Source organism: Marinibactrum halimedae, assembly GCF_021234875.1.
Lineage (GTDB): Bacteria > Pseudomonadota > Gammaproteobacteria > Pseudomonadales > Cellvibrionaceae > Marinibactrum > Marinibactrum halimedae.
The window spans coordinates 57,672-115,342 of sequence record NZ_JAJQVM010000015.1 but is presented as its reverse complement, the minus strand read 5'-3'; the positions used below and the strand labels follow the sequence as shown (position 1 = coordinate 115,342).

The following is a 57,671-nucleotide window of genomic DNA, read 5'->3' as shown; positions in this document are numbered from 1 at the left end:
GTTTGTTGAGATGAACTAATGGATCTTTTTCATCTAACTTGCGATACCTGTCATCTAAATCAAAAAAGCCGGGCTGAGACATAGAAGGAAACTCTTGAAATTTTTGAACAGTGAGATTATATCAAAGTTGGGCTATTTTTAGAGGTGCCCTTAATTTATTGAAATAGACTCAAATTGCTCCCGACAAACTGCTGAAAAGTCGTTGCTCTTTTACCCAATAATTTCTCCGTATCAGGCAGAATGTCGGCATATATCCCGGTAGCAAATAAATCTTGGATTTCTGCTAGTACATGCGCCGTCCATTCCGGCATTCCTTGAGCCATCATCGCCGCTCTCGCATCATATGCAGAAATAGGCACGTAGCTGACAGATTTACCACGCTGGTCGCCGATGATCTCGGCTACCTCATGAAAACTTAAACTCTCTGGCCCTGTTAAATCATAAATTTTGTTGTCATGCCCTGATTCGCTTATCACTTTGACTGTGATATCTGCAATATCTCTTACATCGATTGTGCTTTGTTTGGCTTGGCCCAGTGGTAAATAAAAAGTATCGGTCTGGGCAATACTTTGTGCTTGCAACAGCATGTTTTGATGAAAAGAATTGGGCCTTAAAATCGTATAATTTAATCCACTTTCAATGAGTTTTTGGTCAGATAATCCATGCTGTCGTATCACTTCTGAAGGCGAGTCAACAGAAGCACCTAGACCGGAAAATTTTACCAGCTGGGATACACCGGCTTCCTTGGCGGCTACAAAAAAATTGTAAAATAGTTCTACTGTATAGTTTTGAATCGCAGTGACAATATAGGCCTTTTGTACATCAACGAAGGCACGTTTCAAGCTTTTAATATCGGACAAGTCACCTTGTACTAAATCGATTTTATTTCCCAGTTGCTTACGTGCACTCTCGATATTACGCACCAAAGCTCGCGGCTTGATATTAGGATGATCAGACAGAGCGTGAACAAGCGCTTTGCCGTTTGTGCCTGTGGCACCGGCAATTAAAACGGTAGTAGTTGCTGCGTTAGTCATACTATTTCTCTTATAAAGTTTGTTGCTTTTTTTCTGGCACTTTGGTCTCCGTGAATCAAAGTGCCAGCCATATTGCTGAATGGTTTGCTAATAAAATCGGATTGTTGGTATTTTCAAAACGTCATTCACTCACGAGATAGCGGCTGGCTTTAATTCGAACTTCCCGGTCCGCTACAACAGCTGCAGCTACTGCAAATTGATCGTAAATACGGTGAGTAATTAACCACCGGTCATCTTTTTTGACTAGCTGGTCCCGAACGACCCCGTGAGCAAGAATGCGAGGTAAATCTCTTGCATCAGACTCCTTAGCGGGATGCAAATCCAACACAAGTAAATAACTGACGGCTTGCGCTTTACCTTGCCCGACGGCACTTGTCACAGTATTGAGTGCCATATGGCGGTAGCGATCAAAAGCCTGTGGATTACTCTTGAGCCAGTTGATAAACGTTTCGACTCCTTCTAGACGACCGTAAATGGAGTGTTGTTGCTGATAGTCTTTTGTTAACAAATGCCTGAATGCGTCGTAGTTGCGAGCGTCCTCCGCCAAATAGACGCGCTGTACCGTTTCGCGAACCTTATTAGCATCTTCCCCAGACAGGTAGCTAACTTGTGCTGGATTAACCAGGTTGTTTGGTAGGCTGGTTTGTGTGGGAAAGGTTTCACTGCTGGCGGTGCCAGAGACAATGACTGATGATAGTGAAAGTGAGATTAATAAATTTTTGATATTCATGATTTGTTACCTCTCTATGTATTTGAGAATTCAATAAGTTGTACGTGATTAGGCAGCTAATTCGGCTCTAAACTGCTGAGTGCGCTCGATCAGCTCGTTTTTTGTCAATACGACATTCCAGATGGGGCTAGGTGGATCGAGAGGGCGTGATTCGGCCAATGTGCCAAGAACAACAGGCACTAAGCCTGCATCTTTGATGAGTTCAGCCACTGTATCGCAATCATGCGCCTCATCGGCAGCCAAAGGCATAGCGATGGTGGGCTTGTCCACGTTACTGTGTTGTTCGACATAACCTGTCCACAACGACGTAAATGCCTTCGCAATACGCGCCTTGGGTAAACGTTTTGCCATTACCAACCCGGCAATTTCGTCGTCGTGAATCACCCGATCAGTGCCGCCGCTTTTGTTCCACACCAGTGGATTCGTGGCGTCAATCACCAATTTGCCGACTGTTGCTGTCCGGATAGCGTCAAGAGCGGCATCTACTGTGTTGTAGTTGACTGCCAGTAGAATGACTTCTCCAAAGCTCGCAGCCTCTTGAACTGTACCGAATGCGATGGAATTACTCTGAGAGCTATTAAGTTGAATACTTTCCGGATGACGCGAACTCAACATAACTTGATGTCCCGCGGTGCTCCAAAGAGATGCGTAAAGTTGTCCGATTGCGCCTGCGCCGATAATGCCTATTTTCATGATGGTATCTCCTGCTTGGTTGTCTAAATGTTGGAATCTATGATAAGAAGTCATCATAAAAAGAAAAATAGGGGTAAAATGGCTTCAGTAGTGACAAAAAGTCATCAATAACACAAGTAAATTGGCCTCTCGAAATGTCTTTGTTTCAACGTTGCCAAGCGAAAGTCAAGGTGCCAAAACGACTAGATTCTTTAACCTCCCTGTTGTCACCGCCCAATAAAAGATTTGTTTCCGTTAACGCTAAAGTGACCAAACAGTGTTTAGTTAAGGAAAAAGCAACTCCAGCAGTTACGCCGAGTCGCTCTCTGTCGTAACTCACTGATGGACCATCTCTAAATGCTGTTCCATCTGTATAGAGCCAGCGAGCGACGTAACCGCCTTGAATGCCAAAATATGCGTACCAACCGCCACTGGGTGCAACAGGGTTGGCAACTCGAGTGTTGGCGTAAAGAGGTGTGTGATAGGATTTATCCAGTAGGCGTCCGGTTCTCAACATTATTGCTGCATTGCCTGAGCTTTCTATCGTACCAAGGTTAATTTCTGCCTGAGTTAACAGATCCCAATGACTACTTTTGGACACCCAATTGCGCCACAGTCTTGCTCGAGAAAATTGGAAAACAAATTCATTTTCCATTTGCGTATCCCAGCCTTTTGCTCGGTCACTACCAATCAGGTCATGGACAAAATTTTGTGTTTGTTCTGCGCCTGAGGCGGGACCAACCACGCCAACGGTCGTACTAAATTTATCGGCCTTTTTGGGTGACACCATGACGTAGTTGTTTATTAAAAACAGAACGCCCGAATAGGGTAATTCATTCTCAGATGGTATCGGTTCTTGAGTATCGAGAGGCGTTACCATTGATTGACCCAATGTATAGCTATTAATCGCATAAAAGGCATCGTTACTTGGCCACAACCACAGAAGCGGTTTCACCCAAAAATCAGGCTTGGTCATTGATTCTTTTTGTCGGGGACCTACTTGATACAAGGAGATGTAAAGACCATTGGTATATCCATTGTCGTTGCCCACAAAGAGATCATTATCAATCGTGATCGATGCCCAATTAAAAGGCGTTTCGCCATAAGTTTTGGACACCAAAATCATGCTGACGACCAATATGCCTATGCTTGAGATAAAAATTCGTTGATACGTTCTTTTTGATGGTGAAATCAATAATTTGCGAATTGCATTCAATGAAACTTCCCCCGTTTCGTATTGGATTAGAACTCAGCAAAATTGGGTAAATTGTAGATGAATACCAGTTGATTTTATTTGGTGTTTTGAGTGATTTGCCAACCGCCGCCAAGTGCCTTATATAAGGCAACTAAGTCAAGTAATACTTTGGTTTCGCTAGTTGCTAGCTGACTTTGGGCATCCAATAAACTGCGCTCTGAGTCGAGTAAGTCAAGAAAATTATCACTACCCGCGTCGTACCTTTGACGAGCGAGTATTGACGCCTTAGCACTTGCGTTCGCTGCAGCAGCAAGTTTTGCTCGCCTTTTTTCTTCGTGAGAAAAGTTAACCATTCCAGTATCAACTTCTTCCAGTGCTACACGTACTGTTTTTTCAAATCGAGAAAGGTCAGCTTGAGCTTTAGCATCTGATGCTTTAATGCGAGATTTCACACGACCTAAATCAAACGCGGCCCACGAAATGCGAGGACCAAAAATAAAGTTGGATGCACCTCCAGTAAATGTGTTCGAAAATGATGTTGATAAAAATCCAATACTTCCTTCGAGGGTGAAGCGCGGATAAAGATTCGCAACTTCTATATCGTATTCTGCAATAGAACTTGCCAGTTCGTGTTCTGCTGCTCGGACATCGGGTCTTCGAGCAAGTAAACTTGGCGCATCTCCGACTGCTACAGTAATAGGAATGGAGGGAAGGTCTTTTGATTGTTTAAGTAGTTCACGCAGGGTATCTGGCGGTTGTCCCGTGAGGACCTCGAGCCGATTGATCGAGGCGTTTATTGCAGCTTGAAGGGATGGAATTTGTGATTCTGTAAAAAGTACTTGGCTTTTTGCGCGTTCTACATCAAGCGTGGAACCTCGACCTGCAGTCAATAGTTCATTCGTTAACTTTAATGTGGTGCGCTGGTTCTTTGCATTCTTTTCAGCTACGTTTAACTGTAATTGTGCGCCACGCAACTCAATATAGTTTTTTGCTACCTCCGCAGCAACTGTAACGTGCATAGCTTGAGCGTCGGCACGCCTCGCTTCTAGATTCGCTGATGAAGCACTAATACCTGAGTTCACTCGGCCAAATAGATCTAGCTCCCAAACAGCGTCAAACCCAGCATCGTATGTACTAAAGTTACGTTCAGCATTGATGCCGTTCACGCCTTCGTCACTCAAGCGTTGCCTTGCACTGCCGGCGTTCGCTTGGATAGTAGGATAACGGTCGAGTTTGCTTTCGCTTACTAGTGCTCTCGCAGCTGCAACATTAGAAAGAGCGATACGTATATCGTAATTGTGCTTGAAAGCATGATGAATTAGCTGGCCTAGCTCATTGTCTTTTAATGTCTGCCACCAACGTTGCTCTGGGTTTGATGCTCGGTACCGACCTTTCTCATGCTCTTGAAATTCAACTTTATTGGCTTGAAAATTATTCGACTCAATCTGATTTCTAAATTCAGGATTATGACTACAGTTAGCTAATAGAAAAGTGGCAGCAATACAACAAAGGACATTATGATAAGGTTTCATGCGACTACCTCATTTGCATTAGTTTCCCGGCTTCTACCCAAAGCCATTCCGAGCTTGCGGCACATGACATAAAAAATAGGAGTAAATATTAGCCCGAATAGGGTAACACCAAGCATGCCACTAAACACTGTAATACCTATTGCTTGCCGCATTTCAGCTCCAGGCCCAGAAGCTAATGCCAACGGAACAACACCTAGAATGAAAGCGAAAGATGTCATTAAAATAGGGCGAAGCCTTAGTCGAGCCGCTTCGGAAGCTGCGCTATAAATATCTCTTCCTTGCCCTTCGAGTTGTTTGGCAAACTCCACAATCAGAATAGCGTTTTTACTCGCCAAGCCCACTAAAATAACAAAACCAATCTGCGTAAGAATATTATTGTCCATTCCCGCGAGGCTCACGCCGGTGATAGCGGAGAGCAAGCACATGGGTACAATCAAAATAATTGCCAAGGGCAGGATGAGACTTTCGTAAGTTGCAGCAAGAAGAAGAAAGATAAATAAAACAGCTAAAACAAATGCAATCGCCGCGGTATTGCCCGCTAGTTTTTGTTGTAGTGCCAGTTCTGTCCATTCATAGCCAATACCCTCTGGCAGTATTTCCTCTGCTAACGCTTCCATCGTAGCCAAAGTCTCACCTGAGCTATAACCATAAGATGTCGCACCAAGTAAATCTGCAGAAGGATAGAGATTGTATCTGGGGACTCGAGAGGGACCCGTTGTGTCTTTGAAAACTGCAACGCTTCCTAGTGGAACCATCTTTCCGTCATTATTTCGCACACGAATTCTATCTACGTCCTCTCTACTCAATCGATACGGGTAATCAGCTTGAGCTGTGACTCTAAAAGTACGTCCTAAGAAGTTAAAATCATTAACGAACGCGGATCCAAGATAGATCTCTAAAGCCTCAAAAACGCGCTCTATTGGAACACCTAACCGCTGAGCTCGTTCGCGATCAATATCTAAATAAAGCTGCGGTGTAGAAGTCTCGAAAAAACTGAAAACATTGCTTGTAGCGGGTGCTTGATTGGCGGCCATCGCAAGTTGCCACATAGCATCTTCTAGCGCGGGAAGACCGTATCCGGCACGATCTTGTATCATCATTTTGAACCCCCCACCGTTACCCACGCCTGGCACTGAAGGGGGAGGTATTACAACGACAAAAGCATCCTCAATTTCAGCCATCGCATTCTGAATATTGGCGAAGATTTCGTGATAACTAAGACCAGCTGCTTTCCTGTTTTCAAATGAATCTAGTGTTGGAAAAATCGCGGCGGCGTTTGTTGCATTCGTAAATGTCGCACCGGCAAAACCGGTAAAACCCACAGTGTTTACAACACCATCAATGGCCATCAATTTGTCTGTCGCGGTTTGAACTATTTTATCGGTTCTTGAAAGAGAGGAACCTGGAGGTAGCTGAATACTTACAATAAAGTAGCCTTGATCTTGCGGAGGAATAAAACCGGAGGATACGCGGTTAAATTGCCACGCCGTTACCGACATAAGCACAATATAGACGATGCCAGCCAATGCGCTCATCTTCGTAAGTCTACTCACGAGATTGCCGTATTTTTTAGAAAAGTAATCCATAAATTGATTGAATTTGTGAAAGAAAGACGTAATGGGTCGCTTGGTCCAATGCTCTCGACTTTCCGTAGGTTGACTTTCGTTGGGGTGAAATATGAGTGCAGCTATGGCAGGGCTCAAAGTAAGAGACACGAATACCGAAACCATGGTTGCGATAGCAACCGTGATTCCAAACTGCTGGTAGAACTGACCCGATATTCCTTCGATAAATAAAGTTGGGAGAAACACCGCTGCAAGCACGAGCCCCATCGCAATTAGGGCGCCGCCGACCTCATCCATGGTGGCTCGCGCGGCTTCTAGAGCGTTCATACCTTCGTGCATTCTTCGCTCCATGTTTTCGACAACGACGATCGCGTCATCGACCACAATACCAATAGCTAAAACCAATCCGAAAAGTGTTAAGTTATTTAGCGAGTAACCCAAGATATTTAACAGTGCAAAAGTACCAATTAACGACACTGGAATGGCGAGTATCGGGATTATCGAAGCACGCCAGCTTTGGAGAAAAAGAATTATCACCAAAACAACCAGAAATACGGCTTCAATCATCGTGTAGATAACGGAATCTATTGAAGCTCTTACAAACTCGGTCGGGTTGTAGACAATTTCATACTCAAGATCTTTGGGAAAGTAAGCTGAGAGTTCCTCCATTTTTGCGATGATTGCATCGGATGTTTCTAATGCATTCGACCCTGGTCGCTGAAATACGGGTAGTGCGATGGCTTTTTTATCCCCCAGATACCCTTTTGTTGCATAACTCTCTGCTCCAATTTCTACGCGACCAATATCTTTTACACGGACTATGCCTCCTTGTTCACCTACCTTAACAACAATATTGCTAAATTCTTCTGCCGAACTCAGACGTCCCTGGGTTTGCACATTGAGTTCGAATGCCCGCTGATTGGGCATGGGTTCCTGATTTAATGTGCCGCTGGAAACCTGAACATTTTGCGATCGTAACGCCGCGAGCACATCGCCGGCCGTCATGTTCAAGGAGGCGATGCGGTCAGGGTCTAGCCATATCCTCATGGAATATTGAGAAGCGCCAAACATTTGCACCGACCCAATGCCGTCAATACGCGCAAGCTGATCTCTGATTTGCAAAGTGGCGTAGTTAGCAATATATGTTTGATCGTAAGTCGCATTGGGCGAGAATAAATTGACAACAAGCATCAAATTGGGCGAACTTTTGCGAGTTGTTATTCCCAGCCTTCTCACGGCATCAGGAAGACGGGGCGCCGCTATTGCTACACGGTTTTGAACCAGTACTTGGGCAACATCAAGATCTGTCCCCAATTTAAACGTCACGGAAATGGTGACCCTGCCGTCTCCCGTCGATTGTGAAAACATATACAGCATACCTTCAACACCATTTATTTCTTGTTCAATAGGTGTTGCTACGGTTTGAGCAATAACATCTGCGTTGGCACCAGGATAATACGCTATTACTTCTATTGTCGGAGGCGCTATTTCTGGATATTGAGTGACGGGAAGTTTGGTATAGGCGAGCCAGCCAACAATCATTATCAAAATAGAAAAGACGCTAGCAAAAATCGGCCGATCTATAAAAAATCGAGAGAATGTCATGATTTTTCTCCCTTTCTATTTTTTTCTTTTTTTGTTTTTTCATTCTCGACATATACATATTCGTCCTCAAGGTTAACTTTATATGGCGTCACTTTCATACCAGGGCGAATACGCTGAATACCTCTCGCAACAATCTGATCATCCGCTACCAAACCTTTTCGAACAATTCGCCACTTTTCCTGATAGGTTGGTCCAAGTTCAAGACTTCGCATTTCTACAATATTTTGATCGTTGATTACATAGACAAATTTTTGCGCTTGATCATTAGAGATAAGAACATCGGGAATTAATATGGCAGTGTATTCTGCGCTTCCCAATAATCTTGCACGCCCAAAAAGGCCGGGCTGAAGGAATCCGTCAGGATTGGGAATAATTGCACGACCTTGAATGGTTCCGGTACTCTGGTCCAAACGATTTTCAACAAAATCCATTTTGCCTTTATGTGGATAGCCTGTTTCGTCCTGCAGTTTTATTTCGATAGGATTAGCTTTGGTGCGAGATCCTTCTCGACCTCCGGATCTATCAAGTCGTGAGTATTTAAGAAAGTTACGTTCACTAGCTTCGAAATAAAAATGAATTGGATCGATAGCGACGATACTTGTCAGCAGCGTTGCATTAGAAACATTTCCACTTACTAAATTTCCGACATTGACATAATCACGGCTTACACGTCCAGAAATTGGCGCTTTGACTTGAGTAAATTCCATGTCGAGTTTAGCGCTATCTAGGGCTGATTGAGCAACTTTAAGTTCTTGTATTCTCCGGTCTAATTCTTCTTGCGATGTCGCGCCTGTTTGACGCAGCTTATTTGCGCGTTCGTATTCTTTTTGAGTTAATGAATATTGTGCTGACGCGCTGTCTAGCGCAATTTGAAAAGGTCTTTGGTCTATGACAAAAAGCGTATCTCCTTTCTCAACTAATTGTCCGTCTTTAAAGAGCACTTCGTTTAAATACCCGCTTACCCTCGCTCTAATCTCTACCTCTTTGACCGCTTTGAAACGACCGGTATATTCATCCCATTCGACAATACTCTTTTGCAAAGGATTGCCCACTTTTATTTCTATTGGTGGGGAGGTTGTTTTTTTTATTTCTTCTTTACATCCAGCAAGAGGGAAAGCGAAAAATACTAAGGTCGCTATACCTATCTTTAAATGATTCATAATTTTCACTATTAAGTTTTTGAATATGAGATGAGAAAGATTTGTATCGTCGTACCTAAATACGCATCCGCCAGAAAACAATATCGGATGTATAGATAAGAGGCAAAAGGTTAAAAGTGTTAGTTATTTCTACCTCTAAAGAGGTAGAAATAACTAACACTTGATATATTTACCCATTAACATTAATATTTTATTTGCCAGAATCGATTTCCAAAAATATACCAATGAATTTAGTTGCGACTACTCAATTAGAACGTTTACTGAAAGGTGTCGTTAAGGCGGCGCGTCAGATGCTGGTCGCGAGAGATTTGCAGTCAGGTTTCTCTCAAGTGTTAAATGCACTTTGCGAATCTATGGATCAAACAAGAGTTTTATTGTTTCAGTACGACGCTCAAAAAAAGGGCGCACAGCTTGTCACGGAGTCACTTTTTGTTGGTTGTCCATCTGTATTCGGCGACTTTCCTCAATTGCTGTTAGATAAAGACTTTCCCGAGGTGATCGAGCCATTACTTCGGGGCGAAATCTATACCAGTAAGACCTCCTCGAAATCGGGGAAAAATTATGAAATTAATTCCATCACCGCAACTACCTTTGATTTAATGCTGCCGATATTTGTGAATGGAGAATATTGGGGAAATATTTGTTTCGACCGTGTAGGTTGTGAGCATGCCTTTTCAAAAGCGGAAATAGAAGTATTAATTGGCGCTTCTGCAGTTTTAGCGAGCGCCATTGAAAAGGATACTCGCGAAAGGGAAATCCAGCTAGAGCATTTGCGCCGCGACGCGTTAAATAGTGCATTAGTGAAATGTAATACCGTTTTACTTGAAGGAAGTGATTTCTATCTTTCCGTAGAGAAAGCGCTAGATCATCTTCGCGAAGCGGCAGGATTACAATATGCCAAACTGATTCAAGTGTTGGACACTGACATTGAAAACGGCGAGTGGGAATTGATCTCTGAAGCAGTCGCAGACGGTTACACTAGACAAAAAGCAAGTTCGATTGTTCGTGGATCGAATACACTCGTTGCCAATCCTTTACAAAAGTTTTTAGATGGAGTCGATTGGCTCGATGGCGCTCCATCCTCTTTCGATTGCGAACTTTTTAATATAGCAAGTAGAGAATTAAATGTTCTTTACTCCGTTTGCTTTCGTATAGTTATAAAAGGTAAATTGTGGGGCCTGCTTGCACTAGACGACTGTCTATCTAACAGGACAAGGAGTGAGTCGGAAAAATACATTCTGGTGGACGCTGCCCGTTCATTTGGACTCGCTATTGATCGCTATAAAAAACAGCAAGAAAATATTGGCATCGAGCAGAGTCGTGCCGCGATTGCCGAACAGGCGCGCGCTACTGAAGAGAGGCGTCGAAAACTACTTGAAACTGTCACTGAAGTTTCCGATCAGCTTCTCTCCAGCGTTTCCTGGAAAGAACATGCTGATGATATTGTTGGGAATATTGGACTTTCATTAGGTGTCGACCGAGTGTGTTTGGGCAAATATCTTAAACCAAATGAACAGAGCAGACTTGGCTATTTGGATTTAGATGTAGAGTGGGTGCGTCCCCCCATCGAACGCCAAACTGATGACCCCGATCTTAAGATCTTCAACTTAGACTACTACGAAGAAATCTTTGTCAGTCTATCTCAAGGCAAACCGATCCAGATACATACTCAAAAGATCTCAACGCAGACAGCCAGGTCGGAGCAGGAGGCAACGGGTGCCAAATCACAGTTCCAATATCCTATTATGGTTGACGGGGAACTATGGGGCACTATCGGCGCCGATGATTGTACTAAATCGCGGGAATGGCCAGAGGAAGAAATATCGACGCTACAAATTTTAGCCTCAGCTTTTGCCAACGTTATTAAACGCGAAAAACTGACACACCAGCGTATAGAGATCGAGCGTCAGAGAGTCAAAGCGCTCAGCCTCACCAATGAAGTGTTGGGCAGTAGTATCAGCGCATTGAGTGAAAGTACTACACCTGATCAAGTCGTTCAGTGGATCACCACGTTGATGGCCAGAACAGTTGAAGGGGATACGGCGGCCATTTATAGGGTTAATGATAAGGAACGAACGCTCGAACTTGTAGAGAAAATTGATGGTGGCGATGGCGGACCTATCGAGTCTCACTTAAGTACGATCAGTCTTGATGCTATCAAAGACTGGGAGCATATTATCCAAAGTTCAGAGCCTACCTTGATTAGCCCGTCGGACACGACGCCATTTAGAGTATGCCCGACTGAAACCAAGCCCATTCCAGCTGAAAAATTAGATGAGTGGTTTATTAATTTCCCTCTAATGATGAACCATCAACCTCGCTGGTTTATCACTATATCAATTATGGACCGATCGAAACTTTCAGAAAGTAGCCTAGACCTATTTAAAACACTTTCTCACCAACTTGTGCTAGCACTAGAATTGAAACGTTTGGGAGATGCCTCTATCGAAGCACAGGTCGCGGAGGCCCGTACTCAAGCCGAAAATCAAGCTCTCGAGGAGCGTGCAAAGCTATCAGGACAGATTCACGATACTTTGGCACAGGGGTTTACCGGCACAATTCTGCATCTAGAGGCTCTTATTGTACGACTGAAACGTGGTGAATCGATCGAGCCAGATGCTCTGGATATAGTGCGAAAAATCGCTGCATTTGGTTTAGCAGAAGCACGACGTACCGCTGTAACTATGCGCCCACGTAAACTCGATGGGCGATCCTTTAGCGATGCATTACATCAATTGGTAGAGCGCTCAACTATTCCTGATCTACTCCAATGTACCATTCAGATTGAAGGGCGTCAGCGAAAACTACCCTATGTGATTGAAGAAATGTTTTTATCGATAGCGCATGAAGCCTTCAACAATGCAATAAGACATGCCCAGGCATCACGAATCGCAATTGATTTGTACTTTCGCACAAATGCTGTGGCGCTCGTTATTACAGACGATGGTAATGGATTTAACACATCAATACTGGAAACATCCGATCGTACATTTGGCCTTGTGGGAATTTCGAGGCGAGCTAGCGAAAACAATGCCGAATTCAACATAACATCTCAGTCTGAAAAAGGTACTACCATTTCAGTTGAATGGAAGGAGCCGGGGTGAACGACATGAGGAGATCCGAGCAAGATATCATTCGCATTGTGTTGGCAGATGATCACCTAGTTGTGAGGCAAGGGCTTATTGCGATACTAGAGCTCGAGAGTGATCTCAAGGTGGTTGGCGAAGCTAGTGATGGACACTATGCATGCGCGTTATATGAAGAACTAAATCCTGATGTCATGATTTTAGATCTTCGCATGCCTCAGATGGATGGTTTTGAAACGGTACAACAATTAATTCGCATGGATTCTAGTGCACGAATTCTCATTATGACCACCTATGATTCCGATGAGGATATTTGGCGATGTCTTAAAGCCGGAGCAAAGGGATATTTGCTCAAGGATGCAACACACGCTGAAATTGTCAGTGCAGTGCGTGCTGTCGCAAAGGGCGAACAGTATACCTCGCCAGGGCTCACTGAGAAGATAGTACGTCGTGTTGCAACTCCCGAACTTACGCGCCGCGAACGTGAGGTGATTCATTTTCTGGCAACAGGCAAAACTAACAAAGAAATTGCGCGACTATTGAACATAGAAGAAGGCACGGTAAAAACGCACCTCAAATCAATATTCTCGAAATTATCAACTTCCACTCGAACTGAAACTATTACCAAAGCACGTGAACGGGGCTTACTCCGCGATAGCTATTGACGCCTACCAGCCTATATTCGATAGATTGGATACATTCGAGCATCAGCTGATAATGTGCATATGAAGTCTAGAACCTGGGTCAAAGCTCTATACCGGCCAATTCACTGAGCACTAGTTGCATAGTAGATTGATTAATTGCCATCCCCAAGTGAGATACATCACTTTCAATAAAGCGTGTGTTCTGATCATTAGGGTCAACACTTGCTGACCAATCGACTATGCCATCGGAACGGCTGACAATAGCGCTGACTTTACAGGCAATAGGTGTTTTATTGCGACGTGCCACTTCTTTCTCAATCCAATCCAGGTTTAATCCGCGCTGACGAAGGTATGAAGCTGCACGCGTATACTTTGGGCCGCCAATAATTGGTGAGCCTAATGTCACTACTTGGTCAACTGCATCTGGCAGATCGCGCGCGACCTCTCTGGCGATGCTTCCTCCCAAACTCCATCCCACCAGGGTAACCGTTGTTTGCTCGCTGTTGGTGAACGATTCAATTTTTTTGACCATCAAATCGCAGAGATATGAAACTCCCGCTTCCCCACGATATTTTTCAGGCACAGAAAAGTCCCAGGAAATCTCACTGGGATCATGTTTTAAATTAAGACCTGCTTTATTCACGCCCAAGCCCCATCCAATCGGATTAAATCCATGCTGTTTTAAGAAAAAGCGAAGCGGAAACATAGATCTATCTCCTCCACCAAAGCCCGGCAGTACTATCACATATCGACCATGCCCATAATTCTCAGTTTTCTTAATCGCGACCGAAGAAAGTCTGAAAGGCAACGTAACGATATCTCTAATTACTCTAACCTCTAATAGCCCCATACTAGGCGGCGGTTCAGACAATGCATATAGATTTCGCATAGTTTTACTCTCGCAAAGATAGTATTCAAAAAACTTCTTTTAAAATACGACTAACATCCATTTGCTCAAGATGCTCACGCATCTGACGCATCAGCTTTCCTACATTTTCTATTTGCTGGTCCCCAAATGGAGATAACTGTTCACTGATAAAAGCTTTAGCCGCAATCTTTGCCCGATCAACCAGGTCTTGGCCCTGTGGAGTTAATTCGATCACAACTGATCTGGCATCTAGGCCATTTGCTTTTTGCGTTATGAGTTGTCGTTCAAACAGTCTCTTCGTGACATTCGTAATATTGCCCTTGGTGACTAGCAAACGACTGGCAATGTTCTTAGGCACCGCTTGCTCTCCTAAGCCATCGACAGCCAACAGCACATCGAACTGAGATGGAGTTAATTCAAAATAACTCATCAGTGACGTGTATTTTTGATTACACATCTGATAAGCCTCTATTACCGAACGCCAAGCTGCTAGCTTATCTGCCGCACTGAGTTTTTTTGCCATCTGGTTGCCCTCTCAACTTAGTTTAATATTAAATCATTTAGTTTAATGTTCAACTAAATGATTTAATATTTTCAGGACACTATCAATAAGTCTGACGTTCAAGATTGGGCCAAGAGAATTAAGAAGGTGTGATATAGAAAATGTACCTAGACCATCGGGCGATAAACCGACATGTAGATAATGGGGTTATTAGCGTTAGATGCTGTTCGACGATATCAATCTACAGCAACGCCTAATTTAACGACGGTATCCACTAGCTGATTAGCTTGATGTTATAAATAGTGATGCATGGTCATCAAAGTGAGAAAAATAGGGTTAAAATGATCTCACATTTGATTTTTTGTCATTAATTGATGGGAGACACTGTATGAAAGGCCTACCTCCACTTTCCGGGATTTCCGCATTTATACAGGTGGCTGAAGTGGGGGCTTTTAATGAGGCTGCGCGGCAGTTAGGGCTTTCATCGTCGGCCACATCCAAAGCTGTGTCGCGCCTTGAGGAACACCTGGGGATCAAGTTATTGCATCGCACGACTCGAAGTATTTCTCTCACCCCTGAAGGGGAACGTTATTTAGAGGCGATGCGAAAGATTGTCGATGAAATTGGCGTTGTTAGTGATGAGGTTGCCAATACCTCTGCAGCTCCCAAAGGCCGCTTGAGAGTGGCAGCGCCTTCAGCATTTGGGCGACTCTGGTTAGTTGACGCAATAAAAGTATTTCAGGATCGCTGGCCGCATGTCACTGTTGAGCTGACGCTTGAAGATCGCATTGTTGATCTCGCGGGCGAGTCGGTTGATATTGCCATTCGAGCCGGTGGTTTGGATGATACGAGCTACCTCATTGCGAGACACTTATTTGATACACCGCTTATTGTTTGCGCTCATCCGGAATATTGGGCGCAGCATGGCAAACCATCCCATCCAAGCGAGCTGGTGAATTTCAACTGTCTAAACTTTAGAAGCGCCGAGACAGGTCGAATTTACCCTTGGTATTTTGCAGAAAAAGATAAAACGGATTCGCTTGTATTACCTAGCTATCTGGAAGCTGATGATGGCGAAGCGGTTTTACAGGCGGCAAGAACGGGAATGGGTGTTAGTCAAATGCCAGGATACCTTGCCAAAAAAGCGATTGACGCTGGTGAGCTTGAGGAAGTGTTATCAGCTTTTCGCCCGGCAAGCAGTCAATTTCATGCTGTATATCTAGAGCGCCGCTTATTATCGCCACGTATTCGTGTGTTTATTGATTTTTTGGTGGAATATACTTTTCACGAAAAGCTGGTGGTCGATTAGCTTCCCTCCCTGAAACGTTGTGCTGCTCAGCGAGGAATCTATTTTAACGAGTTCAATTCCCGATATCGCACTCGAATTGGCGCTAGGTGTAGGATTGCCGTACACTGTCTAACGCCGGTATAAACCCCGGCATAATCCACTAGTAATTGCGATTATGGTGCGACTGAATCTCTCTAACGTATTGTTTTAATTAGGAATACCGTGTCCGGCCCCGAGCACCAATTTTTCCTTTCTTTACTGAATATACAAGCACTCTATTTCTTGATCGCATTCTATACTTTTATGCCATGTAGGTACTAAAGGCTTCACGTGGGTCTTTTTCGCTCTGGTTAAAAACTACAATCAAACTATTGATTTTGACACCAACGCCTTAAATTTTAAAAATCTTCTCTAGACCGAAAAGAATAAACATTGAACCACATTTGCCCCTGTAGGAGACAATAATTCCTGAAACACACTGTTGGCAAGGCCGACAGGAGTGAGCGAACGCTTTCATACGGTACACTAAAGTGACCAAACCAAACGTGTAACCGATAAATGAAAGACGTTCGATTGCGGGAGGCTGTTTTATGAATATCATTCAAGAGGTGGAGCGAGAAGATTTGATCTTGCAGTGTGTAAATACGGCAGATTACTTGGTCTTTGTTATGGAGAGTTTTTAAGAAACAGGTTGATTTTAAAAGTCCATGCAATGGAAGCAAATCCCGTTGATAACCCTATTTCAGGACAAATACTTGATATCACTCTTTATGCAGCTGACCTCTATGCCAAGATAAACACAACCCCAGAAATCTGGCTTTGTACTCTAGTTTCGCCTGCCCATGTCAGACTCTACGAGCAAAGAGGTTTTTCTCCTCATTATGATAGATTCGACGAGTGTGCACACTTGCTAAAGAGGCTTAAATAATGTTGACCGAAGATATACAAAGGCAAGTCACGGAAGCTGCAAAAAAAGCCCGTGAAAGAAAAAAAGAGTATGAGGTTCTAGGAGAGGAAATAGAGCAAGAGTTTGGCCCGCAAGGCCCTTATTTCGGCCCCAGAAATGACATTGAAAATAGAAGATTAATTGATGAAATAAGGAAGTCAGATGATGAAAAATAGATCAATTAACGATCAAAAAACCCCTGCTGAGATAACCCGCTCAATACAAGCAGTAAAGTCAAAAGCGAAGCTCTCGTCTAAAGATATGAGGAAAAAAGCTGAAGAATTTTTGAAAATTGCCAAGACCTAAAATCCTGTCAAAAGCTAGCTTAATGCTGGCTTTTTTATTACTTGAATTGTGACAGGACCATATGTGGACCACAGAAACGCACACCAAATAAAATCTAACTCTTCGAAATTCTAAGTTGCTGATAAATAAGGATTTTTTGGTCGGAGTGGCCGGATTTGAACCGACGACCACCACACCCCCAGTGTGGTGCGCTACCAGGCTGCGCTACACTCCGATAAGATCAAGAACGAAAAGCTAAGCTCTTGTTTTATTTAGGAAAAGCCCCTAAACGGGATTCGAATAATACTGAATTTATGAGGATTTGCAACTGGCAATTCTGCCTAACAAAAGATCAATTTTTCAGTACTTTTAGCACCTCTTCTAATTCAACAATCATTTGTTGAACCAGTTGTTTGAATTGAGTGAGATCATGCTCTGCATCTTCACCCGTCATTTTTTGTCGAGCCCCACCAATAGTAAAGCCTTGATCATATAACAAGCTGCGAATCTGCCTTATGGTAAGTACATCTTGGCGTTGATAATAGCGACGATTTCCGCGTCGTTTCACGGGCTTAAGCTGAGGAAATTCCTGTTCCCAATACCGTAAAACATGCGGTTTAACCGCGCAAAGTTCACTGACTTCACCAATGGTGAAGTAGCGCTTTGCAGGTATGGGCGGCAACTCATCATTGTGGCTTTGTTCCAGCATACGCCTCTACTCTTGCCTTAAGTTTCTGACCAGGTCGAAAAGTCACCACTCTACGTGCAGTGATTGGAATTTCTTCTCCAGTCTTGGGGTTCCGTCCCGGACGCTGACTTTTTTCACGCAAATCAAAGTTGCCAAACCCAGATAGCTTCACCTGTTCGTTACTTTCAAGTGCGGTTCGTATCTCTTCAAAGAAGATTTCAACAAGCTCTTTGGCTTCTCGCTTGTTGAGCCCCAAATCTTCGTAGAGTTTTTCTGCCAAATCGGCCTTGGTTAACGCACTCGACATTACATTAAAAATCCGATAACGACGCTACGTTTATCAAGCAAGAATGCGTAACCAAAAAACACGATTCAATATCTAGCACTACAATCTTGCGCCAACTAACGGAGCGTCGCGTTAAGTTTTTCATGAAGGTGCTCAACCACCGCACCTACATATCCATTAACTTGTTCGTCTTTAAGAGTGCTAGATGGATGCTGGAACGTCAAGCCCAAGGCGACACTTTTTCTTTGTTTATCAATACCTTTGCCAACATATACATCAAAAATCTTTAACTGTGTAAGGTATTGACCGGCACTGTCTCTTACTTCCTGAAGCAGCTCGTTAGCAGATACTGACTGATCAACCACAACGGCAATATCTCTTCTCATCTCTGGCTGCTTGGATAAAGGAGCAAAATCTGGCAAGGCAGCTTCAGTAACCACTTTTTGAGATAGCTCGAATAAGAAGACGCCGTTGGGAATGTCCATCGCTTTCTGCAATTGAGGATGAATTGCCCCCAAAATACCGACCTCAACTCCATCAATAATTATTTTGGCGGTCTGTCCTGGGTGAAGCGCGGAATGCTCACCAGAAACGAACTGCGCATTGGTTTTAGATAAGCCCAGCAAAGCTTCAACATCCGCTTTAAGATCGTAAAAGTCGACATTATCGGATTTACCATGCCACGTTTCCGGCTGACGAGGCCCATAAATTAGGCCTGCAATCATTGGCTCTTGCACTAGCTTTTCTAAGCTGCCGTCTGGGGAGCAGAAACGTAGGCCAGTTTCAAAGAGCCGGACTCGCGATTGCTGACGATTGATATTGCGCGTCAATGCAGGCAATAAACCAGCCCACAATGTCGTTCGCATAACGGACATATCGGCGCTAATGGGGTTTTGCAGCACAACCGGCACAGCATCAGGCTCAATCAGAGAAAGGATTTTAGGGTCGACAAAGCTGTAACATATAGCCTCTTGATACCCTCTCGCTGCTAACAAGCGACGCGCTGGAGACAAGCCAATCTGACGCTCCGAACTTTCTGGAATCGCAAGAGGAACCTCTAGGCTAGTTGTGGGGAGATTGTTGTACCCGTATACACGTGCTAATTCTTCAAGCAAATCTTCTTCGATAGAGATATCAAATCGGTAACTTGGAATCGTGAACGTCCAGCCAACATCAGATGAATCCAAGAGCTCTAAACCTAATCGCGTCAATATATCCAAAACTTCGTCATCAGGGAGGCTGAAACCCAAGCCCGACTCGATACGTTCACGACGAAGCTCCACTCTGCCCTCTTTCGGCAAGTACTCCTGGGAGGTTGCTTCCACTAACGGGCCAGGCTCCCCCCCCACAATATCAAGAAGCAACTGAGTTGCACGCTCAATGGCAAACGACTGTAAACGATAATCCACTCCGCGTTCGAACCTATGCGAAGAATCCGTATGCAAACCATAACGACGGGCACGCCCGGCAATGGCCAAGGGATTAAAAAATGCGCTTTCCAAGAAGATATCCTGAGTTTGATCACTCACGGCCGTCTCTGCCCCCCCCATAATACCCGCCATAGCAACCGCTTTTTTAGCATCAGCGATGACCAGCGTCTCTTCGTTGAGTTTGACCTCTTGACCATCCAACAGAGTTAAAGGTTCTTCTGCCGTGGCCAAACGAACGTCTATTCCACCCTCAAGCGTACTGAAATCAAATGCGTGCATTGGCTGACCCAACTCCAGTAGCACGTAATTGGTCACATCCACTACGGCATCGATACTGCGAATTCCACTACGACGTAACTTCTCTTGCATCCACAACGGTGATGGCTTTGACACATCCACATTTTTGATGATGCGACCAACATAATGGGCACAACCTTCTGGCGCATTCAAAGTGACACTGAAAGTCTCTTCATGAACGGGCTTTACCGCTGGAATATCGGCACCCTTGAAGGGTAAGCGATTGAGTACCGCGACTTCACGGGCAATACCTTTGACACTTAAACAATCGCTACGGTTTGGCGTTAGATCTACTTCAATGAGGGCATCATTTAAATTCAAATACGACTCTAGTGGTGCCCCTGTCGGAGCTTCATCAGGCAACTCCCACAAGCCATCATCATCATCACCTAATTGCAATTCAGTTTGCGCACACAACATCCCGAAGGATTCAACACCTCGAAGTTTGGCCTTTTTAATTTTAAATGGTTTGCCATCTTCGCCCGGTGGCAATTGAGCACCAACAGTAGCAAAGGGAATTTTGATACCTGGGCGAGCATTGGGTGCACCACAAACCACTTGTTTCAGCTCATCACCGTCGCCTTTTACGGAACAGACACGTAGTTTATCGGCATCGGGATGCTGATCAGCAGACACAATCTCTCCGACGACAACACCTGAAAACAAACCACCCAACTTCTCAATGGCATCAACTTCTAAGCCTGCCATTGTAATTTGCTCTGCCAATGACTCTGTGGTGAGCTCTGGGGATACCCACTCTCTTAACCATGCTTCTGAAAATTTCATGTTATTTATCTTTCCAATGAATTCACAATCTGCGCGTTAGTCGCGGCCTTAGAACTGATCAAGAAACTTCATATCATTCTCGAAGAACAGGCGAAGATCATTGACGCCATAACGAAGCATGGCCAAACGCTCTACCCCCAAACCGAACGCAAAGCCCGTGTACTGTTCGGGGTCTACTCCACTGGCTCGCAAAACATTGGGGTGTACCATTCCGCACCCCCCCACTTCTAACCAACCTGTTTTGCTGGAAGCCCATTCGATATCAAATTCTGCCGATGGCTCGGTAAAGGGGAAAAAAGAGGGACGAAAACGCACATTCAGGTCGGACTCGAAAAAAGACTGCAAAAACTGAACAATAGTGCCCTTTAGGTCAGCAAAACTGACACTCTTATCCACTACCAAACCTTCCACCTGATGAAACATCGGTGTGTGTGTCATATCCGAGTCACAACGGTAAACGCGCCCCGGACAAATAATGTGAATCGGTGGCTCTTGATTCTCCATTGTGCGCACTTGCACCGGAGAAGTATGAGTTCGCAGCACATGCTCACTGTTCAAATAAAACGTATCATGCATCGCTCGTGCTGGGTGGTGAGCCGGAATATTCAGTGCGTCAAAATTGTGGTAGTTATCCTCGATTTCTGGCCCATGCTCAACGGTATAACCGACAGAAGAAAAAATAGATTCGATACGCTCTAGGGTTCGAGTTACAGGATGAGCACTCGCTATTTCAGCATTACGCCCCGGCAAGGTAACATCAATGGTCTCTGATGCCAGCTTTTCAGCGATCGCCGAATCTTCTAAGGCTTGCTTACGCTCATTAATTTTTTCTTGCACCTGCTGTTTAGCACGGTTGATTTCCGCACCCGCTGCTGGGCGCTCAGAAGGATCGAGTTTTCCAAGATTCTTCAATAGAGCGGTAATTTGGCCTTTTTTACCTAAATACTCCACTCGAACATGATCTAAGGCTGCCAAATCATTGGCACCTACCACCAGTTGAAGCGCTTCATCTGTGAGCGCCGCCAGGTTTTCCATTATCGTTCTCCGGCAAATTATGCTTCACTCATTGCCTTTGGTTATTTTCCTTAAAGGTCAATCACCAAAGGTTCTCACCCAAACGGGCCACCCTGCAAAACGTTATGCGCTATGAAAACAGCGCAATGAACATCAACAGCAAGCGATTAAAAATAAACAAGATATATGACAACGTTCATGTATAGAAAACGTTCATATATAAAAAAAGGGAGAAGCCTTCGCCCCTCCCTTTTTGTTACAAATCATGGATTACCCACAATTTGTCATATTGGCATTACGCCAGGGCTGCTTTCGCTTTCTCAACGATTACAGCAAACGCCGCTTTATCATGTACGGCAAGGTCTGCCAATACGCGACGGTCTAACTCAATATTTGCTTTTTTCAAGCCAGCAATTAAACGGCTGTAGCTTAAACCTAACGCACGAGACTGAGCGTTAATACGTGTAATCCACAAAGCACGAAAATTGCGCTTTTTAACACGACGGTCACGGTAAGCGTACTGACCAGCCTTAATAACGGCTTGTTTTGCTACACGAAAAACACGAGAACGTGCTCCGTAGTAACCTTTTGCTGCTTTCAAAACTTTCTTGTGACGACGACGCGCCTCAACACCACGTTTTACACGGGCCATATTTCTATCCTCTTAATAATTCTAAAAAACCCGACCAATTACTTGGCGCGCAACATACGATCAACCAATGGCTTGTCAGCAGCGTTAAGCATGCTGGTACCACGTAATTGACGCTTACGTTTGGTGGTCATTTTAGTAAGGATATGGCTTTTGAAAGCGTGCTTGTGCTTATAGCCTTTAGCGGTCTTTTTGAAACGCTTGGCCGCACCACTATGTACTTTAGCTTTTGACATGGGTGAAACTCCATTATTTCTAAGCCGTAGAGCATCACCCCAATTGAGCACTTTCTCTCATAAAAACGCCTTAGAAAAGGGCTTTGTAAGAGGAGAACGCAAAATTAAGAGCTTAGCTTTCGGGCTCGCTGTTAATAAATCAAAGTAGGTCGGTAGCTAAAAACCTGGCTACTTTTTCTTTTTCGGGGCAATGACCATAAGCAGTTGGCGACCTTCCATTTTAGGACGCTGCTCTACTACACCGTATTCCTCAAGATCCTTCTCGATGCGTTGGAGCATTTCCATCCCCAACTCTTGGTGCGCCATTTCTCGACCACGATACCGCAGTGATACCTTAGCCTTGTCCCCGTCTTCTAGGAAACGTATAAGACTTTTCAATTTAATCTTATAGTCGCCAATATCGGTTCCGGGACGGAACTTCATTTCTTTTACTTGCTGCTGCTTTTGCTTCTTCTTAGCAGCAGCTTTTTGTTTCTTGATTTCAAACAAGTGCTTGCCGTAGTCCATCACTTTACAGACGGGAGGATCTGAGTCTGCGGACATTTCAACCAAGTCTAAAGATTGTCCTTGAGCGGTTTGCAGGGCTTGTGCGATGTCAACAATACCGACTTGCTCCCCATCAGCTCCAATAAGGCGGACTTTTTTTGCATCAATTTGATCGTTAATCCGGGCTTTTTTTGAACGTCCGGCGCTTGCTTCTCGTTTGATAATTGTTTCTCCTAATCATGAGGCTTATATGCCCCTTTGTCCCCCACAGGGTAATAACTTGGTGGCGGTTAAGCGTCTTGTAAACGGCTACGTGATTCAACATCTTCACGTAGCAACGCGATAAACGCCTCTACACTCATTGCCCCAAGATCTTCCCCCGTACGGGTTCGAACGGCTATGGTATTCTCTTTCACCTCATTATCACCGACGACAATGAGGTATGGAACCCTCTGCAGCGTGTGCTCGCGGATTTTAAAGCCGATTTTTTCGTTTCTCAAGTCAGAATTTGCACGAAATCCTTGTAAACGAAGGGTTTCTTCTACTTTTAGCACATAATCGGCCTGTTTATCGGTGATATTCAGTACAGCAACCTGCTCTGGGGCAAGCCAAGTTGGAAATGCTCCTTCACATTCTTCGATCAAAATACCGATAAAGCGCTCGAAAGACCCCAAAATAGCCCGATGTAACATTACGGGTGTTTGACGTGAACCATCCTCAGCCACATATTGAGCCCCTAGGCGACCAGGCATAGAGAAATCCACTTGAATCGTGCCACATTGCCATACACGGCCAAGACAATCTTTCAATGAAAACTCAATCTTCGGCCCGTAAAACGCACCTTCACCCGGTAATAGTTCGTAGTCTAAACCTTTGCTTTCTAACGCATCCGCCAGTGCTTTTTCGGATTTATCCCACACTTCATCGGAGCCGACTCTCTGCTCAGGGCGAGTGGACAATCGAATAATAACTTCATCAAATCCGAAATCTCGATAGACCTGATACAAAAGATCCGTAAAGACAGACACTTCATTCTGAATATCGTCCTCGGCACAGAAAATATGAGCATCATCTTGAGTGAACCCACGCACCCTCATAATACCCTGTAAGGTACCGGAGGCTTCATTACGATGACACGAGCCAAACTCTGCCAATCGTAACGGTAAATCTTTATAAGATTTCAAACCTTGGTTGAACACTTGAACATGGCAGGGACAATTCATGGGCTTTACAGCATAGTCGCGAGATTCAGACTCCACGGTGAACATATTTTCTCGGAACTTATCCCAATGACCAGACTTCTCCCACAAGGTGCGATCCACCACTTGAGGTGTTTTAATTTCTCGATAACCATTATCCCGTTGTACACGACGCATGTATTCTTCAATCGTGGTGTAAATCGACCAACCTTTTGGGTGCCAAAACACCATGCCAGGGGCTTCTTCCTGTAAATGAAATAACTCGAATTTTTTGCCCAATTTACGATGATCGCGTTTTACAGCCTCTTCCAAAAACTTAAGATGTGCCTTAAGTTGTTTTTTATCTGCCCAAGCGGTTCCATAAATCCGTTGCAGCATTTTATTGTTGGAGTCGCCTCGCCAATAGGCACCTGATACTCTTTGTAATTTAAAATGCTCACAGAACCCCATATTCGGAACATGCGGTCCTCGGCACATATCAATATATTCTTCGTGATGATAAAGGCCGGGTTGATCAGACTTATCGATGTCCCTTTCCAAAATTTCCATTTTGTAGGTTTCACCGCGTGCCTCAAAAGCATCATGAGCATCTTGCCAAGACACTTTCTTTTTCACCACACTGTATTTTCTCTTGACGAGCTCTTTCATACGACGCTCAAGCTTCTCAACATCTTCATCGGTCAGCTTATGATCAAGATCAATATCGTAGTAAAACCCATTCTCAATGGTAGGGCCGATGGCCATTTTAGCGTCTGGCCACAGTTGTTTAACCGCATGACCAATTAAGTGCGCGCAGGAATGACGTATAATTTCCAGCCCATCTTCATCTTTAGGCGTGAAGATCACAAGATCTGCATTATCGGTAATCAGATCGTGTGCATCCATTCGCACACCATTAACACGACCACCCAGGGTTGCTTTAGCAAGTCCAGGACCGATATCTGCTGCAACGTCAAAAATGGAAACAGGGCCATCAAACTCACGTTGAGAGCCATCGGGAAGGGTAACGACGATAGACATTAAGATTCCTTACATTCAGTGGTGACTCATACCAAGAGCCACATGACAGATGTTTGATTTGCAGGCACTTGCTCTGCAAGAATGAAATGGCTCTGCCGTCGTATAATTTTCAACAGCAGAGAAGCCGGATTATGCCACAGAGTCAGCCAAACTCTCCAGAGCCTGATATAACGCTTTTTCTTCTTAATAAGCTACACTGATCTAAAATACGGTACAAAACATAGTAGAACAAAAACATAGTAGAACAATAGTGATACTCGTTAGGAATGCGTACATTACAATTGCATTGTTGCTGCGGGAATACGCCAATCTACATCAACGAGAGACAAACTCAACAGATATATCAACGATTTTATGCAAACCTCCCGGCATACTTTAAGCGACACCAATGAAAAGCAACTCTTCAACGACTTTAATCAAATTACCAAACAACTCCCACCCTCGGATCAAAAAAAACTGCACGCGACATTGTGTCAAGAAATCCTTCGGAGAGTACTAGCCAAGCACCAATTTCATGATGATTTACACTCAACCCTCAACGATTTTGTCGCTGCTCTCCAAACCAGTCGCTTGATAGATGCCGAGTCATTAACCGATACCACCAGCCACCTTTCAGAGTTATTAAAATACGTCTATTGGCAATGCGCTATCTGGCACCCGGCTCCGGGAAGAACCGGTCGACAACTGCAAGACACCCTCGACAGTATCATCCGTACACTCAAGGACCTACAGCCTCCCCCCCTAGCCAATATTTTGGAAAAAATGGCTTCCATTAATGCGACAGCGACAAAACGTCAAACCGCATCGGAGCAAAGGCAACTTACCAGCCATCTTCACCAAGAAAAATTCGCGCACATGCAGCATGTGGTGTTCAGTACACTGAACAACTTATTTGAAAATGCGTATTTACCAGAAGAAATAGCCAGTTATCTTCGAGAAACCTTACCACCTGCACTAAATTATCTATTGATGAACGAAGGCGAGTCCTCTTCCGCATGGCGAACATGGCAGCAATTTTTAGCCCCCTTGGCCTGGGTGTTCCCCGGCCCAGATGTCGATAAAAAACAGCGGCTAAAAATTCAATCTCGTCTCTATGAGCAAGGCCCCCAACTATTAGAATTCATCACACCCGACTTATTAAATGGATTTAGCGATTACACAACACACCAACATTATTTGGAACTCTTATCCGCACTAATCGCTCAAAGAATAAGAACAGAAGAAATCCCGAATGTTGTGAGCTTTGAGCCATTCACATTGCAAAAAAACCCCCATAGTGGATTAAAAGTTGATACCACTTCAGATCACATCCTAGCGTCATTGAAAGTTAACCGCTGGTTTAGAAATAATAACAATACGGGGCCTTCAACAGCATTGAAAATTGCTCATATTGACGGTGATTTTGGCACCACTTACTTCTCTGATTACTATGGAAAAATTGCCCTTCAGCTCAACCCAGAAGAAGCACACATTGCGGTGGCCAGCGGCGCACTTGCCCCCATTATGGATTCAGTGTGCTTTTACCAACAAAGCGTGACACAAATTCTCTCTATATTGATTAAACGTACACAGCAATACCAAGAAAAGTATGAGGAAAAACGACAACAGGAAAAGAAAAAAGCCGAATACATCCGTCTTTCACAGGAGAAAGCGAAACAAGAAGCAGAAAAACTAGAACAACGCAGACGGTCTCGAAAATTTCTGCCCACGGAAGTATCGGAAGACAATTTAAAACCCGTTAAAATGATTATTTTAAAGCTTCAGTTGGGTGCATGGGTGGAATTTACCTTTGAAAGCGGCATGACAAGTATTGAAAAGCTCAGTCTAATTGTTCGCTCTTCTGATAAATATCTTTTTTGTAATGAGCTTGGGCAAAAAACACGCGAACTCAACATTGATGAATTTTCACGCTTACTGGCCACAAAGCAATCAAGAATCATTAATACAGGAGAGCACTTTGAGCATCAACTGGAAAAAATTGTCCGTGGTATTCGAAAAAATATGACATAAACCTATAATTCTTATACCCTCTCACTTAAGAAACTGGAACTCGCAAGCGAATGGCCATGATAACGTCTAACCATCATCACAATGCGGAAAAGCGCTCGGAAATGCGCATTGATGCTACAGAAACTGTCTATCTCGAACTAACTTCAGCCAGTTACGACGGAAAAGACCCCGCAAGAATCAGTATTACTGAAAGCATTGATATTTCAGCCAATGGCCTAAGAGCGACCACCAAAGAGCCTCTGAGCCAAGGGCGGTTATTGCAAATTGTGGTTCAATCTAGAGAATCCAGCCAACGGCTGAAATTAGTTGCTGAAGTAAAGTGGTGTACCGCTCTACTTCAAAATTCACACTATGAAGTTGGTCTTGAAGTCCTAGAGAGCGATGGTACGGATGTCGCAGAATGGAAGTCTTGGGTCGCCAATCGACTAAGTCATCTGGAATAGTGACCTTACTTCTGTACTGAAAAGTTAGTCTGTTTCAAAGAATGATTCGATAGACTCCCTCTCCCACATCGCGTCCTGATAACCCAGCTCAATCAACTCATTGCAAAAATGGTTCACAAATAAAAGGTAGCTGGCAGCTGCCGCCCCACCACTACGAGCAGTAGCGCCGGTTGTACGCATCAATAAACGTAAACTTTTAGGCAAATATCTCACGTTACGGCCTGCAATTTTATCCAATTCTTTAGAGGGAGAAATAACCAAAGTATCGACCTTTCTCAGCCCTAGACTCTGTTTTTCCTCATCTTCAGGAATCATTTCAAGTAAACGATTAATGAGCTCAAGATGCTCCAAGTCCCCATCTAGAGAGTCAATAAAAGCGCTGTTCAACAGATGCCCAAAGATTTGCCCCAACGAGGGACTATGACGAACTACTTTCTTCTTCCCCCAGTGGGCAGGGTTGCGATTACTGCCTACACCAATAACAAATATTTTCTTTGCCCCAAGGTGTAATGCGGTACTCAAAGGCGATAATTGCCGAATTGCCCCATCCCCATAATATTCTTTATCTATTTTCACAGTTGGAAAAATCCAGGGAATTGCCGCCGATGCCATCAGGTGTTGCATTGTTAACTCAGACTTCCGGCCAACACGATGAAATCGACGCCACTCTTTCAGCTCACAAGCCCCCTGAAAAAAACTCACAGACTCACCGCTGCTATAAGCCATCGCCGTTATAGCAACGGCCCGAAGATAACCATTACTAATCGCTTGATTGATATTTTGAAAATTGATGTGCTCTTCCAGTAGCACTTTCAGCGGTTCATTATTCAATAATGCTAGTGGCTGCTTTGCTCCAACGCCTTGATTAAAAAATGATTTACCCACGCGGGTAAAGCCGCCGGTTATATCTTTCCATCCCGTACGTATCACCTTATCCATGGAAAGATTTCCCCAGATATCGATGACATCATCCACCGCTTCCCGAAAACTTCCCGCATGGGAAGCCAGTGCCAATGCATTAATTGCCCCAGCAGACGTACCACAAATAATAGGAAAAGGGTTCGGGCCGGATTTCTGAGAGAGTATATCGTTAACAGCAGACAATACCCCTACTTGATAGGCGGCTCGTGCGCCCCCCCCGGAAAGAACCAGTGCTTTTGACATAATTTTTTCTGTTGATCGTTGAATAGAAAAGCCATAAATAAGCTTGGATTTATGTCCAATTCTGCCATACCTCACACTCAATTCGTATCTATTCGAACACAATACATAAAAGCATCAGTGGATAATGAGCACACAGAAAGGGATGACGAAAACAGCGAGAAAATACACCTATTGGTATAAATTAAGTAATTTCCCATAAAAAAACCCTTAAGGGTTTAAAACACCTTAAGGGTTTTATAAAAACAAAATTGGAAAGTACTATTTTCTTAACTCTTTACGCAGAACTTTACCTACATTGGACTTAGGCAAGTCATCTCGAAATTCAATCATTCGTGGAACTTTATAAGCAGTAAGCCTTTCTCGACAATAATCAATCACATCTTTATCCGTCAAACTGTCTTCTTCTTTCACCACAAAGACTTTTACCGCCTCACCACTTTTAGCATCAGGAACACCGATCGCTGCAGCCTCAAGCACTTTAGGGTGAGAAGAAATCACATCCTCAACTTCATTAGGATACACATTAAAACCGGAGACAATAATCATATCCTTTTTACGATCTACGATACGAACAAAATGCTTTTCATCAATCGTCGCCACATCCCCGGTTTTAAACCAGCCTTGTTCATCAATCACTTCTGCAGTAGCTTCTGGGCGCTTCCAATACCCCTTCATGACTTGTGGGCCACGGACACAAAGCTCACCAGGAGCACCCAATTCGGTTTCTGCTCCATTCTCATCAATGGTTTTAATTTCAGTTCCTGGTACAGGCGTTCCCACACTCCCAGGGCAAATCTCTGAGGGCTTATTCGCACAAACAACCGGCGATGTTTCCGTTAGACCATACCCTTCGGCAGGACGAATACCAGCAACTTTCTCCCAGCGTGTCGCCACCTCATTGGTTAAGGCCATGCCACCAGAAGAAGTGGTGCGCAATGAAGAAAAGTCCAATTGTTTAAAGTCTTCGTTATGGCACAACGCATTAAATAAAGTATTAAGGCCCACAAATCCGGTTATGCTTTTTCCTTTTAATTCCTTAACAAAGGCAGGAATATCGCGAGGATTAGGAATCAATAAACTTTCATTACCTCGACTATACAAACACATGCAATGGATGGTGAAAGCATAAATATGGTAAAGCGGCAAAGGACAAACATACAGCTCTTCGGCCTCTCTAAAAGCATCCCCTAAATGCTCACGCACCTGTTCCATATTGGCCACTAAATTGCTGTGCAATAACATTGCCCCTTTAGCAACACCTGTCGTACCACCAGTGTATTGTAATACGGCAATATCCTCATGATTCACCGTTACTGGCTGATAGGCTTTCTGCTCCCCAAGCTTAATCGCTTTGGTAAAGGCGATTTGATTTGGGAAAGAAAACTCTGGCACCATTTTTTTTACATATTTGACAACTGAATTAATCAATAACCGCTTAACAGGCGTATGTAAGTCAGCAATATTCGTAACAATAACGTGCTTTACCGGTGTTTTACTGATTACTTCAGCCGCAGCCGTAGCAATATTAGACAACACCACCAATGCTTTCGCACCAGAATCCTTCAGTTGATGCTCTAATTCACGCGGTGTATACAAGGGATTGGTATTAACGATGGTCATTCCAGCACGCATTGCACCGAAAACAACAACGGGGTACTGAAGTAAATTTGGTAGTTGAACCGCGATACGATCTCCCGGCTCCAAGGAAGTATGATTTTGTAGGTAACTGGCAAATTTTGCGCTTAACGCATCAATATCTTTGAAAGATAAAGTCCTGCCCATGCAAGTAAACGCAGGATTATTTTGATATTTTTGATTCGTCTCATTGAAGACATCAACGACAGATCTTTCGTAATTCACAGGGCTTTCCCCCAAACATATGCCGTCACAGCATTTATTGTTATTTATGGATGATTTTTTATTGTAGCAAGACCGATAATAATAACAGGCTTTCCCCTGCTAATATTACAAAAAAGTGACGTAATTATCGCACCTCAAAAGAAATAAATTCGAGCCTTTTAATGACTCAAAAAAGTGACCAAGAAGTCTAGCTTCATAGATAATTTAGCTCAGAACCTATTCCTAAACAGCTCACACCCATCCGACCATTCTTAATATTACTGAAAAATCATGGGTTAGAGGGTGGAGGAAATAACTCCCCTAGCTGCGTCGCTAGTTTCACATTGCCTTCTGCTCGAACTTTTCCAAACATGAACGCCTGCATACCTCCAAACTTTCCATTCATAATACCAATAAACGTATCTTGATCCATGGTCAATATGAGGGATGGCTTTGAGTGGTTGCCTTGAGCAACCTTTGCGGCGCCGCCACTGATTTCAACGAAATAATCGCCAGCATCAGGGAAGACAAATTGAATCACTTCATGTAAACGCGCAGAGCGGCTCAAATCGAGCCGCTCTGTGAGATTTGCAAACAAATCACTAAGATCACTCATGATATAGACACACAGATTGCTTAAAAAGCAAAGTGTTCCGCGTCCAATTCCATAAGATTACTCGCACCGGATTTTATCGTCACAACAAGGCTTGCTGTGCGAGGTAACAAACGATCAAAGTAGAATTTCGCTGTTTTGATTTTCGACTCATAGAAGTCTTTCTCTGAAGTTCCCGCTGCCAACTTCTCTTGAGACAATGCAGCCGCTGCCGCCCAGAAGTACGCCAAAGATGCATAACCTGAATACATTAGGTAATCCACTGCCGCTGCACCAACTTCATCGGCATTTTCCATTGCGGCCATACCAACATGCATAGTGAGGTCACCCCACTCTTTGTTGATTTCTTGAAGCTTGGCTACATAAGGCGCCATGGCTTCGTTATCCGCATGAGACTGGCAGAATTTGTGAACAATTTTAGTAAAGCGTTTCAGTAGCTCACCCTGTGAACCCAATACTTTACGGCCCAACAGATCTAAAGCCTGAATACCCGTTGTACCTTCATAAAGAGTAGAAATACGAGCGTCGCGCACATTTTGCTCAAGACCCCACTCGGCAATAAAACCATGACCACCGTAGCACTGTAATCCCAGGTTAGCGGATTCAAAGCCCGTTTCTGTCAAGAACGCCTTAGCAATGGGTGTTAAGAAGCCCAATAAATCATCGGCCGATTTGCGAGCCTCTTCGTCTTCTGCTTTTTCAACCAAATCCACTTGTTTGGCAATGAAATACGTCATCATACGACCACCTTCAGAGAAGGCTTTTTGAGTCAATAGCATACGACGAACATCAGGGTGAACAATGATTGGGTCTGCGGGACCTTCTGGGTTTTTAACGCCAGAAAGAGAACGCATTTGTAAACGCTCACGAGTGTATTCCAATGATTTTTGGAAGCCCACTTCAGCGTGCGCCAAACCTTGTAAAGCCGTACCCAAACGAGCTGTGTTCATGAAAGTGAACATGCAAGACAAGCCTTTGTTAGGAGGCCCAATCAAATACCCTTTTGCCCCATCAAAGTTCATGACACAAGTGGCATTTCCATGGATACCCATTTTGTGCTCGATCGAGCCACACTTCACATCGTTGCGGTCAAGGATATTGCCATCGCTATCAACATTCATTTTTGGCACGATAAACAGAGAAATACCTTTAGTACCTTGAGGTGCGTCTGGGAGGCGTGCCAATACAATATGAATGATGTTCTCAGACATGTCATGCTCACCGGCAGAGATGAAAATCTTGGTACCGCTGATACTGTATGAACCATCTGCATTAGGCTCTGCCTTGGTACGCAACATGCCCAAGTCAGTTCCGCAATGAGGCTCGGTTAAACACATGGTGCCAGTCCAAGTGCCTTCTACCAGTTTGGTCAAATAGGTCTGCTTTTGTTCTTCCGTACCGTGCTCATGCAAAGTACACATACAACCATGAGATAAACCTGGGTACATTCCCCAAGACCAGTTAGCAGAACCCAATAACTCGCTTAATACGGTTCCTAAGGAATGAGGTAAGCCCTGACCGCCGTATTCCGGGTCATGGGTCATGGAGGGCCAACCGGCTTCCACGTACTGTTGATAAGCTTCTTTGAAGCCAGAGGGTGTGGTCACTTCACCGTCATTCCATTGACACCCTTCCTGATCTCCAACTCGATTCAACGGGCCTACAACGTTCTCACAGAACTTAGCGGATTCTTCAATAATGGCGCTGACCACATCGGGCGTCGCGTCTTCACTGCCAGGTAATGTGGCGCAATGAGCCTCGTACTCATTCAATTCAAATAAAGCGAATTGAATATCGCGCAGTGGTGCTTTGTATTCACTCATGTTCTTGAGAACCTCTAGTAGTTAGTATGATCCGATTTTCATATCAGGATCGCTAAATCGCTGTAAGCCCTCAATGGCAAAATCAACCATTAAACTGGCAGAATCCTGACCCCTTTCGGAACCCGATTTTTATTTAGAATGGGCCGTGTATTATTACGCCAATAACGCAGAATGGGACTTCTTGGTGACAGGGAATTCGTCTATCGGTTGGTGAGTTGCTTGCGATATTCACCGGGAGTGACCCCCGTCCACTTCTTAAAAGCACGAAAGAAAGCGCTGCTCTCATCAAATCCCAGGCGCTCAGCGATGGTCGTGTTGGTAAAATCTGGGCAACTGAGATAATGGAAAGCCGCCTCCATTCGACATTCGTCTTTCAATTTCTGATAAGACGTCCCTTCATTTTGAAGATGGCGACGTAATGTCGTAACCGATAAATTGAGCCTTGAAGCCACCTCTTCCGCAGTCGGCATATTTTCACTGACATCCTTAGATAATATAGCCCGTACTTTCGCTTTTATGCTGCTTTTGAGACTGTCACTGATCACAAGGTGATAGGGTGCAGAACGCAAAAAATCCATGAGTGTTTCTTGATTCTGTACAACCGGGTAATCCAAAAAGCGGGCGGGAAATTCAAAACCATTAAAAGGTTGATTAAATTTCAGCTGTGCGGGGTAGCTTTCTGCGAGAACTTTGAAATCCTCTGGGCAAGAAAAGGTAAAACTTAATAATTCCAAGGGAATTTCCTGTCCAATCAACCAACAATTGAAACGGTGCCACACCGCTAAAGAAGTGCGGATTTGATGCGGATTGCCCTCGGAAAGCATGGAATCAAACTCGTTGTGCGCTAGCCCATGAATGGGGCCCATCTTGACACGAGCAATGTAGTCATCTTCCGCGAGATGCGCTTTGACTTTAAAGCCTCGGCAAATATCCGCAAAAGAGCCACTTCTCAATATGGATTCACGTAAATTACGACAATGCAGTACGGTCAAACACATAAGACGGAATGAGCCAAGCTTCACCTGACCTCCGCTGAACATACCAAAACACTCATCCTGGGTCAGCAACATGACCCGCTGGTAGAGTTTGCCGTATTTGATGGCAGAGAAATGAAGCCGGTTTTCGATCTCTTCCGGCTCAATATCTAAATCAGCGAGCAGTTGCTCAACATCACAACCGTGTGCCTGAGCGGATTGAATCAAGGAACGAGCGTATTCGCTCGGAACGCTAGTGGTATCTACTGTCATCAAAAAACCATGGGGGTTGCCCCCTTGTACCTCGTGATTACACAAGTGGTTGGAGATTAATATTGAAAATAAACGACCTGAGCCTTTACTAAGCGCATGAAGCTATAAAAACTTACGCACTAAGGCCCATAATAGGTCAACGCACTCAATATGCGGTTCTTATTGTATTTATAAATCCTTTGGGCCAAATATTTTCCGTATTCCTATCAACATCATGGCACCACATCCACCCAGCAAAACTAACCCCAGAAGTAGTAGAAGGCTAATCAGTGCAAAGCTACCCACTTTTTCAATCGGCATTCCCCAGCCATAGACAGCCAGGCCGATAAACCCAAGCCCGGCCACAAAGCTGACGAGAATACTCGAACGCCGTGAGCGCGCTTTTTTAAACAACATACTTTTCATCCTAGCCTGTTTCATTTTATGTGGCACACACCATACAACAAATCAACGATTCGACCTACTACCGATTCGTCGCACAGGCCTTTCCTGAAAAATCAAAAAATAAAGACATGATGATAGAGAAGATTTTTTATGGTCACCCGATAATTTTATGGCCACCCGATAAACAGGATGCCATCGCAATACTAACCACAAGGATTAGCTAGCACTGCGGCGTCCATAGGAAAAGAGCATAAGGAAAATATAAGCATCGACTGGAAACGGTTAAAACAAATCCTCTCTAGACCATTCACAATGCACTTGAATATCGGAAGAACCGGGGGTATGAAAACTATCAGAGGTTTCCCAAGTAAAGGTATGAGTGCCAGACAACAGCGTTTCCAAATGCACAGTGGCAGACACCCAAAACATAGAACTCAACAGTTTTTCAAATTGAGCAAGCCATTGATCCCATTCATACTCAACCCCCTTGTAGGACGCGCCGAAATGAATCACCTCAGTTTGGTAATTTGGAAAAACTTGCTCTACTGTTGGAATCGAAAACATTTCTTGTGCCAGGTAGGGCCATTCGTCTGCTTTAGGCAGTGCCATCATGGCATTACGATTTACCATTCGACGCTCTCTATTGCCCATCAGTGCTACAGAATCTTTAATACACCCATAGACAATGGATTCGTGTTCCATAGATTACTCTCATTACAATAACAATTAACAATGCGTTTACACAGGTGGATTTTTACTACTGAAGATAGGTGCTTTCTTCCCCTAACAACATAGTTTTTTAAAAAACACTGTTTTTATTTCTTTTTTGCAAGTCATGCAACTCGTTTTCAGAGAACTACTTAACAGCTTGTCAGGTCATATTCCGCTCAAAGAGCGTTAAAAGAACCACCATCCACTCTCTAAACGCTTCTGACAACCTGCCAATTGTTGTTTATAGCGACTCGCTCTAGCAGACACCTTTTTCGCTACATCCGTTAACCATCGTTTCTTCTTATACGAACCACGGTTATAGCCTCCATGGCCTTCGTGGTATGCCAGGTATAAGCGATAGGTATCCGACGGCGCAATGCGACTCTTCCTACCACTGATGTGGTTATACCACCCAATAAAATCAATGGCATCGTCAAAATCATCCCGATCGGCCCAACCATGACCGCTGGACTTTCGGTACCAATCCCATGTGCTGTCTTTAACTTGTGCATACCCATAAGCATCGCTTTTTCGAGGGCCAGGAAAGATCCATAAAATTTTGGTTCTCGGTGGTTTCGCTTTTGCCACAAAACGAGACTCTTGATGCATAATGGCCATCATAGTCGGAATCGGTGAACCCCAACGTTTACTGGCATCTTTTGCATCGTCATACCAATCGTCTTTTTCATCGAAAATATGACAGAGGTTATCCAAGTGCTTTGGTGGTGTAGACACACAACCCAGCATACTCACCATCAAGAACAGTAATACCAGAGACTTCATTCAACCCCCATAATGAATGGCCTGATTTATCGCCAGCCAATACTTACGCATATTGACTGTTATTTATTGAGTTATTCACCCCGAGCTATTCGCCATATTCAGAAAGCAGTGCCAACAAAGCCACCTCATCCATCACATCCACCTCCAATGACTGCGCCTTGGTCAATTTCGAACCTGCTCCTGGGCCAGCGACCAAGTGATCCGTTTTTTTGGAAACACTGCCCGACACTTTTGCGCCGAGTTTCTGAAGCTTATCTTTGGCCTCATCACGAGAAAAAGCCTCAAGAGAGCCGGAGATAACAAAGGTTCTTCCTGCAAGCGGCATGGCGGATTCCACCGTTAATTCAGACTCGTCTTGCCACTGAACGCCCACCTCCCTCAACGCTTGAACTACGTTCTGGTTATGGCTCTGTGCAAACCATTCCGCTACAAAATGGGCCACAACAGGCCCCACATCATCCACTGCCATTAATGATTCTTCATCCGCTGACTGAATCGCCTCCAAGGTGCGGAAATGCTGCACCAAGTTACGGGCTGTGGCCTCCCCCACTTCTCTAATACCCAGAGCGTAAATAAAACGTTCTTGGGTAGTCTGCTTGCTTTTTTCCAAAGCGGTGATCAAATTTTCTGCCGATTTAGGGCCCATACGTTCTAATTTAGCCACTTGTTCCGCACTTAAACGGTATAAGCCCTCTACAGAATCGATAAGTTCGGCATCCACCAATTGCTCGACGAGCTTATCGCCAAGACCATCAATATCCATGGCTTTACGAGAAGCAAAGTGCTTAATCGCCTCCTTAACTTGAGCACCACAAACCAGCCCCCCAGTACATCGAGCAACCGCTTCCCCCGGTATTGTCTCTATCGGAGACTCACATACCGGGCAACGCGTCGGAAACACAATCTCCTCAACGGTCTCTGGGCGCTGTTCCAATACCACCGAAACGATCTGGGGAATAACATCCCCTGCCCTGCGCACCATCACTCGGTCACCCACTTTCACCCCTAAACGCTCTATTTCATCACGGTTATGCAGTGTGGCGTTTGAAACCGTGACGCCCGCCACTTCCACTGGCTTTAAGCGTGCTACCGGGGTAATGGCTCCCGTGCGACCAACTTGAAATTCAACATCCAAAAGTTCCGTCAACTGCTCTTGAGCCGGAAATTTATAGGCAATAGCCCAACGGGGCGCCCGAGCCACAAAGCCCAACCGCTCTTGAATCGCTCGACTGTTGACCTTAAAGACAATCCCATCAATATCATAAGGAAGCGAATCGCGAAGCCCACTTAATTTGCGGTAATATGCCATGCACGCCTCAATGCCTTGCACCTCATCCATATGAGGGTTAATCCGAAATCCCCAAGCGTTCAACTGTCGCAATACATCGGTATGACGATCTGGTAATTCCGCACCCTCCACACGGCCCATACTGTAAGCACAGAGCTGTAATGGCCGCGTCTTTGTGATGCTCGGATCCAATTGCCGAAGACTGCCCGCTGCCGCATTTCTGGGATTGGCAAAGGTTTTTTCACCCGCCTCACGGGCTCGGGCGTTCAATGACTCAAAACCCGCTTTCGGCATGTATATTTCACCACGAACCTCTAACACTTCAGGAAAATCAGTGCCTTGTAACCGCAATGGAACAGAAGGAATTGTTCGAACATTACTGGTGATATCTTCACCATTCACACCATCCCCTCGTGTTGCCCCCAATACCAACCGTCCATTCTCGTAGATCAAACTAATGGCAATCCCATCCAGTTTTGGCTCGCAGGCATATTCCAATGTGTCGACCGCATTAAGGCGTTCGCGCACACGGTTATCGAAATCATTAAGCTCCTGATCATCAAAAGCATTGTCCAACGACAACATAGCGAGCTGATGGACTACTGCGTCAAAGCCATCAAGGGGCTTGGCACCAACGCGCTGCGTTGGCGAGTCCATCGTAATTAAATCCGGATGTGTTACCTCAAGACTTTGTAGCTCACGCATGAGCTTGTCGTAATCGGCATCAGGAATGATGGGATCATCCAGTACATAATATCGATAGTTATGATGATCTAAAGTCTGACGCAGCTGCTCGATGCGCTGTTGTGGGGTAGATGTTGTCATGAAAATCCGTTGAAAAGCAGAAACTAGAAAGGGGTAAAATAGAAAGCTACTCTTGCAGTTTCACAAGAGAACCCCCCTAACCAACGATCTGACAATCAAACTTGACTAGCCTTGGCTAAGAGGGTTCGATAAAAGCACGTTACGTTTTCGAAAGACGACGTTTACGCTCGTAATCAACAATGCGCTGTCGATAATGTTCAACCGTTTGCTGGGTCATCACACTGCGGTTTTCGTCTTTTAATTCACCGCCCAACTCCGAAACCAACAACTGTGCCGAGTCATACATCAGCTCAAACGCTTCTAAACTTTTACCTGGCACAGGAAGCGCTAAAAATAAACTGACGCCCGGTGTTTTGAAGCTGCCAATCTCCGGCAGATTAAAGGTACCCGGCATAACAATATTGGCCATGCTGAATAACATCGGCCCTTTGCCTTCGACATCTTGGTGACGATGAAAAATACTCATATCACCAAAGCGCATACCACACTCCAAAACCACATCCAGTAAAGCTGGCCCCTCGAAAAAAGTCCCTTTAGGCGCCATCACATTGATGACTAAGACTTCATCCGGGTCTGTAAATTCCTCTTGCGCCACCTGAGAGGTTGAAGGATGAGAGATTGAGGAATGAGCGTTCTCAGGCTCGCTATTGGTGAGTGTTGAATCGAGATCCGGAGTTACTACAGAGACATCTGCCCCTGCAGCCAAAAACGTTTCTTCTGCTAAAGGCTCACCCACCTTGGCATCGTCCAAAGTGGGTTCAGTGCGACCACCTTGACTCTCAGCGACAGAGTCCATCAGCATGGGCACCGATTCTTCCAAATTAAGGGTCACCTGCTCAGGGATACGATAACTGCTGGTGGTACGACTGGCACTGTAAGCCGCTTTAATAGATTGATTGAGCTTTTCCGCCTCTGTGCCATCACGCTGCTCTACCACACGAGCGCCACCCGACGGCAACTCACTGCCAAAGGGTTTGCCCCCGGCTTCTGATGGTTTTTCATCATGCTGCTGATTGTGAACACTGCGCGACATCTTGATCTCAGCACGCCGGGCTTGTCGCATACGACGCAACCCATCCAACACCACAACTAGGATGAGTAGGATAATAATAATGGTCAACCACTCACGCATTGCGAACTCCATTCGGTTTTGCCTTTTTCATTCTTTATTCTCACGTCGATTTGCCTATGACCGAAATCAGCTGGCAGCCAATTCAGCCGCTTCTTCGACATCCACCGTTACCAACCGAGACACACCGGGCTCGTGCATGGTAACCCCCAAGAGGTGGTGGGCCATCTCCATTGCCCCTTTGTTATGGGTAATATAAATAAATTGCACCTGTTCCGACATTTCTTCCACCATTCGAGCATAGCGCCCAACGTTGGCATCATCCAGCGGGGCATCTACCTCATCAAGCATACAAAATGGCGCCGGATTTAAACGGAAAATCGAGAAAACCAGCGCAATGGCGGTTAACGCTTTCTCTCCCCCAGACAACAAATGAATGGTGCTATTCCGCTTACCTGGAGGCCGCGCCATAATGGCAATCCCGGTGTCCAGCAAGTCATCGCCCGTCAACTCAAGGTAGGCATGTCCGCCACCAAATACTTTTGGAAACAACTCTTGCAAGCCTGAGTTCACCTGATCAAAGGTTTCTTTAAAGCGCGTCCGGGTTTCTTTGTCGATCTTACGGATGGCATTTTCGAGCATCTCTAAAGCTTCTCTCAGATCACCGTCCTGACGATCCAAATACTCTTTGCGCTCAGACTCCGATTGAAACTCATCAATAGCCGCCAGGTTGATGGCGCCAAGACGACTGATACGCTGCTCGATTTTCTCCAATGACTCCACCAAACCGGCTTCGGTCATTTCCTCGGTCAGCTCAGACAACACCGATTTCAACTCGAAATTTTCTTCTTGAAGCTGTTCCAATAAGTTAGCCCGTCGCGTTTCAAATTCTTTTGCCGCTAAGCGTGCTTGCTCAAGTTGCCCACGAACTCCTTGTAACTCTTGTTCCACTTTGCCACGAGATTGCTCAAGCTCCCGCATTTTTTGCTCAATCTCTTCCACCAGAGATCGTGCTTTTACTAACTCTTCTTCCACACTGAGTCGTTTTTGGAGCAACGCTTCCAGCTCCAGCTTATGATCTTCACCCGGCTCTCGGTGTTCGGCCAAACTGTCTTGCAACATGGCACGACGTTCGGTAAGACGAGTAACCTGTTCGGTGGCACGAGAGATATTGGTACGAATCGATTCTAATTGTGTTTTGACCGACTGGTAACGCATAGCCAATTGATGCGCGCGGTCTTTGTCTTGCCTCGCACGATTTCGAGCGTTATCCACTTCCGCTCGACATCGATCGCGCTCAGCCAACAAGGCATCTCGATCCTGAGTGTCTTTCTCCATGGCCTCAATGGCCTCTTCCAAAATGGCTCGAGCTTCCGCCAAGCTTTCTGCCTCTTGGGCTTGTTGACGCATGGATTCCCCGATTTCTTCATCGGCACGGGATCGACGCATCAAAATTTGTTCAATCTTCGCTTTTTTCGCACTTAACTCGGCACTGACTTCACTGCGACGGCGGCTGTCTTGGTCTAACTCAGAGCGTAACGTTTCACGCTGTTGCTCCGCCTCCTTCATCGATACTTTCAAAGCATCGAATACTTCCGACTGCGCTTCAAGTAATGCTTGGTTGTCAGTGATGGATTGCCCCAATGCTTCCAATTCTTGCTGGCGGGCAATAACACCGCCTGCCGCATCATCCCCTTTAGTGACACGCAACCAGCCTGAACCAAGCCAAATGCCATCTTGAGTCACTACAGACTCATGAGGTTTCAATGTACTGCGAAGGGCTAATGCTTCCGACAAAGACGCAACACCATAGATTCCATCCAACAACGACTCGACCGAGCCCGATGCATTAATGCACGCCAATAGCGGTCTCGCACCCTGCGCCACCGCATTCTCATTGGTGCTGGAGTTACTGGACGAATTGAGGCTGTCAAACAAGACAACCTGCCCCTGCTCTAATTGCTCAATCGTTTCTGCGACTGTATCAAACGCGTCTACACACACCGCTTGCAAGTGATCGCCAAGCACCGTTTCTACTGCTGTTTGCCAACGCTCTTCGACCTGTAACTGCTCAGCAAGCTGAGGATTCGCTTCAAGGTTATTCCCCGTCATCCACTCAATGACGGAATCCCCTTGATCTCCCAAAGCCGCCTGCTGCAACGCCTCTAATGAGGCATGACGACCACGTTGGGTTTGCAACTGCTCTTTAATGGTATCAAGCTCTGTACGCGTCGACTCTAAACGTTGCTGCTCGGCCTCCACTTGATCGTTTAAAGCCTCTAAACGCTCTCGCTTCTCTTCAGCGGTTAGGTCCAATTCGGCCAGAGATTCATTGAGTAATTCAATTTCTTCTTCTGCCTCTCCCGCACTGAGACTGTCTTTTTCAGTTCTCAAACGCTCGATCCGTTCATTTAATCGAGTTTGCACCTGCTCTAAGTGCTGAATACGAGACTGCTGAACCTCGGCTTGTTGACGAGGCGTTGAAGCACGCTGATTAAACTCATCCCATTTGGATTGCCATACTTGCAAGCGCTCTTCGGCAGTCAATAAAGCCTCACTGGAGCCTTCTTCCGATTCGGTCAATAACTCCAGCTCAGGCTCAATCTCCATGAGTTCAGCTTCAAAATTCTCAGATTTTTCTTGATCCAAGCCCAACACATCCTGAGCTTCTTTGTAGTCTCTTTCGGTTTGATCCAGATCGGCCTGCAGCTGACGCGAGCGCTCTTGAGAGTGCTGAATGGTTTGCTCAATTCGTGCAATATCGGCACCAAGAGAATAAAATCGGCCTTGCACCTCATTGTAGCGATCACCAGCATCCGTGTACTCACCTCGCAAGCGCTCCACTTCGGTATTGGCACTCACTTGGGACGTGACCATCGCCTCCACTTTCAGCTCCAAATCAGTGATGGTCGCTTTGGTTTCGGAAGATTTTTGATCGAGGGCTTGATAGCGTAAGGCTTGCAATAATGCCTTGTTCTGACGTTCTTCTGCTTTCAACTCTGTGTAACGCTTGGCGGCTTGCGCTTGACGCTCTAAGCGATTGAGCTGACGATCTAATTCTTCGCGAATATCCGTCAGACGCTCAAGGTTTTCTTGTGTACGACGCATGCGATTTTCGGTATCACGGCGACGCTCTTTGTATTTAGAAATACCCGCTGCTTCTTCAATATAAACGCGCAGATCTTCAGGCTTGGCTTCAATCAATTTAGAAATCATGCCCTGTTCGATGATGGCATAACTTCGTGGACCTAAACCCGTCCCCAAGAAGAGATCGGTGATATCACGGCGACGACACTTGGTCCCATTCAGGTAATAATTGTTCTGGCCGTCACGGGTTACTTTACGGCGCACCGAGATTTCATTGAAACTGGCGTACTCACCAACAATGGTGCCATCACTGTTATCAAAGACCAATTCAATAGACGCCTGCCCCACAGGTTTACGACCACCCGAGCCATTAAAAATGACATCAGTCATGGACTCCCCACGAAGGTTTTTCGCGGAAGACTCCCCCATTACCCAGCGCACTGCGTCGATAATATTGGATTTTCCACACCCATTTGGGCCAACCACGGCACCTAAATTACTGGGAAAGTACGCCGTTGTTGGGTCTACAAAGGATTTAAAACCGGCCAGTTTAATGCATTTAAGCCGCATAGATCTGTTTCACTCGCTGTTGGCCAGACGCACTGACCCACTTTATTTTGATTATGTTTATGGAAGGGAATACCCCTTTCTCGCCACCCTACATCCATATAGCTGATCAATAATACAATTTTATCACTCTCACAGAGAATCAAGCCCCCTCATAAATCGATATCAAACACGAACTATAGCTTCCAATGAAGCCTTAGCAACTGAAGCCTTAGCAACAATAAGACAGGTACGGCTAGCGGTAAGACATCGTCAGTAGGCGGCGGATTTTACCGATTTGAATAGGAATTTGCAGCCATAGTGAGACAAAGATAACAATAAGAAAGGGAAGATGGGATGTTATTTGATCACTCTGGTTGCAACCCCAACACCCTCATCAAATAAAAAGAACTCTGACACCCTCTTAGTTAACCGGGGTGTTAATGATCAGCTCAAAACCATCCGATAAATCATCATGGCTGACTGGCCCAACCGCCCCCTGAACATCCCCAGGTTTAGCCATCGGGCTACCATCCTGACTCAACCTGGCAACCAACTCTAACTTAGGAAACGATGCCATGCTCATCCCCTCCATCATCGCCATGGATTCATTCAAGGTGACGGCTTGCGGAAGGTCCTTCACTTTCAAACGGGTAATCGCCAATGGCATCTTGGCGCCATTCCACGCTCGGGCGTAAACAAAAACAGCCTGATCCGGGTTCGCTTGAACGGATTCGCCAAGGGACACATCCAGCACCACACTCAAACCCGCCTCAACGGCGCCTTCTTGGGTATCATCCACTGTGTTTGCTGCATCAACATCAGCCACTACCGACCCTGCCGATTCGCCCAGTGCTTTACGCGCACGATCGATACCCGCCTGTAACGATTCTGCGCCCGGCGCATTGCCCATAATGGTTTTCGCCCTCTGCCAAAAACCAATTGCAGCGGTGTACTCAGATTTACCAAACGCCGCAATACCCGCTAACCCCAACGCGGTGGTGTTCTGTGGGTCTTTCTCCAACACTCTTAATGCAAGGTTTTCAATTTCTGGAATCATACGATTACCAGAAGCAATGAATACCGCTTGGGCCAGCTCTGCCATAACGGTGGTTTCTTCCGGGTTAATCGTTAGCACCTGCTTATAAGCTTCAATGGCACTACGATACTCCTGAAGCTCCATCAAATTTTGCGCAAGATGATACCAAGCCTGAATATTTTCTGGATCATTCTCAACACGGGCCTCTAGGTTGGAGACCAAGTCACGAATCACTTTTTGATCCATCGGACTACCAGCGCGAAACGCTTGAATTGCCGCTTCTTCTTTTGCCTGTAACAGCGAGCGCAATTCCATATCTGGGAAAAAGCCTCTTTGACTGTACATAAACAGGCCTGCGACGGGCACGAGAAGCGCAATGGCTATCAATATAGGCCACCCTGATGCTCGAGCACGATCACTGCCCCCTTTAGCAGGTTGGTTGTCCTCTAAAAGTGAACGATCCAGCTCGTCTTTTAACTGGTTATACACATCATCTGTCAGTGCACCAGCTCGTTGGCTCTCATTCAATTCTGCCAAATGACTCTTATAGAGTTGCACATTGGCGCGCTCTTGATCGATTTCCGCCTTCGATCGTGTCGAATGCTTTAGCAACGGCCACAAAACAAACGCCATTGCAAACAGTGCTAAGCCAGCAGCACCCATCCATAATTCAGTCATTTATTCGAGACTCCATCATTATTTGCGGTTCACGGTAGGCGTTCAAAAAGACGCATCCATTAACGGCTATTTTCATCATTATCTTTTTTTAACATGGCCTCTAGAGCTGATCGGTCAATTGCCTCCGGCTCATGCGTCGAGACCGCTAAACGCCTTTTACGGGCAATCCACATGACTGCGGCAAAACCGATACAAAATAATGCCAGCGGGCCAAACCAAAGCATGGCCGTTGAATCTTGCAGCCTCGGCTTATACAAAACGTAATCGCCGTAACGGTTGACCATAAACTCCACAATGTCATCGTCATCACGGCCTTCGTTGATCATTCGATGCAATTCACGACGCAAATCCTGAGCAATCTGGGAGTCTGACCCAGCCAAGTTTTGGTTTTGACATTTTGGGCAGCGCAATTCCGCGACAAAGCGCTCAAAACGGGCTTCGTCTTGAGGAGATTTAAACTCATACACATCAATCGCCGCCTGCACTGACATGACCGAGCCCCAGAATGCCAATATTGCCAATGGAGCCCTCGCAACTTTAAAAAACAACAATATTCCTACATACAAAGAAACAGGGTGCATAGTTTTTAACTGCCCATTATTGTTCATAAATACACTGTTGATGAATACGCTTTTCAAACATCAATAAACGCACGCTCTTACTGACCATGATTATCTCATAATGTTTTATCGGAGGAGCCAATCTATGACGACTAAACGATGGTTTGGCGAGGTATAATAACGGATATCAGAACTGAGTGCCGTGGTTTGAAGTTTGCCCGTAGATTTTTGATTTTTCTGGATTTTTTTATTGACCCAACAAATTAAAACGGTACTATACGTCTCGCCTTCGGGTGGTTAGCTCAGTTGGGAGAGCGACGGCCTTACAAGCCGTAGGTCACAGGTTCGACCCCTGTACCACCCACCAAAAAGGCAAATTAAGCTCCTTGAAGCTTTAGTCGCGGACCGGTAGTTCAGTTGGTTAGAATGCCGGCCTGTCACGCCGGAGGTCGCGGGTTCGAGTCCCGTCCGGTCCGCCACTTTCAAATAAACCGCTTAACGGCGGTTTTTTTGTGCCTTAAATTCCCTATCACACAAAACCACCCACCCCAAAGCTCCTCCACCCCAAAAAAACAACTCAGTGAATTAAAAAAGCAGTACTGATAAACAAATCATAACCTTTCAAAAAGCAACACACTAAAATAAGTCGGAGCAACGAACTCGCGGAACAAATAAAAAAGGGCGACCCTAAGGCCGCCCCTTACCACTTCCGGTCAATACCAACAACCAGCCAATACCAACAATTAGACTACGATGTAATCTTAGTTAACAACTCTTCCGCTTCGGTCTTCTGCTGGTCAGTACCCTCTTGCACAACCTCATCCAGAATATCCTTAGCGCCCTCACTATCCCCCATATCAATATAGGCTCTAGCCAAATCTAACTTAGTTGCCGCCTCATCAGTGTCTGCTAAGAAGTCCATTTCCGCTTCTGGGTCATCGCCATCAAAGCCCAAATCATTTGCCAGAGAATCTTCGCTCATGTCAATGCCGGCAACCGCCTCTTCAAAGACATGGTCATCGCTCGACCCATCATTTGACTCTGCTACCGGCTCATCAAGAAGACCCATTTCCTTATCCAGCTCACCCAAATCAAGGCCTTCATCCAAACTCAAATCATCATCCAAATTCAAGTCTTCACCTAAGCCAAGGTCCGCCGCCAAATCTAACTCATCTAACTCCTCCGACGAAGAAGCCTGGCTGTCCTGCTCATTGATCGACACATCTAAATCGTCATCCAACGCCAAGATATCATCATCACCCATATCAAGATCACCAGCCGCCTCTTCAAGGCCCGCCAAATCATCATCAAGGGACATGTCATCCAAGTCTAAATCTTCATCTAAAGCTCCGCCTAGCTCACCCTCCATAGCAGACAGATTCGCCTCTACACCTTCATTTGAAACCGATTCATTTAAAGTATCTTCACCTAAATCAAGGCCAGCACTCAACTCTTCATCAAGGTCGAGCGATAATTCCTCACCCAGATCAGCTTCTTCTGCCTCTGACTCAAGCGAAAGATCATCGGATAAATCTAAATCAGCACCTAAATCAAGGTCGTCGCCCAAATCAAGATCACTATCTAGATCCAAACCCACATCAAGATCCAACCCCTCATCAAGCGCAAGGTCATTATTGACAGTATCAGCGGATTCTTCACTTGATGCATCTGAGACCGGAGCTTCAGTGCTATCACCCTCTAGGTCACCATCCAAACTTAAGCCACTATCAATGTCGTCACCCAAGCCCAAATCATCACTCAAATCAAAATCACCGCCCAGGTCTAAGTCACCATCAAGATCCAGTTCACTACCGATATCTAAGTCACTACCAATATCTAAGTCACTACCAATATCTAAGTCACTACCAATATCTAAGTCACTATCGAGACTCAAATCATCATCAAGAGAGAGGTCATCAGAAATATCAACATCAAGACCCAAGTCAGAACTGGAATCTTCCAGGAAAGACGCCGACGTCTCATCTAGATTACCCACATCATCCAAAGCGTAATCACTAGAACTTGTGTCCAAGTCGTCATCCGATGTCAATGGCTTAGCAGGGTCCGAATCCAGATCCAAATCCAAACCAAGGTCACCCATCAACTCATCAGTAGCCAACTCGTCAGTACTGGTCGACGCCTGCCCATCCAAATCTAAATCCAAGCCAGAAGCCGAATCAGACTCCAAATCCAGGCTAAAGCCGTCAGCAGCCTCCGATTCCGCACCCGAGGCCAACATAGCCTCATTACCCTCTTCCAGTAAATCAACGTCCAAGTCACCAAAATCATCTCCAGACGCTTGGTCGCCTAAAATACTGTCATCATCGTCACCAAAACCTAAAATTTGAGTTGCATCATCATCGGTAACGGCTGCAAAGCCAGCAACTGCACCGGCAAAGGCGGCCGCATCCGGGAAATGCTGACTGCGTAGCTGCATACCCCTCTGGGAAACAGAAGACTGCCCCCTCTCCCCCACCTCTGAAAGGTGCTGATCAAACTTATCCAGCTGTCCTGATTCTGCATAGACTTCCAGTAGCTTTTCTTGAGCAGCAACATGCTCTGGATCTCGCTTGATTGCGGTAAGCAACATCTCTTCCGCTTTATCAAACTTGCCATACGCAATATAAATGTCAGCTTCACCCACTGCATCGCCACTATCTGGCTCGGCCTCAGCACTGTCAGCAAAAGAAGAATCATCATCTTCAACCGACTGCTCAGCATCGAAATCCACATCACTAGAAGTAACAACGGTGGAATCATCTTCAATCGGCTCATCCCACTGCAGATCATCTACTTCATCATCAGTGGACAATACCTCTTCCGCAAGCTCATCATCCAAGTCTTCCTCAGACTTACGACGAGACAGGAAGAAAAATAATCCGCCCAAAATGGCAACCAAGCCCAAACCTATCCACAACAAGTTGCCCATAATGACATCTAGGAAACTGGGCTCAGGCGCTTGTGGCGCAACAACAACGCTACGACGATTGTCCACTTTCGGCTTTTCGGCTTCAGGCTGTTTAACAGCAGGCTGCTCCGCAACAGGTTCGTCGCCAACAGGCCCTGTTGCTATCTGGCCACTCGGTTCACCTGTTGATGCGGGCTCATCGGCAACGTCAGCAACCGGCTCATCACCAGCAACATCAGGCATTGGAACACTTATATCTGCCTCTGATTCAGATGCACCTAATTCAGGTGCACTGACTTCAGGTGTACCCACTTCAGAGGTGTCCGCAACCGCCGCTTCAAGGGCAGCTCGCTCCTCTGCCGACTTTTCTGCCGCCAACTGCAGTGCTCTTAACTCTTCATTGCTGACCTCAACCAACCTTTCCATCGTCGCGATTTGGTCTTCGAGGTCTGCAATGCGCCCTTTCAATTCAGAATTTTCACGACGTGAACGATCAAGCTGCTCCAACGTAATCGCCAAATCATTTTCTAAAACTTCGACGGCAGCCGAGTTCGCGCCCTTACCACTTTCAGAAACACCTTCGGTACTGTCACCTACACCCAGCACCACTCGCCCAGAAACATCACTAGAAGGCCTAGCTGATGGTGCAGACGCTGCACTGCCTGACAAAGCGGCACCAGTGACTTCTGAGCCATCAGCACCACCCCACTGGGTATTCTGATAAGCAACCTGGCTTACCGCCTCAGAACGACCGTAATTTTGAATATCGGCTTCGGTAGGTAGTCGCAATACCTGACCCCGTCGAAGCAGATTAATGTTGTTATTAATGAACGCTTCAGGGTTCAAGTTTTGAATCGCCAGCATCGTTTGCTGGACACTGACATTACTACTCGGCCTTACCTGTAGAGCGATTTCCCACAACGTATCGTTCGCGGCAACTGGACCATAAGTACCTCCTCCAGAAACGCCCGAAGTCGGAGGGGTTGCTGTTGAACGGATGGATGGGGCCGAAGCTGAAGGCTGTGAAGTAGGCGCAGGGGTTGGAACGCTTGCGCGTGGCTGCGTAGTAGATGGAGCTGTTCTCTGTGTCGGCGTTGAAACCGCTTTGGGTTTATCCGCACTGTAAATAGGCAGGTCTAACAGCACGGTGTATTCACGAAGAATACGACCACTCGGCCATTGGCTTTCAATCAAGAAATTAAGAAAAGGCTCATTGACCGGATCTTTGGTCGTGACTTTAACATAAGGACCATTCGGGCCATTTAGCTCAACGTCGAAAGTTAAGCCACTCAAAAAGTATTGCCTCTCAACCCCCACACGCTGAAAATCTTCATTAGACGCCAAGCCAACTAAAATCTCTTCTTCTGTGAGATCGCGAACTTGAACCAATCGAATTTCAGCATCCAACGGTTGATTAAGAGAAGAGTTGACCCGGATTTCTCCCAGGCCCAGTGCAGTCGCATATTCCGCACCAAAAATTGCCGCAAGCGCGACTGATACACCAAGTTTACGAAGACGCATGGGCGATCCTTTATGTTATCTCCGTGGGCACAGCGTGCATTTGCTATGCGCTGTCATCACCACCAGAGAGAAACCAGCTGCTCACATCAAAACATGCACGATAACGTTGTTAAATCAGGAAACTCACAGGCAAAACACCTCGAATTTCCATTCACTAATCCACGTAAGTATTCATTATAAATAGGATTTTCGCAATGAAAGGGCAAGAACTCGCCATTGATGTGGATCACGCCACAACAAATACATGACAAAACCATCAATTTACACTTTAAAAACTTGACTTTTACAAATTAAAAAAGAAAAGCATGACTTCAAAATGATCAACCTTATACCGTTATGTTCTTCACAGGAGGCCCATCATTACATATAAGTATAAGCTGAATGACATCAATGACCGAAAACGTTCTTCCATTGCAGAATTAAGATGATTAACCGACCAGGCACATTACCAGAAACGGTTAAAAGGTGTAGTCAGTCGCCAAAACCAGGCAAACCAACTCACACCTCCTACTAGCTATTTAACGCTCTACCAGTATTCTCAACATACGGCGAAGCGGTTCGGCCGCCCCCCACAAAAGTTGATCACCAACGGTAAACGCATTGAGGTATTCTGGCCCCATATTCATTTTACGAAGACGCCCAACGGGCACCGATAAGGTACCTGTGACCTTGGTGGGTGTCAGTTCGGACAATGTCGCTTCACGGTCATTCGGAATCACTTTTGCCCACGGGTTTGCCTCAGCAAGTAAAGCTTCGATATCAGACAAAGGCACCTCTTTTTTCAGTTTGATAGTCAAGGCTTGGCTATGGCAACGCATGGCGCCAATCCTTACACAGGTTCCATCGATGGGGGTAGGCGATGCGGACGTGCCTAAAATTTTATTGGTTTCAGACTGCCCTTTCCACTCTTCGCGGCTTTGTCCATTATCCAATTGTGTATCAATAAAAGGCAGCAAACTGCCCGCCAGTGGGTGACCGAATTGGTCGGAAGGGAAATCACCACTGCGCATGGCGTCTGTAATTTTTTGGTCGATCGATAAGATTGCGCTGGCAGGATTGGCTAACTCATCGGCCACGCTATCGCGAAGAAACCCCATTTGGGTAATCAGCTCTCGCATATTTTGCGCACCGGCACCGCTGGCGGCCTGGTAAGTCATGGAAGATACCCATTCGACCAAATCGTGCTGAAATAAGCCACCAATGGCCATGAGCATTAAACTGACCGTACAGTTGCCGCCAACATAATTTTTTATCCCTTGGCTCAACCCTTGATCCACCACTGCTCGGTTAACCGGATCCAAGACAATGATCGCATCATCGGCCATCCGTAAACTGGATGCAGCATCAATCCAATAGCCATCCCAACCGATATTGCGTAAAGCGCCAAAAACGGATTTTGTGTAATCGCCCCCTTGGCAGGACACAATGGCATCCATATTTTTGAGTTCGCTAATGTCAGTAGCGTCTTTTAAGGTTGGAGTGGACTTACCAATATTGGGGCCTGTACCGCCCACATTGGAGGTGGTAAAAAAAATCGGGTCAATATCATTAAAATCGCCCTCGGCAAGCATACGCTCCATTAGCACAGAACCCACCATGCCTCGCCAACCTACAAAACCTACACGCATTATGTATCTCACTTCTACTTTTATATTTTATGAATGGGCGAGGATCATACCACTTTGCAAAGTGGCATGTCATTTGCCCAATTCTTACTCAAATTTGGCTGCGATCACTCACTATACAGAGCAAACAAAGCGCTTATCCAAATAAACATTATTCGCCTTTCGGGGCAAAAGGATCGTGATTTTCGTCTTCATCTTCCTCAATCGCCTCAAGGGTTAAATTGAGTGACGATTCGGATGAAACTTCTTTATCCTCACCCTCTTTCGACGCTGAATCTTCGCCTTGCCCTTCCTTCGATTGAGACTTAGAAAGTTTAATACGAAGACGCAAATTATTGGGTGAATCGGAATTACGCAACGCGTCTTCTTCAGAAATACGCCCCTCTTGCAACAACTGGAACAAAGCCGAATCAAAAGTTTGCATTCCTAAATTTTCGGACTTCGCCATAATTTCTTTAATCGACTCAAATTCACCACGTAATATGAGCTCTTTAATGGTTTCTGTGCCCAGCAAAATTTCCACTGCAGCACAACGCTTACCATCCACAGTGGGTACTAAACGTTGCGACACAAAGGCGCGCAAATTCAACGCCAAATCCATCAATAATTGAGGACGACGCTCTTCGGGGAAGAAATTAATAATTCGATCCAACGCCTGGTTTGCGTTATTCGCATGCAGAGTGGAAATCGCTAAGTGCCCCGTCTCAGCAAACGCCAACGCATGTTCCATGGTTTCCCGATCTCGAATTTCTCCAATTAAAATGACATCGGGCGCTTGGCGTAACGTATTTTTCAGCGCATTGTGCCAATTACGTGTATCTACCCCCACTTCACGCTGATTCACAATGCATTTTTTATGCTTGTGCACATACTCAACCGGGTCTTCAATCGTAATAATATGACCACCACTAGAACTGTTTCGATGATCAATCAAGGCCGCTAAAGACGTTGATTTTCCAGAGCCTGTGCCCCCCACAAATAAAATTAAGCCACGCTTATTCAGAATAACCTCTTTTAATATGGGGGGTAATTTTAAATCATCAAAACGAGGAATCTCCGTCTTGATATTACGCGCCACAATAGAGACTTCATTACGTTGCTTAAAAATATTGATACGAAAGCGCCCTACCTGCGGAACCGAAATCGCCAAGTTCATCTCAAGCTCTTGCTCAAATTCTTTACGCTGCTCTGCATCCATAATGTTATTGGCAATAATTTCTACCTCACCTTGCTTCAGAGGCTCTTTCGCCAATGGCTTTAACACCCCTTGAAATTTTGCACATGGTGGTGCGCCCGTACTGAGGTATAAATCAGAGCCATCATTTTTAGAAAGGATGTTGAGATAGTCGTTAATGGTCATTCAGTTCCTCGCTGAGATCATTGCTACTGGCCAGTATAGACAGCAGAAAAGCGGTCAATGCTAAGGCGGAAATCAATTTCCCTCAAGCCAGACATCCCGCACCCAATACCAAATATTTTCCCACTCCTCTCCCAGAGGTTGTGCTCCTGCCCAGAGAGAAATTTCACCACTTTCAGTAATACAATAATATTGCCCTTGGTCTTCACAAATAGGGATAAGGTGGCGAGGCACGCCTTCCGACCATGCCTGTGCCGCCACCTCTGGTAAATAAGTATGTAAACCAGAGTCTGCTACGGTTGCAGGTTCAAGTCGCCCATAAATTACATCGCTGACCGTTAACAAAAACTCTCGGTAATCCGCTGGGATATGGATCAATATTTGTTCTTGCACTTCGATAATGTCGTCCAATGTGGGCAACGGCAATGGCACGACCGCACCCTGGTTCACTTCCCGCAATTGATCAATAATGTCTTCCACTTTGTATACCTATCGCTCGTTTATTTCCGTTTTTTGTTCATGTTCTTTTTATTTGCGCTCTTCTCGCACAAACACTACCTATTTAACGAAGGTAGTCTATCGTTATTAGACGTTGGACTATGCGGGTAACAGTGCGACGGATCAACAAAAACAATAATCAACAAAACAATAATCAACAAAAATCATAAAAGGGAAAACCACACTACTTCACCGAGATATTGAATAAACCAACAATTGAATAAATCTAATAATAGGTTGACTCCGTGAGGCTGACAAAAACACTCTGATAGACCGGCAATAATTTAAACGCCATATTTTTCGTTACCCAGTCGCCTGCGTGTTAAACAACAATGCCAATCATCACGACTCTAGATTACATTTTAATAAGAGAGCCCTCTCATGAACGCATCTTCAAGCCCTTACACACTAAACCCCGCTCTTGAAGCATCTCTGACACAACTCACCGAGACGGGTATGGAATCTTTCAATCGCGCCCAACAATTCCTAACGTCTTACGTGTTACCCACTTTACCTACCCAAAATATCAACGACCTCAGTGAGGATATGATCAATTTTTATCGCAATCTCAACTGGGAATCGTTTAGCCATAATTTACTGGACCCGGACCATTACACCCAAGCCGCCCAGCAATGGCTAGCATTGCAACAGGAGCTAATGGAAAAGTGCATAAAGCCTGAAAACAACTTGCTGCACGAGATGGCCGAAGCTCAGCTAGAAGGCATGAAAGAGTGCGCAGACAACCCCATAGGGTGGCCAACCATTGCTTCGAAAACCATGATGACGTTCAACCATGGTTTGATGGCCACTGCGGCACAACAAGCAAAAATGATCAGCGAATGCCAATTGACTTATTTAAAGTGGTGTAAAGACATGGTGACCGGATTTGGCCCCACCAGTAAAACCCCAAAAAACAAAGAAAAACGACGCGCCAATGGAAACGTACAAACCCATTAACGCCAACTCATGATTTTTTGTGTTAGCCAATGGATACTTAATCAAACCTTCACCAACAACTGATCTTCACAACACCCTCTACTTCTTAGAGTGTTGTGAAGTAGAAGGTGTTGTGAAGTTAGAATGTTGTGAAGTCGCCACACTCGGGGAGCTCCGTTATCGGAACGACGCAGGTAGGCCGCTCAACATTACTGCGCCTTCAATGCACTGACAACGGCATCGCCCATCTCTGAGCAAGAGACTTTTTTATGGCCTTGCGCTTCGCTGTCTTCTGACCAAATATCGCCGGTGCGAAAACCACGATCCAATACAGCACTGACTGCCGACTCCAAGCGCTCCGCTGCCGTGGGTGCCGCCAATGAGTATCGCAACATCATTGCGGCCGACATAATCGTCGCCAAGGGGTTGGCGATGTTTTTGCCGGCAATATCCGGCGCTGAACCGTGTATGGGCTCGTAAAATCCAGTACTTTTTTCATTTAACGATGCTGAAGGCAACATACCAATGGAGCCGGTAATCATAGAGGCCTCATCAGAGAGAATATCGCCAAATAGATTACCCGTTACAATCACATCGAATTGTTTTGGATTCACCACCAACTGCATCGCCGCGTTATCAACATACAAGTGGGTCAAGGTTACCTCTGGGTAGTCTTTTGCCACCGCTTCCATCATTTCTCGCCACAAGACCGTCACTTCAAGCACATTGGCTTTGTCTACCGAGCACACTCGCTTGTTACGTTTCATAGCCGCCTCAAAGGCCACTTTGGCAATGCGACGCACCTCAGACTCAGAATACACATCCGTATTAAAACCTTGACGCTCACCATTTTCGAGAGTGCGAATGCCACGAGGCTGACCGAAATAAATCCCGCCGGTTAATTCACGAATAATCAACAAATCAAGCCCCGCCACCTTCTCTGGCTTTAACGGTGAGGACGATACCAGCTGAGGAAACGCGATGGCCGGTCGGAAATTCGCAAACAAATCCAAGTCTGCGCGAATATCTAACAGGCCCTGCTCAGGACGCAAATGACGCTCAGTGGCACCGTCCCACTTAGGGCCACCACAAGCACCAAACAGAATGGCATCGGCAGCACGGGCTTTTTGCTGGGTCACCTCTGGATAAGGGTGACCATATTGATCGTAAGCACGACCACCCAACATGGCTTCTGAAAACGTCATATTTAACGATTCTTGTTGATTGAGCACATCCAATGCGTTTCGGGCCTGACCGATGATTTCTTGCCCAATACCATCCCCTTCAATGACTAATACATTGCTGCTCATGATTCATTCTCTGTTTTGTGTTTTCTGATGATTGTGTTTACTGATGGTTGTGTTTACTGATGATCGTGTTTTCTGATAATTGTATTTTTAGTGACCGTACTTCTTTTTACTTAGATGCCGTCGCCCCAAACAACCAAGGGCGCTGCGCTTTCACCCTTTCTTCATATTCGCGAATTGCGTCTGCCTCTTGCAGTGTCAAACCAATATCGTCCAATCCATTCAACAAACAATGTTTACGAAATTCATCCACTTCAAAGGTATACACCTGGCCAGCAGGTGTGGTGACCGTCTGGGCCGCCAAATCAATATTCAGTGTAAAACCTTCGTTGTCGTAGAGCGCTTGAAACAAACTGTCCAGCGCACTTGAGGGCAACTCAATGGGCAACAAGCCATTCTTGAAACAATTATTGTAAAAAATATCCGCAAAACTGGGGGCAATCACACATCGAAATCCGTAATCGTCCAGTGCCCAAGGGGCGTGCTCACGACTAGAACCACAACCAAAATTCTCACGCGCGAGTAGAATTTGCGCATTCTGGTAGCGCGGAAAATTCAATGGAAATTCTGGGTTGATGGGACGCCCACTGCAATCTTGGTCTGGCTGCCCTTCGTCTAAGTAACGTAATTCATCAAATAGATTTTTACCAAACCCTGAGCGCTTGATGGATTTTAAAAAGTTTTTGGGAATGATCATGTCAGTATCGACATTCGCACGATCCATGGGCGCGACAATTCCGCTTAGCTGCGTAAACGCTTTCATAATAGACTCTCCTAACACTCGTCATTGTGTCGACGGCGCAGTTTCATTCATGACCTCAGATTCATGATCTAAGTTTCATGATCTAAGTTTCATGATCTAAGTTTCATGATCTAAGGTTCATGGCCTAAGGTTCTTGACCCATTAACGACGCTATTTCAACCACTGGCGTACATCGACAAAATGACCAGCGATGGCCGCTGCCGCCGCCATTGCCGGGCTGACCAAATGGGTTCTACCACCGTACCCCTGCCGCCCTTCAAAATTGCGGTTAGAGGTGGATGCGCAATGCTCGCCATTGCCTAATTTGTCGGCATTCATGGCCAAACACATGGAGCATCCCGGCTCACGCCACTCAAAACCGGCCTCTACCAACACTTTGTCTAGCCCTTCTGCTTCGGCCTGAGCTTTCACAATACCCGACCCCGGCACTACCATGGCTTCCTTAATCGAATCCGCCACCTTTCTACCACGAGCCACCTCAGCAGCAGCGCGAATGTCCTCGATCCGAGAATTAGTACACGAGCCAATGAAAACACGATCTAAATGAATATCGGTGATCTTCTGACCCGCACTGAGCCCCATGTAGGCCAATGCCCGAGCCATACCCGATCTTTTCGTGGTATCCGCTTCGCCTTCTGGGTTGGGAACCGTATCACCAACCGGCACCACCATTTCTGGAGACGTTCCCCAACTGACTTGAGGCTCAATCTCGTCCCCACTCAGCGTAACCACCTGATCAAACTCAGCGCCCTCATCCGTCACTAAGGTTTTCCAGTACGCCACCGCCTCATCCCATTGGGCTTCATTTGGCGCGAAGGTTCTACCTTTCACATAATCAATGGTGATGTCGTCTACCGCGACCATACCCGCCCGAGCACCGGCCTCTATCGCCATGTTGCATACCGTCATGCGACCTTCCATGGACATATCGCGGAACACCTGACCACCAAATTCAATGGCATACCCCGTTCCACCCGCCGTCCCAATTTTGGCAATAATGGCCAATACCACATCTTTTGGCGTGACACCCACACCGAGCTTGCCGTCCACTCTCACGAGCATGTTTTTCATTTTTTTCGCGACCAGACATTGGGTCGCCAATACGTGCTCTACCTCCGACGTGCCAATGCCGTGAGCCAATGCGCCTAAAGCACCATTGGTGGCAGTATGAGAATCACCACAAACAATGGTCATACCGGGTAAACAAGCGCCACTTTCCGGGCCAATAACATGCACAATCCCCTGTCGTTGATCATTAATTTTGAATTCCAAAATACCGAATTCATCACAGTTATCATCCAAGGTTTGCACCTGTATACGGGACACCGGATCTTCAATACCCGCAACACCCGATGCCCTTTCGGTGACAGAAGTTGGCACATTGTGATCTGGAGTGGCAACGATGCTGTCGACTCGCCAAGGAGTACGACCCGCCAAACGCAGC

45 protein-coding genes and 3 tRNA genes (2 of these 48 cut by a window edge) are annotated in these 57,671 nt (G+C 45.5%); 9 read left to right on the top strand and 39 right to left on the bottom strand.

The features are described from left to right. The 8 genes from LU351_RS10550 to LU351_RS10515 form a co-directional block, all read right to left on the bottom strand. Positions 1-82 carry part of the coding region annotated (locus LU351_RS10550; RefSeq protein ID WP_232592392.1) for a transposase on the bottom strand (this coding region is incomplete at its 3' end). Its footprint begins 498 nt before the window's first position, so 82 of the 580 annotated nt are shown. Between the two features lie 73 nt (positions 83-155). Continuing rightward, on the bottom strand, positions 156-1,034 hold the full coding sequence (locus LU351_RS10545; RefSeq protein WP_232594033.1) for an SDR family oxidoreductase: 879 nt from the start codon (positions 1,032-1,034) through the stop codon (positions 156-158). Positions 1,035-1,155: 121 nt separating this feature from the next. Next, complete coding sequence (locus tag LU351_RS10540; RefSeq protein ID WP_232594032.1) at positions 1,156-1,764, bottom strand: nuclear transport factor 2 family protein; 609 nt, start codon at positions 1,762-1,764, stop codon at positions 1,156-1,158. A 48-nt stretch (positions 1,765-1,812) separates the two neighbouring features. Continuing rightward, positions 1,813-2,457, bottom strand: a complete 645-nt coding sequence (locus LU351_RS10535) for an NADPH-dependent F420 reductase (RefSeq protein ID WP_232594031.1) — start codon at positions 2,455-2,457, stop codon at positions 1,813-1,815. A gap of 145 nt (positions 2,458-2,602) precedes the next feature. Continuing rightward, positions 2,603-3,562, bottom strand: coding sequence for a lipid A deacylase LpxR family protein (locus LU351_RS10530; RefSeq protein ID WP_232594030.1), 960 nt, complete (start codon positions 3,560-3,562; stop codon positions 2,603-2,605). A gap of 164 nt (positions 3,563-3,726) precedes the next feature. Next, positions 3,727-5,163, bottom strand: a complete 1,437-nt coding sequence (locus LU351_RS10525) for an efflux transporter outer membrane subunit (RefSeq protein ID WP_232594029.1) — start codon at positions 5,161-5,163, stop codon at positions 3,727-3,729. After that, positions 5,160-8,333, bottom strand: coding sequence for an efflux RND transporter permease subunit (locus tag LU351_RS10520; RefSeq protein ID WP_232594028.1), 3,174 nt, complete (start codon positions 8,331-8,333; stop codon positions 5,160-5,162). Before LU351_RS10520 ends, LU351_RS10525 begins: the two co-directional genes overlap by 4 nt. Then, positions 8,330-9,493 (bottom strand): efflux RND transporter periplasmic adaptor subunit, encoded by a 1,164-nt coding sequence (locus tag LU351_RS10515; RefSeq protein ID WP_232594027.1) that lies wholly within the window; start codon positions 9,491-9,493, stop codon positions 8,330-8,332. The genes LU351_RS10520 and LU351_RS10515 overlap by 4 nt, the downstream gene beginning before the upstream one ends. Before the next feature lie 224 nt (positions 9,494-9,717). Between LU351_RS10515 and LU351_RS10510 the strand changes: the two genes are divergently transcribed. After that, entirely contained in the window at positions 9,718-12,597 is a 2,880-nt protein-coding gene (locus LU351_RS10510) for a GAF domain-containing sensor histidine kinase (protein ID WP_232594026.1), read from the top strand. A gap of 5 nt (positions 12,598-12,602) precedes the next feature. Continuing rightward, the gene (locus tag LU351_RS10505; protein ID WP_232594039.1) at positions 12,603-13,244 is read left to right on the top strand and encodes a response regulator; all 642 of its coding nucleotides are present in this window, start codon (positions 12,603-12,605) and stop codon (positions 13,242-13,244) included. Positions 13,245-13,323: 79 nt separating this feature from the next. On the opposite strand, the gene LU351_RS10500 is transcribed toward LU351_RS10505, so the two are convergent. After that, positions 13,324-13,929, bottom strand: coding sequence for an alpha/beta hydrolase (locus tag LU351_RS10500; protein ID WP_232594025.1), 606 nt, complete (start codon positions 13,927-13,929; stop codon positions 13,324-13,326). 208 nt (positions 13,930-14,137) lie between these two features. Further along, entirely contained in the window at positions 14,138-14,614 is a 477-nt protein-coding gene (locus LU351_RS10495) for a MarR family winged helix-turn-helix transcriptional regulator (protein WP_232594024.1), read from the bottom strand. 367 nt (positions 14,615-14,981) lie between these two features. Between LU351_RS10495 and LU351_RS10490 the strand changes: the two genes are divergently transcribed. Together LU351_RS10490 and LU351_RS10485 are read left to right on the top strand one after the other, a co-directional pair. Next, positions 14,982-15,902 (top strand): LysR family transcriptional regulator, encoded by a 921-nt coding sequence (locus tag LU351_RS10490; RefSeq protein ID WP_232594023.1) that lies wholly within the window; start codon positions 14,982-14,984, stop codon positions 15,900-15,902. 906 nt (positions 15,903-16,808) lie between these two features. Then, positions 16,809-17,003 carry a hypothetical protein gene (locus LU351_RS10485; RefSeq protein WP_232594022.1) on the top strand — a complete coding sequence of 65 codons (195 nt, stop codon included), beginning with the start codon at positions 16,809-16,811 and terminating at the stop codon, positions 17,001-17,003. Between the two features lie 267 nt (positions 17,004-17,270). Here LU351_RS10485 and LU351_RS10480 read toward each other — a convergent pair. The 9 genes from LU351_RS10480 to thrS all read right to left on the bottom strand — a co-directional run bounded on the left by LU351_RS10480 (position 17,271) and on the right by thrS (position 25,203). Further along, a tRNA-Pro gene (locus LU351_RS10480) sits at positions 17,271-17,347 on the bottom strand. A 117-nt stretch (positions 17,348-17,464) separates the two neighbouring features. Then, entirely contained in the window at positions 17,465-17,821 is a 357-nt protein-coding gene (locus LU351_RS10475) for a MerR family transcriptional regulator (protein ID WP_232594021.1), read from the bottom strand. Then, the gene (gene ihfA / locus LU351_RS10470; RefSeq protein WP_232594020.1) at positions 17,799-18,107 is read right to left on the bottom strand and encodes an integration host factor subunit alpha; all 309 of its coding nucleotides are present in this window, start codon (positions 18,105-18,107) and stop codon (positions 17,799-17,801) included. Before ihfA ends, LU351_RS10475 begins: the two co-directional genes overlap by 23 nt. Before the next feature lie 95 nt (positions 18,108-18,202). Beyond that, entirely contained in the window at positions 18,203-20,599 is a 2,397-nt protein-coding gene (gene pheT, locus LU351_RS10465; RefSeq protein WP_232594019.1) for a phenylalanine--tRNA ligase subunit beta, read from the bottom strand. Between the two features lie 48 nt (positions 20,600-20,647). After that, positions 20,648-21,634, bottom strand: a complete 987-nt coding sequence (pheS, locus tag LU351_RS10460) for a phenylalanine--tRNA ligase subunit alpha (protein ID WP_232594018.1) — start codon at positions 21,632-21,634, stop codon at positions 20,648-20,650. 274 nt (positions 21,635-21,908) lie between these two features. Then, a complete protein-coding gene (gene rplT, locus LU351_RS10455) occupies positions 21,909-22,265 on the bottom strand; it encodes a 50S ribosomal protein L20 (RefSeq protein ID WP_232594017.1) in 357 nt (118 codons plus the stop codon). Between the two features lie 38 nt (positions 22,266-22,303). After that, positions 22,304-22,498, bottom strand: a complete 195-nt coding sequence (rpmI, locus tag LU351_RS10450) for a 50S ribosomal protein L35 (RefSeq protein WP_232594016.1) — start codon at positions 22,496-22,498, stop codon at positions 22,304-22,306. 168 nt (positions 22,499-22,666) lie between these two features. Beyond that, positions 22,667-23,206: a translation initiation factor IF-3 gene (gene infC, locus LU351_RS10445; protein ID WP_232594038.1), complete on the bottom strand. Its 540-nt coding sequence runs from the start codon at positions 23,204-23,206 to the stop codon at positions 22,667-22,669. Positions 23,207-23,274: 68 nt separating this feature from the next. Further along, positions 23,275-25,203, bottom strand: coding sequence for a threonine--tRNA ligase (gene thrS, locus LU351_RS10440; protein WP_232594015.1), 1,929 nt, complete (start codon positions 25,201-25,203; stop codon positions 23,275-23,277). A gap of 354 nt (positions 25,204-25,557) precedes the next feature. On the opposite strand from thrS, the gene LU351_RS10435 reads away from it, so the two are divergent. Then, positions 25,558-27,213, top strand: a complete 1,656-nt coding sequence (locus LU351_RS10435; RefSeq protein WP_232594014.1) for a DUF1631 family protein — start codon at positions 25,558-25,560, stop codon at positions 27,211-27,213. Between the two features lie 56 nt (positions 27,214-27,269). Continuing rightward, the gene (locus tag LU351_RS10430; RefSeq protein WP_232594013.1) at positions 27,270-27,656 is read left to right on the top strand and encodes a PilZ domain-containing protein; all 387 of its coding nucleotides are present in this window, start codon (positions 27,270-27,272) and stop codon (positions 27,654-27,656) included. A 24-nt stretch (positions 27,657-27,680) separates the two neighbouring features. Here LU351_RS10430 and LU351_RS10425 read toward each other — a convergent pair whose 3' ends face one another. The 13 genes from LU351_RS10425 to LU351_RS10365 all read right to left on the bottom strand — a co-directional run bounded on the left by LU351_RS10425 (position 27,681) and on the right by LU351_RS10365 (position 45,360). Continuing rightward, the gene (locus LU351_RS10425; RefSeq protein ID WP_269783425.1) at positions 27,681-28,820 is read right to left on the bottom strand and encodes a patatin-like phospholipase family protein; all 1,140 of its coding nucleotides are present in this window, start codon (positions 28,818-28,820) and stop codon (positions 27,681-27,683) included. 258 nt (positions 28,821-29,078) lie between these two features. Continuing rightward, positions 29,079-30,680: an AMP-binding protein gene (locus tag LU351_RS10420; protein ID WP_232594012.1), complete on the bottom strand. Its 1,602-nt coding sequence runs from the start codon at positions 30,678-30,680 to the stop codon at positions 29,079-29,081. Positions 30,681-30,948: 268 nt separating this feature from the next. Continuing rightward, positions 30,949-31,275, bottom strand: a complete 327-nt coding sequence (locus LU351_RS10415) for an SCP2 sterol-binding domain-containing protein (protein ID WP_232594011.1) — start codon at positions 31,273-31,275, stop codon at positions 30,949-30,951. A 20-nt stretch (positions 31,276-31,295) separates the two neighbouring features. Further along, positions 31,296-33,095 carry an acyl-CoA dehydrogenase C-terminal domain-containing protein gene (locus LU351_RS10410; RefSeq protein ID WP_232594010.1) on the bottom strand — a complete coding sequence of 600 codons (1,800 nt, stop codon included), beginning with the start codon at positions 33,093-33,095 and terminating at the stop codon, positions 31,296-31,298. A gap of 200 nt (positions 33,096-33,295) precedes the next feature. Next, positions 33,296-34,342: an AraC family transcriptional regulator gene (locus tag LU351_RS10405; RefSeq protein ID WP_232594009.1), complete on the bottom strand. Its 1,047-nt coding sequence runs from the start codon at positions 34,340-34,342 to the stop codon at positions 33,296-33,298. A gap of 168 nt (positions 34,343-34,510) precedes the next feature. Continuing rightward, positions 34,511-34,738, bottom strand: coding sequence for a hypothetical protein (locus tag LU351_RS10400; protein ID WP_232594008.1), 228 nt, complete (start codon positions 34,736-34,738; stop codon positions 34,511-34,513). A gap of 270 nt (positions 34,739-35,008) precedes the next feature. Continuing rightward, on the bottom strand, positions 35,009-35,428 hold the full coding sequence (locus LU351_RS10395) for a hypothetical protein (RefSeq protein WP_232594007.1): 420 nt from the start codon (positions 35,426-35,428) through the stop codon (positions 35,009-35,011). 195 nt (positions 35,429-35,623) lie between these two features. Beyond that, positions 35,624-36,220 (bottom strand): transglycosylase SLT domain-containing protein, encoded by a 597-nt coding sequence (locus tag LU351_RS10390; RefSeq protein WP_232594006.1) that lies wholly within the window; start codon positions 36,218-36,220, stop codon positions 35,624-35,626. Between the two features lie 85 nt (positions 36,221-36,305). Next, complete coding sequence (gene ligA, locus LU351_RS10385) at positions 36,306-38,333, bottom strand: NAD-dependent DNA ligase LigA (RefSeq protein WP_232594005.1); 2,028 nt, start codon at positions 38,331-38,333, stop codon at positions 36,306-36,308. Positions 38,334-38,472: 139 nt separating this feature from the next. Beyond that, complete coding sequence (gene zipA / locus LU351_RS10380) at positions 38,473-39,465, bottom strand: cell division protein ZipA (RefSeq protein WP_232594004.1); 993 nt, start codon at positions 39,463-39,465, stop codon at positions 38,473-38,475. Between the two features lie 66 nt (positions 39,466-39,531). Further along, on the bottom strand, positions 39,532-43,059 hold the full coding sequence (smc, locus tag LU351_RS10375; protein ID WP_232594003.1) for a chromosome segregation protein SMC: 3,528 nt from the start codon (positions 43,057-43,059) through the stop codon (positions 39,532-39,534). 400 nt (positions 43,060-43,459) lie between these two features. Next, on the bottom strand, positions 43,460-44,752 hold the full coding sequence (gene ccmI, locus LU351_RS10370; protein WP_232594002.1) for a c-type cytochrome biogenesis protein CcmI: 1,293 nt from the start codon (positions 44,750-44,752) through the stop codon (positions 43,460-43,462). 59 nt (positions 44,753-44,811) lie between these two features. Then, on the bottom strand, positions 44,812-45,360 hold the full coding sequence (locus tag LU351_RS10365; protein WP_232594001.1) for a cytochrome c-type biogenesis protein: 549 nt from the start codon (positions 45,358-45,360) through the stop codon (positions 44,812-44,814). A 243-nt stretch (positions 45,361-45,603) separates the two neighbouring features. Here LU351_RS10365 and LU351_RS10360 point away from each other — a divergent pair. Then, positions 45,604-45,679 (top strand) — tRNA-Val (locus LU351_RS10360). Between the two features lie 35 nt (positions 45,680-45,714). Next, positions 45,715-45,791, top strand: a tRNA-Asp gene (locus LU351_RS10355). A 269-nt stretch (positions 45,792-46,060) separates the two neighbouring features. On the opposite strand, the gene LU351_RS10350 is transcribed toward LU351_RS10355, so the two are convergent. From LU351_RS10350 to LU351_RS10335, 4 genes are all read right to left on the bottom strand, one after another. Continuing rightward, the gene (locus LU351_RS10350; protein ID WP_232594000.1) at positions 46,061-49,741 is read right to left on the bottom strand and encodes a FimV/HubP family polar landmark protein; all 3,681 of its coding nucleotides are present in this window, start codon (positions 49,739-49,741) and stop codon (positions 46,061-46,063) included. 518 nt (positions 49,742-50,259) lie between these two features. After that, positions 50,260-51,369 (bottom strand): aspartate-semialdehyde dehydrogenase, encoded by a 1,110-nt coding sequence (gene asd / locus LU351_RS10345; RefSeq protein ID WP_232593999.1) that lies wholly within the window; start codon positions 51,367-51,369, stop codon positions 50,260-50,262. Between the two features lie 148 nt (positions 51,370-51,517). Next, positions 51,518-52,726 (bottom strand): PilT/PilU family type 4a pilus ATPase, encoded by a 1,209-nt coding sequence (locus LU351_RS10340; RefSeq protein WP_232593998.1) that lies wholly within the window; start codon positions 52,724-52,726, stop codon positions 51,518-51,520. A gap of 72 nt (positions 52,727-52,798) precedes the next feature. After that, complete coding sequence (locus LU351_RS10335; RefSeq protein ID WP_232593997.1) at positions 52,799-53,203, bottom strand: SMI1/KNR4 family protein; 405 nt, start codon at positions 53,201-53,203, stop codon at positions 52,799-52,801. Between the two features lie 399 nt (positions 53,204-53,602). On the opposite strand from LU351_RS10335, the gene LU351_RS10330 reads away from it, so the two are divergent. Beyond that, positions 53,603-54,178 carry a hypothetical protein gene (locus LU351_RS10330; RefSeq protein WP_232593996.1) on the top strand — a complete coding sequence of 192 codons (576 nt, stop codon included), beginning with the start codon at positions 53,603-53,605 and terminating at the stop codon, positions 54,176-54,178. A gap of 188 nt (positions 54,179-54,366) precedes the next feature. Here LU351_RS10330 and leuB read toward each other — a convergent pair whose 3' ends face one another. The 3 genes from leuB to leuC form a co-directional block, all read right to left on the bottom strand. Continuing rightward, positions 54,367-55,467 (bottom strand): 3-isopropylmalate dehydrogenase, encoded by a 1,101-nt coding sequence (gene leuB, locus LU351_RS10325; RefSeq protein ID WP_232593995.1) that lies wholly within the window; start codon positions 55,465-55,467, stop codon positions 54,367-54,369. Positions 55,468-55,573: 106 nt separating this feature from the next. Beyond that, on the bottom strand, positions 55,574-56,227 hold the full coding sequence (gene leuD / locus LU351_RS10320; protein ID WP_232593994.1) for a 3-isopropylmalate dehydratase small subunit: 654 nt from the start codon (positions 56,225-56,227) through the stop codon (positions 55,574-55,576). 150 nt (positions 56,228-56,377) lie between these two features. Continuing rightward, on the bottom strand, positions 56,378-57,671 hold the 3' portion of the coding sequence (gene leuC / locus LU351_RS10315; RefSeq protein WP_232593993.1) for a 3-isopropylmalate dehydratase large subunit. The gene runs 146 nt beyond the window's last position; the window shows 1,294 of its 1,440 coding nt (coding positions 147-1,440); its start codon lies off the right edge, out of view; the stop codon is at positions 56,378-56,380.

Bases quoted from the DNA above. Each gene is read 5' to 3' on its own strand.
- LU351_RS10545 (WP_232594033.1), bottom strand. From the start codon at position 1,034: ATGACTAACGCAGCAACTACTACCGTTTTAATTGCCGGTGCCACAGGC.
- LU351_RS10540 (WP_232594032.1), bottom strand. From the start codon at position 1,764: ATGAATATCAAAAATTTATTAATCTCACTTTCACTATCATCAGTCATT.
- LU351_RS10535 (WP_232594031.1), bottom strand. From the start codon at position 2,457: ATGAAAATAGGCATTATCGGCGCAGGCGCAATCGGACAACTTTACGCA.
- LU351_RS10530 (WP_232594030.1), bottom strand. From the start codon at position 3,562: ATGATTTTGGTGTCCAAAACTTATGGCGAAACGCCTTTTAATTGGGCA.
- LU351_RS10525 (WP_232594029.1), bottom strand. From the start codon at position 5,163: ATGAAACCTTATCATAATGTCCTTTGTTGTATTGCTGCCACTTTTCTA.
- LU351_RS10520 (WP_232594028.1), bottom strand. From the start codon at position 8,333: ATGACATTCTCTCGATTTTTTATAGATCGGCCGATTTTTGCTAGCGTC.
- LU351_RS10515 (WP_232594027.1), bottom strand. From the start codon at position 9,493: ATGAATCATTTAAAGATAGGTATAGCGACCTTAGTATTTTTCGCTTTC.
- LU351_RS10510 (WP_232594026.1), top strand. From the start codon at position 9,718: ATGAATTTAGTTGCGACTACTCAATTAGAACGTTTACTGAAAGGTGTC.
- LU351_RS10505 (WP_232594039.1), top strand. From the start codon at position 12,603: ATGAGGAGATCCGAGCAAGATATCATTCGCATTGTGTTGGCAGATGAT.
- LU351_RS10500 (WP_232594025.1), bottom strand. From the start codon at position 13,929: ATGTTTCCGCTTCGCTTTTTCTTAAAACAGCATGGATTTAATCCGATT.
- LU351_RS10495 (WP_232594024.1), bottom strand. From the start codon at position 14,614: ATGGCAAAAAAACTCAGTGCGGCAGATAAGCTAGCAGCTTGGCGTTCG.
- LU351_RS10490 (WP_232594023.1), top strand. From the start codon at position 14,982: ATGAAAGGCCTACCTCCACTTTCCGGGATTTCCGCATTTATACAGGTG.
- LU351_RS10485 (WP_232594022.1), top strand. From the start codon at position 16,809: ATGTTGACCGAAGATATACAAAGGCAAGTCACGGAAGCTGCAAAAAAA.
- LU351_RS10475 (WP_232594021.1), bottom strand. From the start codon at position 17,821: ATGCTGGAACAAAGCCACAATGATGAGTTGCCGCCCATACCTGCAAAG.
- ihfA (WP_232594020.1), bottom strand. From the start codon at position 18,107: ATGTCGAGTGCGTTAACCAAGGCCGATTTGGCAGAAAAACTCTACGAA.
- pheT (WP_232594019.1), bottom strand. From the start codon at position 20,599: ATGAAATTTTCAGAAGCATGGTTAAGAGAGTGGGTATCCCCAGAGCTC.
- pheS (WP_232594018.1), bottom strand. From the start codon at position 21,634: ATGGAAAACCTGGCGGCGCTCACAGATGAAGCGCTTCAACTGGTGGTA.
- rplT (WP_232594017.1), bottom strand. From the start codon at position 22,265: ATGGCCCGTGTAAAACGTGGTGTTGAGGCGCGTCGTCGTCACAAGAAA.
- rpmI (WP_232594016.1), bottom strand. From the start codon at position 22,498: ATGTCAAAAGCTAAAGTACATAGTGGTGCGGCCAAGCGTTTCAAAAAG.
- thrS (WP_232594015.1), bottom strand. From the start codon at position 25,203: ATGTCTATCGTCGTTACCCTTCCCGATGGCTCTCAACGTGAGTTTGAT.
- LU351_RS10435 (WP_232594014.1), top strand. From the start codon at position 25,558: ATGCAAACCTCCCGGCATACTTTAAGCGACACCAATGAAAAGCAACTC.
- LU351_RS10430 (WP_232594013.1), top strand. From the start codon at position 27,270: ATGATAACGTCTAACCATCATCACAATGCGGAAAAGCGCTCGGAAATG.
- LU351_RS10425 (WP_269783425.1), bottom strand. From the start codon at position 28,820: ATGTCAAAAGCACTGGTTCTTTCCGGGGGGGGCGCACGAGCCGCCTAT.
- LU351_RS10415 (WP_232594011.1), bottom strand. From the start codon at position 31,275: ATGAGTGATCTTAGTGATTTGTTTGCAAATCTCACAGAGCGGCTCGAT.
- LU351_RS10410 (WP_232594010.1), bottom strand. From the start codon at position 33,095: ATGAGTGAATACAAAGCACCACTGCGCGATATTCAATTCGCTTTATTT.
- LU351_RS10405 (WP_232594009.1), bottom strand. From the start codon at position 34,342: ATGACAGTAGATACCACTAGCGTTCCGAGCGAATACGCTCGTTCCTTG.
- LU351_RS10400 (WP_232594008.1), bottom strand. From the start codon at position 34,738: ATGTTGTTTAAAAAAGCGCGCTCACGGCGTTCGAGTATTCTCGTCAGC.
- LU351_RS10395 (WP_232594007.1), bottom strand. From the start codon at position 35,428: ATGGAACACGAATCCATTGTCTATGGGTGTATTAAAGATTCTGTAGCA.
- LU351_RS10390 (WP_232594006.1), bottom strand. From the start codon at position 36,220: ATGAAGTCTCTGGTATTACTGTTCTTGATGGTGAGTATGCTGGGTTGT.
- ligA (WP_232594005.1), bottom strand. From the start codon at position 38,333: ATGACAACATCTACCCCACAACAGCGCATCGAGCAGCTGCGTCAGACT.
- zipA (WP_232594004.1), bottom strand. From the start codon at position 39,465: ATGCGTGAGTGGTTGACCATTATTATTATCCTACTCATCCTAGTTGTG.
- smc (WP_232594003.1), bottom strand. From the start codon at position 43,059: ATGCGGCTTAAATGCATTAAACTGGCCGGTTTTAAATCCTTTGTAGAC.
- ccmI (WP_232594002.1), bottom strand. From the start codon at position 44,752: ATGACTGAATTATGGATGGGTGCTGCTGGCTTAGCACTGTTTGCAATG.
- LU351_RS10365 (WP_232594001.1), bottom strand. From the start codon at position 45,360: ATGAACAATAATGGGCAGTTAAAAACTATGCACCCTGTTTCTTTGTAT.
- LU351_RS10350 (WP_232594000.1), bottom strand. From the start codon at position 49,741: ATGCGTCTTCGTAAACTTGGTGTATCAGTCGCGCTTGCGGCAATTTTT.
- asd (WP_232593999.1), bottom strand. From the start codon at position 51,369: ATGCGTGTAGGTTTTGTAGGTTGGCGAGGCATGGTGGGTTCTGTGCTA.
- LU351_RS10340 (WP_232593998.1), bottom strand. From the start codon at position 52,726: ATGACCATTAACGACTATCTCAACATCCTTTCTAAAAATGATGGCTCT.
- LU351_RS10330 (WP_232593996.1), top strand. From the start codon at position 53,603: ATGAACGCATCTTCAAGCCCTTACACACTAAACCCCGCTCTTGAAGCA.
- leuB (WP_232593995.1), bottom strand. From the start codon at position 55,467: ATGAGCAGCAATGTATTAGTCATTGAAGGGGATGGTATTGGGCAAGAA.
- leuD (WP_232593994.1), bottom strand. From the start codon at position 56,227: ATGAAAGCGTTTACGCAGCTAAGCGGAATTGTCGCGCCCATGGATCGT.